The sequence below is a fragment of the Allobosea sp. FBZP-16 genome (assembly GCF_002831785.1).
Taxonomy (GTDB): Bacteria; Pseudomonadota; Alphaproteobacteria; order Rhizobiales; family Beijerinckiaceae; genus Allobosea; species Allobosea lupini.
Map to the genome: position 1 here is coordinate 112,052 of NZ_LNCQ01000032.1, position 43,867 is coordinate 155,918.

Below are 43,867 nucleotides of genomic sequence, written 5' to 3' on the forward strand. Positions count from 1 at the left end.
GACGCCACCAGCTCGAACTCGATACGCGCACGACGCTGCTGGATGCGCTGCGCGAGCACCTTCACCTGACAGGCACCAAGAAGGGCTGCGATCACGGTCAATGCGGCGCTTGTACGGTGCTCGTCGACGGACAGCGGATCAATTCCTGTTTGACGCTGGCGATCATGAACCAGGGCGCTGAGGTCACCACCATCGAAGGGCTGGGCGGCGTCGATAACCTGCACCCGATGCAGGCGGCTTTCGTGAAGCATGACGGCTTCCAGTGCGGTTACTGCACGCCCGGCCAGATCTGCTCCGGCGTCGCTGTCCTGGAAGAGATCAAGGCAGGCATTCCCAGCCATGTCAGCGCCGATCTGACCGGCGCCATGACGGCGACCGACGCCGAAATCCGTGAGCGGATGAGCGGCAATATCTGCCGCTGCGGCGCGTATTCGAACATCGTCGAAGCGATGACCGACGTGGCGGGAGGCTAGGATGAGGGCATTCTCCTACGAAAAGGCAGGCTCGCCTGCCGAGGCCGCAGCGGCTGCGGCGAAGAGCCCCGGCGCCAAGTTTATCGCGGGTGGCACGAATCTGCTGGACCTCATGAAGCTCCAGATCGAGGTCCCGACTCACCTGATCGACGTCAACGGGCTCGGCCTCGACAAGATCGAGCCGACCTCGGATGGCGGCCTGCGCATCGGCGCGCTCGTGCGCAACACCGCTCTTGCGGCAGATGAGCGAGTGCGGCGCGACTATGCCATCCTGTCGCGCGCTCTGCTGGCCGGTGCGTCCGGGCAATTGCGCAATCGGGCCACCACGGCCGGTAACCTGCTGCAGCGGACACGTTGCCCCTATTTCTACGACACTGCGCAGCCCTGCAACAAACGCCAGCCGGGCAGCGGCTGCTCGGCGATCGGTGGGTTCTCGCGACAGCTGGGAGTGATCGGCGTCAGTGATGCCTGCATTGCGACGCATCCCTCCGACATGGCCGTTGCGATGCGCGCGCTCGACGCCACGGTCGAAACGGTGAAGCCGGATCGCTCATCCCGCTCGATCCCCGTAGCGGATTTGCACCGCCTGCCGGGCAACACCCCGCATCTCGAGACGGCGCTGGAGAAGGGCGAGTTGATCACTGCTGTGACGCTGCCCAAGCCTGTCGGTGGCACGCAAATCTACCGCAAAGTGCGCGATCGGGCTTCCTATGCCTTCGCTCTGATATCCGTCGCTGCCATCGTGCAGCGCGATGGCACCGGCAGGATCGCGCTCGGCGGCGTCGCACCCAAGCCCTGGCGCGTCGAGAAGGCGGAGGCCGAACTGCCTCGCGGGGCGAAGGCGGCTGCGGCGGCCATGCTCGCGGGGGCCAAACCGACCGATGAGAACGCATTCAAGCTGCCGCTGGTTGAGCGCACGCTCGACGCGGTGCTGGCGCAAGCAAAGGGCTAGGCCATGAAATTCGACAAGCCCGCTACCGACAATCCGATTGACCGCCTGCAGGTGGTCGGTCAGCCGCATGACCGCATCGACGGCGCCCGCAAGGTCACCGGCACCGCGCGCTATGCCTATGAGCAGCACGATGTCGTGCCGAACCAGGCCTATGGCTATGTGCTGGGCGCCGGCATCGCCAAGGGCCGGATCGCTTCGATCGATCTCGACGCTGCGCGCAAGGCTCCGGGCGTGCTCGCCGTAGTGACGGCGAAGGAAGCCGGCGCTCTGAAGAAGGGCAAGCGCAACACTGCCCGCCTGCTGGCGGGGCCCGAAGTGGAGCATTACCATCAGGCGGTGGCGCTGGTGGTGGCAGAGAGCTTCGAGCAGGCACGCGCTGCGGCCAGCCTGATCAGGGTGGAGTATGCGGCCGCCAAGGGTGCCTTCGACCTCAAGGCGGCAAAGGATAAGGCCGTCAAGCCCGAGGGCGACGATCCCAGCCTCGACGATACCCATGTCGGCGATTTCGCAGGCGCCTTCGCGACTGCGCCGGTGAAGCTCGACGAGATCTATGCGACCCCCGACGAGAGCCATGCGATGATGGAGCCGCATGCGACGCTTGCCGCCTGGAAGGGCGATAAGCTGACGCTCTGGACCGCCAACCAGATGGTCGCCTGGGGCGTCACCGACATGGCGACGACCCTCGGTATCCCCAAGCAGAACATCCGCATCGTCTCGCCCTTCATCGGCGGGGGCTTCGGCGGCAAGCTGTTCCTGCGGGCTGATGTGCTGCTGGCGGCGCTGGGTGCGCGGGCGGCCAGGCGGCCGGTCAAGGTCGCTCTGACGCGCCCGCTGATGATGAACAACACCACCCATCGACCTGCCACGATCCAGCGTATACGCCTCGGCGCGACGAAGGAGGGGAAGATCACGGCGATCGGCCATGAGAGCTGGTCGGGCGATCTGAAAGGCGGCGGGCCCGAGGTCGCGGTGCAGCAGACCCGGCTGCTCTACGCGGGCGCCAACCGGATGACGGCGATGCGCCTGGCCGAACTCGACCTTCCGGAAGGCAACGCCATGCGTGCACCCGGCGAGGCCCCCGGCCTGATGGCGCTCGAAATGGCGATGGACGAGATGGCGGAGAAGCTCGAGCTGGATCCGATCGCCTTCCGCCTGCTCAACGACACGCAGGTCGATCCTGAAAAGCCCGAGCGGCCGTTTTCGATGCGGCGCCTCGACGAGTGCTTCAAGGTGGGGGCCGAGCGCTTCGGCTGGTCGCGCCGCTCGGCGCGGCCAGGCGAGGTTCGCGATGGCAACTGGCTGGTCGGCATCGGCGTCGCGGCGGCCTTCCGTAACAATCTGGTGATGAAGTCCGGCGCACGCGTCAGCCTCGATGCCAACGGCATCGTCACGGTCGAGACCGACATGACCGATATCGGCACCGGCAGCTACACCATCATCGGCCAGACCGCGGCCGAGATGCTTGGCGTCGGGCTCGACAAGGTCGTGGTCAAGCTGGGTGATTCCGACTTTCCCGTCTCGGCGGGGTCCGGCGGCCAATGGGGTGGCAACAGCTCGACCGCCGGCGTCTATGCCGCCTGTGTCAAGCTGCGCGAGGCCATCGCGCAGAAGCTCGGCATCAACTCTACCGAGGCGGTGTTCTCGGGCGGTGAAGTGAAGGCCGGCAATCGAAGCCTGCCCTTGGCGAGCGCCGCGCAGGCAGGGCCGCTGACAGGCGAGGACACGATCGAATATGGCGATCTCGACGAAACGCATCAGCAGTCCACCTTTGGCGCGCATTTCGTCGAGGTCGGCGTCGATGTGGCCACGGCTGAGACGCGGGTCAGGCGCATGCTGGCGGTTTGCGCGGCCGGGCGCATCCTCAACCCGAAGACGGCGCGCAGCCAAGTCATCGGCGCGATGACCATGGGGGTAGGCGCGGCGCTGATGGAGGAACTGGCGGTCGACAAGCGCCGCGGCTTCTTCGTCAACCACGACCTTGCCGGCTACGAGGTTCCGGTGCATGCCGACATCCCGCATCAGGACGTGGTGTTCCTGGACGAGACCGACCCGATGTCCTCACCGATGAAGGCGAAGGGGGTGGGCGAACTCGGCATCTGCGGGGTTGGTGCGGCAGTGGCCAATGCCATCTATAACGCGACCGGAGTACGTGTGCGCGACTATCCTATAACGCTCGACAAGCTGCTCGCGCAGATGCCGGATGCTGCTTGAGTGACCTCGGTCATTCCCAGCCGTTCCCAAGCCAGCCGTTGCATGCAACGGGTGCCGGAGTAAGCAGTGGCAGGCGCCATAACCAGACATTGACGCATTGCCGGAAAGCGGACTTCAAAAACGAAGCTACCGTGAATCTCTACTCCGTGGCGGCATACGAGGCGCGGTCGATGCCGTAGCGGGCAAGCTTGTCGTAGAATGTCTTGCGCGGGATGCCGAGCATCTCGAGGGTCGCACGGACATTGCCGCGATTGGCCTCCAGAGCTTCCCGGATCAGGTTGGCCTCGATCATGTTCAGGCGCTCGGGCAGGCTCGTCGCCGCCACCTCGCCCTGGACGGGAGCCGCCGGCAGGTCGGCGACAAGACCGAGCGCCACCCGCTCGGCGAAATGGACGAGCTCGCGGACATTGCCGGTCCAGGCGTTCTCGACGAGATGGCGCTCGACGCTGCGATCCAGAGCCGGCACGCCGCGCCCGTATTTGCGCGCCGCACGGGCGAGGAACTGGGCGAAGAGCAAGGGCACGTCGCGACGGCGCTCGCGCAGCGGCGGGATCCGCAAGGTGACGACATTGAGGCGATAGAACAGATCTTCGCGGAAATCGCCGCGCTGAGACGGATCGCCGAGATCGAGCTTGCTCGCGGCGACGACGCGCAGATCCACCCGGCGGCGCTCGTTCGAGCCGAGCGGCGAGATCTCGCGCCCCTCGAGCACCCGCAGCAGCTTGACCTGCGCCGCCGGCGGCATGCTTTCCAGCTCGTCGAGGAAGAGCGTGCCGCCGCTGGAATGCTCGATGCGGCCGACGCGCTTCTTCTGGGCACCGGTGAAGGCGCCGGCCTCGTAGCCGAACAGTTCGCTTTCGATCACGCTCTCCGGCAGCGCCCCGCAATTCAGCGCGACGAAGGGCCTGCCGCGGCGACGGCCCTGCTGGTGCAGCAGGTTGGCGACGACCTCCTTGCCGGTGCCGGTCTCGCCCAGGACGAGCACGTCGACATCGACATCGGCGAGGTCGCGAATGGCCTGGCGCAGGCGGACGATCGCCGGCGCCTCGCCCAGCAGCGCGGTCTCGTCGCCCGGCCCTGCCGCGAGCGAGCGAAGCCGTCTGTTTTCGAGAACGAGCGCGCGCTTCTCGACTGCGCGCCTCAGGGTCTCGACCAGGCGATTGCTGGAATAGGGCTTGGCGATAAAGTCGTAGGCGCCTTCGCTCATCGCCTCGACCGCCATGGCGACATCGGCGTGGCCGGAGATCACCACCACCGGAATGTCGGCGTCGAGCATCCGCAGGCGCCGGAAGAGCTCGATGCCGTCCATGCCGGGCATGCGCACATCGGTGACGACGACGCCGGCATAGTCCGGGCCGATGCGGTCGAGCGCCGCCTGGGCCGAGGCGAGCGGGACGGCAGCAAAGCCGGCGAGCCGCAGCGCCTGGGCGTTGGCATCGCGCAGGTCCGGATCGTCGTCGACGAAGGCGACCTCGATGGCGCTCTGGTCGCTGGCAGGAGCACTCATGCGGCTCTCTTCAGGCTGATCGTGAAGGTGCTGCCCTCGCCGGGGCGGCTGGTCGCGGAGAGCGTGCCGCCGAAGGAGGTGACGATGTCCTGCGAGATCACCAGGCCGAGACCGAGACCGCGCGGCTTGGTGGTGCGGAACGGCGCGAAGAGCGCGGCGAGCGCGGCCTCGTCGAGGCCCGGCCCGTTGTCGCTGATGGCGATGTCGACTTGCTCTCCCCGGATCGCGACATCGATGGTGAGCTTCGGCGCGCGCCCGTGCTGCGCGTCCGCCATGGCCTCGATCGCATTGCGCATCAGGTTGACCAGGACCTGCTCCAGCTCGACCAGCCGGGCGAGCACGAAGACCGGTTCTGCCGGCGCGGGCAGCTTCGGAGCGACGCCGGCATGGCGCAGCGCGGCGTCGAGGATCATCAGCGCGCCGTCGATCGCCTCGCCAAGATCGACCGGCCCATGCGGCCCGCCGCCGCGCCGGGCGAAGCCACGCAGCGTCTCGGTGATGGCGCCGATCCGCTCGGTCAGCCCCACGACCTTGACCAGCGCGCCATCCGCGCCAGCGGCATCGGCTCTGCCGATGAAGGCGCGGGCGTTCTCGGCATAGGTGCGCATCGCGGCAAGCGGCTGGTTGATCTCATGGGCGACACCGGCCGTGACCTGGCCGAGCGTCGCCAGGCGATTGGCCTTCGCCAGCTCTTCGCGCGCATCGGACAGCCGTTCCTGCGTCCTCGCGCGTTCCGCGATCTCTTCGACAAGCCGGTCGTTCGCGCCCGCCAGCGCAAGCGTACGCTCCGCTACGCGCCGCTCCAACTCGGCCTTGACCTTTGCCTCGGCATCGCGGCGGGCGAGATTGACCTGGCGCCGCCGCAGCGCAAATGCACCAAGGGCGGCGCCGGGCATGAGCACGAGCGCGACCAGTGTCTGCAGGCGGACCTGCTCGTCACGGATCGCTGCGCTGACCGGCATCAGCACCTCGAGCTGCCAGTTCGTGGTTGGGACGGGGCTGCGCGAGGCGACATGCGTGCCCGCCGCAGCGCCCGTGCCGCGCACGATCTCGCCATCCCGCCGCAACGGCAGCAGCGTCAGCGGCGCTGCGCCGAATTGCAGCGATTGTCGGATTTCCGCTGCCGTCTGCGGTGCGAGCGCGACCTCCGTCTGGAAGCGCCAATCGGTCACGGTAGAGATGAGCACGACGCCACGTCGGTCGACGGCATAGGTCTGGCCACCCAGCGCTCGCCAGTCGGCCTCGACCTGATCGAACTCGATTTTGACCACGACGACGCCGAGCTGGTCCCCGCCATCGTCGACGCGGCTGGTGATGTAGAGGCCGGGACGCTTGCTGACCGTGCCGAGCGCGAACTGCTCCGCGGTCCCGCCTGAAACCGCGCCGCTGAAATAGTCCCGGAACGCATAGTCGTTGCCGACGAAGCTCGTCGGCTCCCGCCAATTGCTGGCCGCGATCGCGACGCCATCCTTCCCCAGCACATAGATGACCGCCGCGCGGGTCTCGCGGGCGATCGCCTCCAGCTTGAGGTCTAGCGCGTGGGTGTCGCCGCCTCTCAGCGCCGAGCGCACATCCGGGTCCCGCGCCAGGATCACCGGCAGCGCGCGCTGCTTCTCCAGCTCGCCGCGCAGGATGGCGAGCGCCAGCGTGCCGGCATCCGCAGCGCGGTTGCGCATCGCCGCGATGGCGCGGGTGCGGCCAGCATCGCCCGCGCCCAGCAAGCCGCCGGTGGCGATCGCCACGACCATGAGCACGAAGACGATCCAGACGCGGCGCCTGGCGCCCCGGCGATCACGCTCATCCGACGGGATGTTGCTCATGCGCCATCATGTGCGGATTTTCGCACAAATCAAGCCATCCCCGTGCGGACGATCGCCACCACGTCCAAGCCCGGTCCACGTGAATACCTCGCAAATCACTGAAATTGCTAGATCAATCCTAAAATCCGAAGCTGGCACGGCGATTGCCAACCTGGCAGTAGCGGCGTCGAGAACAGCAAGAACCCGCGAGCTAGGCCCCAAGGAGGAAACCATGGCGATCACGCTTGACAAGGCGCCGGCCCAGCCGGCTCGTCCCCGGAAATTCTACCAGCATCTCTATGTGCAGGTGCTCGCGGCTATCGCGGCCGGCATCTTGCTCGGACATTTCTGGCCTGAGCAGGGCGCGGCGCTCAAGCCGCTCGGCGACGCCTTCATCAAGCTGGTGAAGATGATCATAGCGCCGGTGATCTTCCTGACCGTCTCGACCGGTATCGCCGGGATGAGCGACATGCAGAAGGTCGGGCGCGTCGCCGGCAAGGCGATGATCTACTTCCTGACCTTCTCGACGCTGGCGCTCATTGTAGGGCTCGTGGTCGGCAACCTGGTCCAGCCGGGCAGTGGCCTGCACATCAACCCGGCCAGCCTCGATGCGAAGTCGGTGCAGGGCTACGCCACCCAGGCGCATGACTCCAGCATCGTCGGCTTCCTGCAGAACATCATTCCGAACACGATCGTCGGCGCCTTCGCCTCCGGCGACATCCTGCAGGTGCTGTTCTTCTCGGTCCTGTTCGGCCTGTCGCTCTCGCTGGTCGGCGAGCGCGCCAAGCCGGTGACCGACTTCCTGCAGACGCTGTCGATCCCGATCTTCAAGCTGGTCGCGATCTTGATGAAGGCCGCCCCGCTCGGCGCGTTCGGCGCCATGGCCTTCACCATCGGCCGCTACGGCATCGGCTCCGTCGCCAACCTCGCGATGCTGATCGGCACCTTCTACCTGACCTCGGCGATCTTTGTCTTCGTCGTGCTCGGCGCCGTCGCTCGCTATAACGGCTTCTCGATCCTGGCGCTGATCCGCTACATCAAGGAGGAGATCCTGCTGGTGATCGGCACCTCCTCGTCGGAAGCGGCGCTGCCGACCCTGATGGAGAAGATGGAGGCCGCAGGCTGCAAGCGCTCGGTCGTCGGCCTGGTGGTGCCCACCGGCTACTCGTTCAATCTCGACGGCACCAACATCTACATGACGCTGGCGGCGCTGTTCATCGCCCAGGCGATGGACATCCACCTGCCGCTCGGCGACCAGATCCTCTTGCTGCTCGTCGCCATGCTGAGCTCGAAGGGCGCGGCCGGCATCACCGGTGCGGGCTTCATCACGCTTGCTGCCACCCTCTCCGTCGTCCCCGCTGTGCCGGTCGCCGGCATGGCGCTGATCCTCGGCATCGACCGCTTCATGTCGGAATGCCGCGCCGTCACCAACTTCATCGGCAACGCTGTCGCGACGATCGTGGTGGCCCGCTGGGAGGGCGAGCTCGACCAGGATCAGCTCCAGGCCGCCCTCAGCGGCAAGCTGCCGGACCTGCTCGACGAGCCGCTCCTCACCCCAGCCGAGTGATCGGCCGGCTCGCGGCAACGGCCACCGGCTGCCCCAATGGTGCAGCCGGTTTCGATCGACAGGGCACACTGGCGCCGCGAAAGTGGCGGCAAACCAGAAGTCTTGCCGCCCGATCGTTCGCCCGGACGGCAAGATCGAATTTTGAGGTCGTGTCGAACGATGCTGTCTTAGGGTGTTTCTCACTCGCCAGGGGCAAGTGAGAATCCCTCGTCGATCCACCCGGTGACACCGCCTGCCATGATCTTGACCGGGCGGCCGAGCTTGGCCAGCCGAAGGGCGCCCCGCGCGGCACCGTTGCAGTGCGGGCCGGCGCAATAGGTCACGAACAGGGTGTCCTTCGGCCACTGTTCGAGCTTCGACGGAATGAGCTTGCCATGCGGAAGGTTGATCGCGCCTGCGACATGCCCCTGCTTGAAAAGGTCGGGGCTCCGGACGTCGAGAAGCACGAAGCCGGGCTCGGCAGATTTCAGCGCATCATGAACGTCCCAGCAATCGGCCTCGAACGTGAACTCGGCCGAAAAGTGGGCGACGGCATCTTCGGGCGCCGCCGCGGGGATCTGGGTCACACCGTTTGTCGTCATCGAATTCTCCCTGTTGCGAACCCGGTTTTGCAGTCGCGGTCGTCTTGTGGCAATTGGCATGATCGCCAACTAGCGTAACGATCATGCCAAACGCATCTGACCTGGACCAGAAGCCCAATCGCCTCGTCGCCGTCCTGATCTATGACGGGCTGGCGACCTTCGAGTACGGCATAGCGACCGAGATCTTCGGCCTGGCGCGCCCCGAAATGGGCGAGGACTGGTATCGCATGGTGACATGCGCGATCGAGGATGGTCCGCTGCGGGCGGGGGGCGGCATCTTCATTTCCGCCACTGCCAGGCTCGATGCTCTCGACGAGGCCGGGACCATCATCGTGCCGGGCTGGAAGACCCAGCTGGCACCCCCTCCGGCGTTGATCTCGGCCTTGCAGCGGGCGAACGCACGGGGCGCGCGGATCGTGTCGATCTGCTCGGGCGCCTTCGCCCTGGCGGGTGCAGGCCTGCTCGACGGGCGCAGCGCCACGACACATTGGCGCTACGCTGATGCTTTCAAGGCAGCATTTCCCAAGGTGACGCTGATCCCGGAAGTGCTCTATGTCGACGAAGGCAACGTCCTGACATCAGCAGGCAGCGCGGCCGGCATCGACCTTCTCCTGCACATCGTTCGACGCGATTTCGGTGCGGACGCCGCCAACAGCGTCGCCCGGCGACTGGTCATGCCGGCTCATCGCGACGGCGGGCAAGCCCAGTTCATCGAGCGACCCGTTCCCAGGCGGCCCAACGGAAAGCTGACCTTCCTGCTCGACGCCATGCGGGCGCGGCTGAACCAGACCATGACCGTTGCGGATCTGGCCGAGCAAGCTGCGATGAGCGAACGCACCTTCCTGCGGCGCTTCAAGGAGATGACAGGCCTGACACCGGCCGCCTGGCTGCTCGAGGAGCGGTTAGCGGCCGCAAAGCAGATGCTGGAAGGGCCGTCTCTGCCGGTAGAGGAGATTGCAGCGACAGCCGGATTCGGCAGTGCCGCGACGATGCGGATGCATTTCCGCAAGTCGGTCGGGATCGGGCCGACCGAGTACAGGCGTCGGTTCGGCACCGAACGCAACCTCGCAGGCCTCCCGTCCGCCCGGCAATCGATCATGTAGCGGCGGTTCCCGCCAGCCCTGGTCGCCCGCTCCAGCGTCTGGCAGGATTCTTGCGGTCATTGTCAGTACTGCCACTTTCCGATCGAGGCCCGCCGCGCATATCGGTTGCGGACGAGAGCGTCGAAAGGAGAGATGACGTGACGAGCGGATCCGCCGGCGACAAGCCGGAACGCGTCTGGGGCTTCTACTATGGCGGCCTCATCAATCCGAAGGTGATGCAGCAGCTCGGGATGGCGCCTGCGGCGCAGGACGTTGCCATGCTGCCTGGCTATGAACTGCAGATTTCGCCGCTGATGAACCTCGTCCGCAACGACCGGCAGGCAGCGTACGGGCTCCTTCTCTTGCTGACGCATGACGAGATCGAGCACGTCTATGGCCAGCTGAAGGCGAAGTATTATCCGTATCCCGTGCTGGCACGCGATCGCGAAGGCCGCGAGCGGGCGGCACTCTGCTACCTCCTGCCCAAGCTCGAGCCTGGGCAAGCCGAGGCGCAATACGTGACCAACCTCCTCGAGCCCGCGACCGCGCTCGGGTTCCCCGGCTGGTATCTCGACCGCATCCGCAGCTTCCTGCCGCGCTAGAGCAGTTCCGCAATTCGCCGCCCCGCGCGCATGACCTTCAATCGGGATGACACGCCCATGCCCAGCGCCAGCTCCATCATTGTCGCCGCAATCCAGGCCACCCCCGTCTATTTCGATCGCGAGGCCTCGACCGCCAAGGCCTGCCGGCTGATCGCGGAGGCCGGCGCCCAGGGCGCGGTTCTGGCCGGCTTCGGAGAGACCTGGCTGCCCGGCTATCCAGGCTTCGCCTGGCGGCCGCAATCGACACCAGGCTGGTGGGATGCCGCCGAGGCGTATCTCGATCAGGCGATCGCGATCCCGGGACCGGAGACCGACCGGCTGTGCAAGGCGGCACGGGAGGCTGACACCGATGTCGTGATCGGCGTCGTCGAACTGGATACGCAGACCCAGGGCACCGTCTACGCCACGCTGCTGTTCATCGGTCGCGAAGGCGTCATTCTCGGGCGCCACCGCAAGCTGCGGCCGACGGCCTATGAGCGCGTCGCCTGGGGGCAGGGCGACGCCCAAGGCCTGGTGGTGCATCAGCGCCCCTACGGTCGCATCAGCGGGCTGAACTGCTGGGAGCACAACATGATGTTGCCCGGCTTTGCGCTTGTCGCGGGCGGGACGCAGATTCACGTCGGAGCCTGGCCCGGCCGCGAGCTCGCGGCGGCGCCGGATGCGCCGAACCCGCAATGGCCGCGGCAGCATCTGCTCTCCCGGGCCTTCGCGGCCCAGGCGGCCTGCTATGTGATCTGCGCCGGCGGATTGCTGAAACCCTCGGATATGCCGGAGCGCTACAAGGAGCTCGTCAATTTCACCTATACCGGCGACAGCGCGATCATCGACCCGCGCGGCGAGATCGTCGCGCTTGCGCCCAGCGGCGAGGAGACGGTCCTGACCGCGCGCATCGATCTGCGCAACGTGCGGGCGGCGAAGGCGGTCAACGACATCGCCGGGCATTACGCCCGCCCCGATATCTTCGATCTTCGCCTCAACCGCGGCGCTCCGCGCCAAGCCGGCGTGATCCTGGCCTCCGGCGGCGGTGACGAGAGCGGCGAGCCCGAACAGCTGCAATCTCACGGGGCCGACAGGCCGAGGCCCGGCTCGCACACAGGCTGATCCGCCTCGATCCCTGGCCGACATCACCCGGCCGGGCATCTTCCCGTCGGCGCATCGCCAGGAATTGGGAGGGCGCCCTCGGTTCATTCCCTCGTTTGCGAAGGGATTTTCGACAGCATGCTCGTCGACCTCACCGGCAAGATTGCGCTCGTTACCGGCGGCTCCAAGGGCATAGGCGCCGCCAGCATACGCCTGCTCGCGCGTTCGGGCGCCAAGGTCGTCTTGCATTATTCGAGCGGAGAGGCCGAGGCGGAGAGGCTCGCAGCCGACATCGGTTCGGATTCGTGCGCCCTGGTTCGCGCGGATCTGCGGCGCCGCGGTGCCGCAGCCGAGCTGTGGAGGGCGTCGGTCGAGGCATTCGGCAGGATCGACCTCCTGGTCTGCAATGCGGCCCTCGTTGCGCCGCTGATGCTGGACGCGGCCGACGAGCAATGGGACCGGGTCTGGGCGGATACGATGCAGGTCAACGTGCGTGCGATCGCTGATCTCTACCGTGCCGCCCTGCCGCATTTCCTGATCGGGGGCGGCTCGATCGTCGCTGTCGCCAGCCGGGCGGCGTTTCGCGGTGACGAAACCCACCTGATGCACTACGCCGCGTCGAAAGGTGCACTGGTCGCCCTGACGAGAAGCATCGCCAAGAATTTCGCGGCCGACGGAATAACGGCCTATATCGTCGCGCCGGGGTTCGTTCGGACGGAGCGGCAGGAGGCCGTCATCGCGACGCGCGGCGAAGCAGACATGCTTCGCGACGTGCCTCTCGGAGAGATGTGCACGCCGGACGCCGTCGCGAACGTCATCGCATTTCTGGCATCCGGGCTCGCGCGACACGCCACGGGTGCGACGATCGACATCAATGGCGCCTCCTATTTCCATTGAGCGAAGGCGTGCGCCCGATCGGGCAAGCCGCCCCTGACGGTGCATGCGAGGCCTTCCGACGCTCCGGCGCCTCGGTCGGGAGCGCCTGTCTCACGCGACGCCGGATCGAGGGATCGCGCGGTCCCTGGTCCTATGCGCTGCGCGATCGCGGCGGGCAACCACTGCCCTCGCTGCCTTACCGGATACGCCGGATGCGCCAGAGCTGACGCCAGCCGGCGAAGCTGCCGAGATAAGCGCGCCGGATGCGCGACGGGTCGAAATAGGCGACGCGCTCGACGGCGACTCCGTTTTCGAAGCGGATCCGGTCGACGTCGTTCCAGGAGATGAGCTGGCGTCCGATCGTCGCCGAGAAGGTCATCTCGATGAACAGGACATCCTCGCTGGCGCTCCAGCGCAGGACTTTCCCTGTCAGATCGGGCAGCGCCGCGAAGGTGCCGGCGAAGGCTCGGTAGCCGGCCGCACGGCCGCGCGTGGTCCGCAGGCCGGGCGCCTTCAGGACGATGTCCGGACCGAGGATTTGCATGAACCGGTCCAGATTGGCCTTGGCATCAGCCCATCGTTCCGCGAACGCGGCGACCCAGTCGGCATAGCTCCCGGTCTGGCCCGTCATGGTATCGATGACGACGTGCTCGCTACCGCCGACAGGACCGACCGTCCGTTCTTTTGGTATGCCCATTGCGGTTGTCATGATGCGTGAGCTCTCTTTCTCGAACAGCGGCTGAAGGCAGAGTTTCCGGCCCTGAAGGGCGTAACGGCGGGCCCAAATCGTTCGCGCCTGCGTCATGTCCTTCAACATGGAGATGGGCGATCGTCGCCGGTGTGATGCAGCTCTGCCGCCTCGCGCATCCGGCGCTCGGAAGCATCTTGGCTATCTCCTCCGTTGGCTTGCTCAGGGGCGAGACGCGCGTACGCGGCGCGGCGGCGCGTATGCCGAAAGGCTGCTGCCTGGCGCCGCAGTCGACTGCGATGACCGTGATGGCGGCTCGGACGAAGGCATGATCGCGGCGATCGGCTCCAGCGCAAAGCCCGCGAGAATGATGATGACTTCGCACATATCGGCCTCTCCTACACCATGATTGAATATTGTTAATAGCACGATCGGTCATATTGTAAATTGTCTTGAAAGCCCCTATTTTCAAGCATACAGCGTCGCCTGACCTGATTTTATAAATCGAACGATCGTGCTAATATCGAGACGGAGAGACCCGGGAGGCTTTTACGGTGACGAGGCGACGGCTTGCGTGCATCTACCACATCGTCGATCGCGCCAATTGGGCCGCGGTCCAGGCCGAAGGGCTGCTACCGGCGGATATGCTCGTCAGGCGGGCTCATGGCAGCCACAGTGAAGCGCTCCTTCGCAGCCAGCGCAGGCGAGGCGAGACGCTCCTGCCTTCCGGCGTGAGATTGCGCGATCAGGAACCGATGCCGCCGGCCGCTCTCGATCGCTGCCTGGTCGGGGGGCTGAGCAGCTCCGACTGGTACGCGCTCATCAATCGCGGAGTTTATTTCTGGCTCGATACAGCACGCCTGCGTCGACATCTGCGGGCCCTGAAAGGTCCACAGGTTCTGATCGAGCTTGATGGCGAAGCTCTGGCGCAATCCTATCGTGCCGATGCCTTCGTCACCGCATTCAACACCGGCGCGGCGATGAGGCGGGCTGCGGCGCGCGGGCCAGGGACGTTCGTTCCCTATGGCGATTGGCTGGAGAAGGGCTGGATGGCCGAGGAGCCACGCCCGCCATCCAGGCAAACCGCCTCGCATCCGCCTGCCGAACTGGTGATCCGGTCGGCAATACCCGACTTTATGCACTATGTCAGCTCGGTCCAGCATCTCGATTGCTAGCGTGCAGGCGCGAGACACTGCTCCTCCGGCGGGATATGCCCGATGCGCCACGACTGCGCGACGATGGGCGCGCGATCAGGCGGGGTCGATCGAACACGGCAATCCGCGCAGACAGCGCATTCGACAGGTGCTTTGGAAGGTATGCGTCGCGTCGAACGCCAGGTCCTTGCCGCAGAACTCGCAGTTCGGCCCGATCCTTGACGCTATCGAGAGCACACCCCGCCTAGGAGCCGGCGAAGATTTCCCCGAAGAAGTCCTGCATCGCCTGCCAGGAACGCCGCGCCGCGGCTGCGTCATAGGCGATGCCTTGCTCCGGCTTTGCGGCGCGCTCAAACGAGAATGCGTGCATGGCGTGCCCATAGGCATGCACCTGCCAGTCAGCCTTGGCATCGGTGAATTCACGGGCGAACGCCTCGATGTGAGCCGGGGGAGCAAACGGATCTTCCCACCCGTGCAGCAGCAGGATGCTCGCCTTGATGTCGGCCTGCGGCCCAAGCTGAGGCGGGGCCAGCACGCCGTGGACACTCACGACGCCACGAAGGCCAGCCGGAACAGCCCTGGCGAGATCCAGCGCACATAGTCCGCCGAAGCAGTAGCCGACGGCGCCGATGCGGTCGCCATCGACGCGGGGGTGCTGGCAGGCAGCGCGAAGGCTGGCGAGGAGGCGCCGGCGCAGCAACGCGCGATCGCCGACAAGCGGGTTCATCAGGCTGCTGTTGTCGTCCGTTTCGCCGCCGCGCCGGCCCTTGCCGTACACGTCCGCGGCAAAGGCGACATAGCCGAGGCCGGCCACGCGCTCGGCGACCTCGTGCATGCCGCTGTTGACGCCGCTCCAGTCGTGAAGAACGAGGACGCAAGGTCTTTGGCCGCCCAGGCTCACGTCAGGCTCGACGACATACCCCTCAAAGAGTTCACCGCCGTCGGAGTACTCAAAGATTCTGCCATTGCCGGTCGACATGGATGCTCCGCTGCAGACGCCACGATCGGGCGTCAATCCATAAGCCACCGCGATGCCGGCGGGCCGTCAAAAGGCGTTTCAAAACCGCCAATGTCGTTTGCCGCGGGCAGGCGGTGTCGCCGCAGGCCGGCCGATAGGGTGTCGCAGCACGAAGCACGGCTTTCCACGGCTGGTCGAGGAGCCGCCGAGATCTCAGACCGGGCCGCCTCATTCTACGAGACGGCATGGATCGCTGGCGCCAGTGCCGTGCAGCCGAGGCTGATCGCGAGGCCTGGTCGACCATGCCTTTACTGGGATGATTCAGCGGATCGACGACTGCGCACGACATGCCGCAGATGAAGGAAAATCGCGACATGGATCAGGAGGAGGACAGGCACGTAGAAGCCCGGAATGAAACGCCATGGCAGGTCCATGATGACTGCGGTGCCCGGCGGCTCATGGAAGAGGCGCAGGGGCGAGCCCGGCTGCGAGGTGGTGGCGAAGAAGATCGCAGAGCAGAAGTCAGCGAAGCCGACGATGTTCCAGATCAGGGTGAGGGGAAGCCAGCCGCGTAGGCGTCTTGCGGCGAAGACCGCGGTCGGGATGGCCAGGCCTGCCGCCAGGATGTCGCCCCAGCCGGCATAGGCCGCGAACGGGTTCGACAGGCGGCCCGCTTCATGAAGGAGCAGGAAGCCTCCGCCCGCGAACCGGGCGACATGAAGCGCTATCAGCGGCGCCAGCGACAGTTCGGCGACGATGGTGCGCCCTGCGCGGGTCGCCGCCAGCATGGCGCTGCCGATCAGGACCGGCAGCAATATTCCCAAGGCGCCGTCGGGTAGTGCGGCGATGCCTGGTACGCGCGTCGCGGCGGTCATCGCGAACCAGATGGCGAGCAGGCCGGCGACCGCTATGCCCCTATGACGTCTCTCCGGCAGCCCCGACACGATCAGTACGACGGCGACCGGCCAGCATGCGACAAGAAGCACAGTCCATACGGCGTCTAGCATCATGGAGTACCTTCGGCATCGTGTCCCGCCGATACGGTCGGCGCCGCTCCAAGGCTGGGATCACAGCAGGAGCTTATAGTGTAGATACACATTATATCGGCGGCACGCTCCGGCAACATTTTCTTTTATGATCGTTCGTGCTAAATTTTGGGCATGAGCAAGGGTGAAACGACGCGCGCGGCGATTGTCGACGAGGGTCTGCGGCAGGCGTCGCGGATCGGCCTCGAAGGGCTGTCGCTCGGCCCCCTGGCGACAAAGCTCGAGCTGACGAAAAGCGGGCTTTTCGCGCACTTCAAATCCAAGGAGGCGCTGCAGCTCAACATTCTCGAGGAAGCGATCAGGCGCTTCAAGCGCGAGGTGATCGCCGCCGGCACGCGGCGCGAGGCGCCCGACAGGCGCCTGCGGTCGCTGTTCGAACGCTATCTGGTCTGGATCAGAGGAGAGCAGGACGATGGCGGCTGCCTCTTCATGACGGCAGCGCAGGAGTTCGACGACCGGCCAGGTCTCGTCCGCGACAGGCTGGTGGCGTCCCAGCTCGACTGGCGCGAATTCCTGGGCTCCATCATCAGCGAAGGTGTCGCATCCGGTGTCTTCCGGGACGATGTCGATCCGCAGCAGGCCGTCTTCGAGATCCTGGGCGCCGCGCTGGCCTATCAGCATGCAACCAAGCTGCTCGGCGATCCGCGCGCCAAGGCGCGCGCTCAGGCAGCCTTCGCGCGCGTCCTCGCCGACCTGAAGCGCGGCTGATCGCGGGTCCGGTCAAGATCCGACGACGAACACATCGCCGACGGAGAGGCGCCCGGTCCCGTCCGGAATCGCATTCTGACCGAAGATCACCTTCCCGCTGCCGTCCCTGCGGAAGGTCGCCATGCTGCGCAAGGGCTCGGCCTCAGGCGATTTGACAGCGGTCTCCTGATCGATGGTGGTCACCACGCAACGCGCGCAAGGCTTGACGATGCGCAGACCGATGCCGGCCCCGGTCAGCATCCGCCAATGATCTTCCGCCCAGGCCGCCGGCCCCTCGACGACGACGTTCGGACGGAAGCGCTGCATCGTCACATCGGCACAGCCGGGCATGGCCGCCAGCGCCAGTTGTGAGGCCCGGTTGGTCACGAGCAGCGGAAAGCCGTCGGCGAAGCTGACGCGGTCTTCGGCTCGTCCGAATGCCGCATCGACCGGCCGCGCCTGCTCCGGCCGATCCATGTAGACGAGGCGACAGGCGCGCCCCACGACCGCGCTCAGCCAACGGTCGGCCTCCGGAGAGACCTGAACGGCACTGACCATGTCACGCCAGATCACGACGCTGACGCGGTGTGTCGCCCCTGCTGTTGGCCTCGCGACCTCGATGGCCGGTTGCTGCGATGCCGCCGACTGCAGGAGCAGCTTGCCATCGGAGAGCGTCGCCGAAATCATGGCGAGCCGCGGCTCCTCGCGCTGGGTCAGGAAGCGGTCATTCGCATCGACGATCATGAAACGGCGGTCGTCCCGCAGGCCCCACGGCTCCAGGTCCGCCGTCTCTAGCCTGATCCCACGCAGACCCTTGACCGGATAGATCCAGAGTTCACTGACACGCACACGTTCGCCTATCGCGCCTTCGGACATCTGGTCTCCATTCGCCTGTTTCGTCATCCGCGCGATGGCGACGGACGCAAGCCCTGCCGCATCGGGCCCTCCTCGATCCGGTCAAGGTTCCGCGCGCCGGCACGGTCCAGCAGATGTGCGATGAGGCCGGCGATGCCGTCCACCGTCAAGGGCTTGCATGCCTCGACAAGCCGCCGGCGCCTTGCGCGCATCGCCGCAATGCGGCCCGTGTCACCCGCCGGCCGTCCTGTCGAATGATCGCGCCGGCCCGGCTTCGGGTGCTGCGGGCAGACTGGCGTCAGACGGCCATGTCTTGCACGCTCACCACCTTGCAGAACTCGGCGCGTAGCGTCGCCAGATGGACGGCATGCACCGTTTCGGCCGGCAGTGTTCCGCCGCTTCCGTCGGGAAGATCGAAGCAGTCGCAGGCGTCGGCGACCAGGACCATGCGCCAACCCATATTGGCGCCTGTGCGGATCGTGGTCGAGACGCACATGTCGGTGGAAACGCCGAACGTCACGATGCTCCTGGCGCCGAGACGCCGCAGCTGCAGGTCCAGGTCCGTGCCAATGAAAGCGGAGTTGACGCTCTTGACGATTTCCGCCTCGCCCTGCTGCGGGCCGAACCCGTCGCGATAGGCATGCCCCGGTGCTTCGGGTCGCAAGGTCGAGTTCGGCTCGACCGAGGCATGCCGGACGTGAATGATAGGGCGGCCGGCCTGGCGGAAGATATCCAGAAGACGCAGGCCATTGCGGTCGAGGTCCTGATTCCACCGCCGCGGCCATGGCGCGGAGTCGAAAGCCTGCTGCATGTCCACCGGCAGCAATACGGCATTGTCCAGATCGAGTGTCATCGCGCATCCTCCTCATGGCAGAGATGCCGCGACACCGCGCCGGATGCAGTCGGCATGATGTCGGGCGGACAAGCGATCTGCCGGGCCTGGGGCGAGGGACGACATGGACGACAAGGACCGCATGCTGCTGTCCGCACTGCGGCGCGACGCTCGTCGCTCGGCGGTGGCGTTGGCGCGCGAAGTGCAGCTGTCGCGCAGCACCGTCCAGGAACGGATCGAGCGCCTGCGCGCGTCCGGCGCAATCAAGAGCTTCACCATTGTCGAGGGGGAGCCAAGCCAGCGCCAGAGCGCCCACTTCCTCGCCAAGCTGCGACCGGGCTTCACGTGCAGCCAGCTGCTTCCCGTGCTGCGGCGCGTTCCCGGCATCGTCTGCCTGCATTCCATTGCCGGCCAGTACGACATGATCGTTCGTGCCGATGGCGATTCGATCGATTCGATCGAGGCTGTCCGCAAGGCGCTCGCCGGCCTGTCCCAAATTGCCGAGGTCGTGACGCTCGTGACGCTCGACCGCCATATCGGTTGACGCGCGTAGGGCCGGTGCCCGGTTTCATGCATCGGCCCATGATCCGGCCACAGCGGTTGGCCTCGACGATGTCCGGCATGAGGCACATCTCAGATCGGAACGTGCGGCAAGGCCTTCATCCCTTCCAGATGCAGCCGCATCTTGATGTCCTGGTTGTGGTTGCCGAAGCCGCGGCCGAAAATATTGACTCCCCCCGGGCGGCCCTCCTTTTCGTCGATGCCGATGCGCACCTTGATCGAGTGGTGGAGGTCGAGATCGAGATCCGTGGTGGCGACATCGCTAAGCCGACGCTCGCCGAGATAGGTGCCGTCCGCCGTGATGCGCCAGGTCGTCAGGATGCCGTATTGCGAGCCTTCGAGCTTCCACCAATGCGGCGTGTAGATCCCTCGGCGGTCACCGTAGTCGCCAGGGCAGGTCCAGGTGCCGATCTTGCGGCCATTGACCCAGAGGCTGATGTCGGACGGCCAGTCGGCATTGGTCCCCGGCACCTCGGACGACATCTCCATCTCGAATTCGAGAGCGGTGATCGCCTGGTTCAGGACCTTGGCATTGTTCGGGAATTTGTACTCGACATAGCCGCGACCGAACCAGATCAGCCCTGCCTGGACCCGGCGCGGATCGAGGAAGAGCTCGGGCACGTCGAGCACGCCGAGGATACGCTCGGTCGAGCAGAGCCCGCAGGGCGCCGAGACGTTCGAGCTGGTGTAGAGCCCGAGCGGCATCTCGACCTCGACGACGTTGCGCTCGCGGCTCGGATCCTCCGGGTCTAGATTGACGACGATCTCGGCATAGCGCGCCGCGCAGACCTTCTGCTGGCCCTTGGCGGCCTTGCCGAGCGAGGTCGAGATCAGCTCGGCCTCCTCCAGCACCTGGACATTGGTCACGATCGTCGATTGCGGCAGGCCGAGCACCTCGGCGATCTGGTTTATGTTCTTGGGGCCGTGGCGGTTGAGCAGCCGCAGGATGCGCAGCCTGACCGGGGAGGCCAGGCCGCGCAGCACCTGATACTGGCGATCGGCATTGACGACGAGGAAGCTGCGGTCACGCCGGGCCTCCGCGCCCGGCACGGGACCACCTCCGCCGGGATCCCGGCGACCGCGCTGCGATCTTGGTGGGCTCTCGTCCATCGTGGTGAAGACGCGTGCTCCTAGCCTTCCAGTCTGATCACATTCCACGAAGCCGGCTGCAACTCCAGCGAGATCCCGTTCGCCTTCGCCGAGATACCCTTCAAGGTCGCGGGCTTGACCTTGAGTGGCTCCTTCTTGCTGTTGACGGCCTTCAGGTCGGCATGGCGCAGCTCGGTCGCCTCCGCGACCTTGAGCTTGCCGAAGCCTCGGGCATCGAGCGTCACCGTGACGGGCTGCTCCAGATCGCGGTTGAGCAGGAAAAGCGAGACGCCCTTGTCGTCGGCGACGACCGAGGCCTTCAGATAGGGCGCGTCGATCGGGTAGTAGAGGTCCTGCTTGCCGCGCGGGTCGTAATAGTCGGCCTGGTAGCTCTCGGACTTGACGATCGCCTTCAGCACGCTGCCGCGGCCGAGCCGGCTCATCTGGGCAAAGGGCCAGAAGATCGTCTGTCGCCAGGCCGGCCCGCCGGTCTCGGTCATGATCGGCGCGATGACGTTGACAAGCTGGGCGAGGCAGGCCGCCTTGACCCGGTCGGCATGGTTCAGCAGCGAGATGCAGGCGCCGCCGAAGACGAGCGCGTCCTCCATCGAATAGATCTCCTCCAGGATCGGCGGCGCCACCGGCCACCCCTCCTTGACGCGGTCCGCCCGCACGCGCCGCGTCCGGTACCAGACATTCCATTCGTCGAAGCTCAGCATGATCCGCTTGTCGGAGCGCCGGCGCGCCGCGACCGCATCCGAGATCGCGACGACCTCCTCGATGAACTGATCCATCAGGTCGGGGCTGGCCAGGAAGGCCTTGGTGTCGGCGGCATAATTGTTGAAATAGGTGTGCAGCGAGATGAACTCGACCTGGTCGAAGGTGTGCTCGAGAACCTCGTCCTCCCAGCGGCCATAGGTCGGCATGTTGCGTCCGGATGAGCCGCAGGCGGCCAGCTCGATCGACGGGTCGATCCAGCGCATCATCTTCGCGGCTTCATGGGCGACGCGGCCGTATTCGGTCGCGGTCTTGTGCTCCATCTGCCAGGGACCGTCGACCTCGTTGCCGAGGCACCAGAACTTGATGTCGTGCGGCTTCTTCCAGCCGTGCTTTATGCGCAGGTCCGACCAGGCGGTGCCGCCGGGATGGTTGCAGTATTCGACGAGGTTGCGCGCCGCGTCGCCGTCGCGCGTGCCGAGGTTGACGGCGAGCATCGGCTCGATCTTCGCGGCGCGGCACCAGTCGACGAACTCGTTGGTCCCGAAGGTGTTCGGCTCCGTGGTGAACCAGGCGAGGTCGAGCCTTGCCGGGCGGTCCTTGACCGGACCGACGCCATCTTCCCAGTTGTAACCCGAGACGAAATTGCCGCCGGGATAGCGCATGATCGTCGGGCCGAGCTCCTTGACGAGGTCGAGCACGTCCTTGCGGAATCCGCGCTTGTCGGCGGTCGGATGGCCGGGCTCGTAGATGCCGCCATAGACGCAGCGGCCGAGATGCTCGACGAAGGCTCCAAAGAGCCGCGGATCGGTGTCGCCGATGGCGAAGGCACGGTCGAAGGTGATGCTGGCTTGTCTCATGGCTTGGCTCCGGAGGCTGGAACGGCTTTGGGCGGATATCCGCCGCGGAAGGCTCCGGCGCTGTCGGGCGTGAGCACGGCGTCGCGGAGCTGGCGGGAATAAGGATGCGAGGGGGCCGAGAGCACGGCGCGGGCCGGCCCTTCTTCGACCACGACGCCCTTCTGCATGATGATCAGCCGGTCGCTGATGTAGTATGCGGTGGCGAGGTCGTGGGTGATGTAGATGATCGACAGGCCGAGTTCGTCGCGCAGTCGTCCGAACAGGTTGACGATCGACATGCGGAGCGAAGCGTCGACCATCGAGACCGGCTCGTCGGCGACGATCAGCCTGGGCCTGGCGACGAGCGCGCGGGCGATCGCGACCCGCTGGAGCTGGCCGCCGGACAGCTCATGCGGAAACCGCCCGGCGATCTCGGCCAGCGAGAGGCCGACCTGCTTCAGCGCCTCGTCGGCCCGGCTCTCCGCCGCCTTGCGGTCGGTGGCCTCGCCGAAGCGTTCAGCCGTCATGAACAGGTAGCGATCGAGCTGCTTCAGCGGGTTGAAGGCCTCGAACGGATTCTGGAAGATCGGCTGCACCTTGGCCATGAAGGCGCGCCGCTCGTAGGTTGCGACATCCTGCCCGGCGAGCCTGATTGAGCCGGAGCTCGGCGCATGGATACCGAGGATCATGCGCGCCAGCGTCGACTTGCCCGAGCCGGACTCGCCGATCACCGTGAAGATCTCCGGCGTCTCGTCCCGCAGCGCGAAGCTGACCTCCTTGACCGCCTCGACGCGCCGCGACGAGAACAGCCCGCCGCGCGCGAAGGTCTTGCCGACCTTGTCGAGTTCGAGGAGCGCGCTCATGCCGCCGCCCCCGGATTGACCGCATGGCAGGCGGCGCGGTGGCCGGGCAGCGTCTCGACCATCGCGGGCACCGTCGTCGCGCACACCGGCATGGCGAGCGGGCAGCGCGGGTGGAAACGGCAGCCCGGCGGCGGCGCGGCGAGACTGGGCGGGGTGCCTTCCAGCCCCTCGCGCTGCTTCACGTCGCCGATGCGCGGCAGGCTCGCGATCAGATGCCGGGTATAGGGGTGTAGCGGCCGCTCGAAGATCTCCGGCGTCTCGCCGTCCTCGACCAGGCGGCCCGCATACATGATGCCAAGCCTGTCGGTCAGCGCCGCGTGGACGCCCATGTCGTGGGTGATGAACAGGACGCTCGAGCCCATCTCCTGCTGGATCGAGCGGATCATGCCGAGCACGTCCTTCTGCACGATCACGTCGAGCGCGGTCGTCGGCTCGTCGGCAATGACGAATTCGGGCTTGCAGATCGTCGCCAGCGCGATGGTGACGCGCTGGCGCATGCCGCCGGAAAGCTCGTGCGGATAGGCTGCGAGTACCAACGGGTCGAGCTTGACGCGCTCCAGATGCGCGGCCGCCCTGGCGTCAAACTCGCTCTTGCTGCCGCCGAGATGGCGCCAGGCGAAGTCGCGGAAGCTGTGCCTGATCCGCCGGAGCGGGTTCAGCACGTTCATCGAGCCCTGCATGATGTAGGACAGGTGCCGCCAGCGGATGCGGCGGACCACCTCGGGCGGCGCGCGCCCGATCGCATCCCACTCCGGCAGGAAGGAGAAGCGGGCCGAGCCGCCGACCATCTCCAGCGGCGGCTTCAGCAGCCCCGCAATGGTCTTGACCAGCGTCGTCTTGCCAGAGCTGGATTCGCCGGCGAGCCCGTAGATCTCGTTGCGGCGGACGTCGAAGGTCACGCCGTCCACGGCCCTCACCTCGCGATTGACGCCGAAATAGCGGGTGCGGAAATGCGCCTGCAGATCGTGGACTTGCAGCACCGGCGTCTGGTCGGGCGCCGCGCTCATCGGCCGCCCCCCATCCGCGCCAGGCGGCTGCGCGGGTCGATATACTCGTTCATCGAGACCGCGAGCAGGAAGAGCCCGACGAAGGTCATCACCACCAGCGCGATCGGAAAGGCGATCCACCACCAGATGCCGGCCACCAGCGCCGTGTGCTGGTTCGCCCAATAGATCATCCCGCCGATGGTCGGTGCGTTGATGTCGGTGAAGCCGAGGACGGCGAGGGTGACCTCGATGCCGATCGACCAGTTCATGTTGTTCATCGTCGTCGAGAACACGATCGGCATCACATAGGGCAGATGCTCGCGCGCCAGGATCTCGTGCGTCTTCATCCCCGAGAAGATGCTGGTCTGGGTGAACTCGCGCGTCTTCAGCGACAGCGCGACCGAGCGGATCAGGCGGGCGTCATAGGCCCAGCCGAGGCAGGCCATGATGGTTGCGAGCAGCGGCGTCGACATCGAGTCGCGCAGCACGAAGTAGAACAGGATCAGGATCGGGAAGAGCGGGATGATGATGAAGGTGTCGTTGATCGACATCAGCACGCGGTCGATCCAGCCGCCGCTGTAGCCGGCGAGCAGGCCGACCACGAGCGCGATGATCCGCGACAGCACCGCGACCATGATGCCGAAGCTCAGCGTGTTGCGGATGGCGAAGGTGAGCTGCCAGAAGACGTCCTGCCCGCGCGAGGTCGTGCCCAGCCAGTGGGCGGCCGAGGGCGGCACGTCCGGCGGCACGACATAGACCTCGCCCGGCGGATAGGGCGAGACGAAGGAGAGCCCGGCCATCACCACCACGATCGAGACGAGGACGAGCCCGATCCTGAATTCGAGATTGTAGCGGATGAGGTCGCGCAGGATCGCCAGCATCAGCGCAGCTCCACGCGCGGGTCGATCAGCGGATAGAGCAGGTCGATGACGAGGACGCCGACCGAGACCGCGATGATCGAGACGGTGGTGACGCCGAGCACGAGGCCGTAGTCACCGGCATAGACCGCATCGACCAGGAGCGTGCCGACGCCGGGATAGCCGAAGACCTTCTCGGTGATCACCGCCCCGTTGAAGATGCCGCCGAGCGACATGGCGAGCCCGGTGACCTGCGGCGCCAGCGCATTGCGCATGACGTAGGAGCCGAGCACGCGGCGGCTGTCGAGCCCGGCGATCTCGGCATAGACGACGTAGTCCTCGGTCACGATGTTCGACACCAGCGAGCGCATGCCGAGGAACCAGCTGCCGAGCCCGATCAGGATGAGCGACAGGGCCGGCAGGATCGAGTGCAGCAGGACGCTCGAGACGAAGGACCAGTTCCAGCCCTGCTGCAGGTTCATCGCCGAGCCGCCGGTGATCGGCAGCACCGGCCAGAGGAAGCCGAAGACGATGAGCAGCAGCAGGGCGACGATGTAGTAGGGGATCGGGTGGACGCCCATGGCGACCACGCCCATCAGCTTCAGCGTGCGATTGCGCTGGTAGTAGCCGGCGAGCCCGCCGAGCAGGTTGCCCAGCACCCAGGTGATCACCGTCGAGACGATCAGCAGCCCGGCGGTCCAGGGCAGCGCCCGGCCGATCAGCGCGGAGACAGGTGTCGGGAAGGCGGAGAGCGAGGGCCCGAAGTCACCGCGCAGCACCCGGCTCCAGAAGGTGAGGTACTGCTCGCCCAGCGTTCCCTTGAGCCCGTAGAGCTCCTGCAGCGAGGTGCGCATCGCCGCGATCGCTTCCGGGGCCGTGCTGCCGAAGGATGTCACCGCAGAGATCGACTGCTCGACCGGGTCGATCGGCGAAGCATGCGTGATCACGAAGGCCAGGTTGACGCCGATGAAGACGACCACGACGAACTGGACCAGGCGTTTCGCGAGATAGGCGATGTAGGCGTTCATGCGATCCCGAAAGCTCCACCTGGCCGGCGGCGAGGTGCCGCGCGCCGGCTGGCGATTGTGCTGGGAGGAAGGTGGGCCGCGCCTCGGGGCGCAGCCCTTGCCGGATCACTTAGCCGGCTTCAGCCGCACGAACATGTAGCGGGAGTTGCCCCAGTTCGTGACCGGATTGGCGTAGGGGTCGTCGGCGGTCGGGTAACCCGTCCAATAGGTCTGATCCATCGCGGTGAAGACGTTGTAGGCCATCAGCGGGATGATCGGCATTTCGCGCGTCATCAGCTTGACGTAGTCGCGGCCGAGCTCGACGCCCTTGGGGTCGTCGAAACCGATCTTGCGGATGTCCTCGATGATCTTGTCGAGCTCGGGATGCGACCAGCGCTGCCAGTTGCGCAGGGGCTGAGGCTGGCCGGGCTGGGCGACGAATTGCGAGTGCCAGCTGTCCATGAAGTAGGACAGGTCCTGGTGCCCGCCCCAGGTCTCGACGCTCCAGCCGATGAAGGCGTCGAAATCGCCGGCGGCGCGCCGGGTCAGCAGCGTGCCCTGCGCCACGTCGATGCGCGCATCGATGCCGGCCTGCTTCCATTGCTGCACGATCATCGTGCCGGCCCGCGTCATCACCGGGCGCAGGTCGCCCTCGACCATCAGCCTGACGGTGAACGGCTTGCCGTCCGGCGTCAGCCACTGGTTGCCCTGCTTTCGGAAGCCGGCGCGGGTCAGCAGCTCGCCCGCCGCCGCGACATTTGGCTTCCACCAGCCTAGGCCGAAGGAATTGGCGATCACCGCCGGATCGGACGGAATCTGGTCGCCCATCGACGGCCGCAGCATGTCGGCGATCTGCTTGCCGACCGTCGGATCGTAGGGCTTGATCTTGCTCGTGCCGGTGTCGATCTCGAAATCCTTGAGCCAGGCCTCCATCGGCTTGTGGTAGGCCTCGGGATGGATGCCGGTCGGCGGCACGGCGATCGCCGAGATGGTGGCGGCGCCGCGGTAGGCGGCCATCGTCACCGCCTTGACGTCGATCATCAGCGCCAGCGCCCAGCGTACGTCGCGGTTCTTCAGGGTCTCGTTCTGGGTGTTGAAGATCACCGCCGGCAGGGTCGGATCGGGATGGCCGTAGGGGAAGCCCTTGAACCAGGCACGCGTGCCCTTGTCCTGCTTGGCCAGCGTGAACATGCCCTCCGGCGCGATGTCGTGGATCACGTCGAGCTCATGGTTGAGCTGGGCGATGACGCGCTTGTCCGGCGGGCCGGGGTCGATATAGGCGAGGTATTTCGGGCCCGGCTTGCCATGGCGGCCGAGCGAGGTGCGCTGCCAATCCTCACGCAACTGCCAGATGTACCATTTCCCGTCGGGATCGAAGGATTGCAGCGTATAGGCGCCGAGCGAGACCGGCTTGTTGAAGTCGAACTTGGCGGGATCCTCGACCTTCTCGAAGACATGCTTCGGCAGGATCCAGATGGCGCCCCAGCGCACGGTGAAATTGGTGTGGAAGCGCGAATTGGGCTTCTTCAGCTTGAAGATCACCGTCTCCGCATCGGGCGTCTCGACCGAGGCGACATTATTGGCCAGCACCGCCGAGAAGCGCATGCCGGGGTTCTTGATCTGGATGTCGACCGTCGCCTTGACGTCGGCGGAGGTGAACTCGACGCCGTCGCTCCAGAACAGGCCGCGCCGGAGCTTGACCTGCATCTCGGTGAAGTCGGCATTGTAGACCGGCTTGTCGGCGGCGAGCGAATTGTCCCAGGCGCCGTCGAGGCCCTTCTCCGGGTCGATGTACCAGAGCGTGTCGAGCGCCGCCTGCTGCAGGCCGTTGGACTGGCTGCCGGCATTGATCGCCCAGATGTTGAACCAGCCGGCGTTCTTGATCGTCCCTTCCGGGTTCTCCAGGATCAGGAGCTCCTTGCGGGGGATATTCTGTGGGATGCCCTGTGCGGCCACGGGCGCGGCCGAAAGCGCCGTCAATGAACCCAGCAGCGACGCAGCAAGCAGCACGGCGCGCAGACGCCTCATCGTCACCTCCCATTAAGACGGGGCGTTTTCCGCCCTTCATGACCGGAAGCTTATGGCGCGCCAAAAACCGGAGCAACGACAGATGTGATCTATATCAGAACGTTGGATATGAATGATCCAAGGTACTCTAATAATTACATAATTTCAATATTCGCCAGCGCCCAAACCACGCTTCAATGGGGCGCATCTTCTATATCAGCGCAGAACGCGCCAAAAGTGGTCCTTGGGGGTCCGCCGCAAAGCGGACATCTGAGGGCGATCAGTATCCCCCGCGAGTGTGGTTTCAGCGCCGCCCCGTCATCTCGGCTGCGACCAACGCTCCGATCGCAGGAAGGAAGCTGTCATCCTCGGCGATAGCCTCACCCTGGGTGAAGACAGTGAGCAGGAACTCATAATCTCCAGGCAGGATTGCGCGCAGCGTGTCGTGCCGGCGGAACGAGGCGCGGTCGTCGCCAAGCCAGCGCGTGCGCCCGGCCTTGGACCAGATTCGGGTGCTTGGCGGCAGTGCATCGCCCAGATAGCCCAGGAGCTGATAGGCGCCACGGCCGCGGTCGGGATCGTTGGCGTCGCGGGCGAGATGGTCGCGGATGACGGCACGGCGCGCCGGCGGCAGCAGGGCGGAGTCGCTGAAGATCTCGTGCATCAGCCGCGCCATGGCGATCGGCGTCAGGCAATTGTGACCGGTGGCCGAGCGGTCGAGCGCGATCTTTTCCCGGCCATAGCGCAGATCGTCCATCAACTTCTGGTTGAGATTAATGCCGACTAGCTCCGGCCAGCCCAGCCCGGCGAAGATCCGGTTGATCTCCTCGCGGCGCTCGCACCAGGTGGCCATCTGGGCATCGTCCAGCAATGTATCGCCGGTCGTGCCCGTCAGCAGGTCGATGATGTAGTTCGTCGCGGAGTTCGATGACCACAGGATCATGTCGCGCATGGCGCGGTCGAGTTCGGCATGGGCGGATAGCCGCCCGTCTTCCAGCCGCAGTTGCGCGGCGACAAGATGGAATACCTTCACCAGCGAGCAGGGGTAGGCGCGCCAGTCCGGTCGGAGAGCGGCACCTTCGGGCTTGCCGCCGGGCTCCGGTGCCGGCCGGGTCAGGACATAGGCGAACTGCGTGAAGGGGACATTGCGCGCGGCATAGATCGGGGCGGCATGGGCCTCGATCAGGGCGCCGATCCGCTTGAGGTCGGAACTGTCGGTGAAGCAGCTCATGGTGGTCTCGCGAGGCAGGTCGGTCGGGAAGATGGCTCAGCCCTTGGGGCGCAAGGCTGTGTCGAGGCCCTCGCCGATCAGGGCGAAAGTGACGCCGGTGTAGACGATGGCGAGTCCGGGAGCCGTCGCGATCCACCAGGCGTCGAACAGGAACTGACGCCCATCGGCGATCATCAGTCCCCATTCCGGCGTCGGCGGCTGAATGCCGAGGCCGAGGAAGGAGAGAGAGGTCACGGCCAGGATCGTCAGCACGACGTCGGCCATGGCGAAGACGATCGCAGGCGTGACGGCGTTGGGCAGGATATGCGCGGTGACGATGCGGCGATCGGTCGAGCCGAAGCTGCGCGCCGCCTGGACATATTCGAGCTCGCGCAGCACCAGCACCTCGCCGCGGGTGATGCGCGCGAAGGAGATCCAGTTCACCAGCAGGAAGGCGAGATAGAGATTGGCCTCGCCGGGGCCGAGCACGCCGACGATGGCGATTACCAGCACATGGAAAGGGAAGGCCCAGAAGATGTCGGTGATGCGCATGATGACGGTATCGACCCGCCCGCCGACGAAGCCGGACAGCGCGCCGATCGCGATACCGAGGATGGCGGGCGCCGCGACGCAGACCACGGCGACCCTGAGATCGACCAGCCCCCCAGCCATGACGCGCGAGACGACGTCGCGGCCAAGATCGTCCGTGCCGAGCCAGTGTTTCGCCGAGGGAGGCTGCAGCGTGTTGCCATAGTCGACCAGGAAAGGGTCGTGCGGCGTCCAGACCTGCCCGAGCCCGACAAGCAGGGCGAGTAGCAGGAACATGGTGAGGCCGACGAGGAGCGTCGGCTCGAGGCGGCGCTTGCTCATCGCGTCAATCCAGCCGGATGCGCGGATCGGCCAGCGCATAGGCGATATCCGTCGCGAGATTGATCAGGACCACCAGCACGGCGAAGACGATCGTCAGCCCCTGGATCATCGGGTAGTCGCGGGCGAAGATCGACTCGACGAAGAGCGAGCCGAGTCCCGGCAACGCGAAGACCGTCTCGATCACCACGGTCCCGCCGATCACCCAGCTAGTATGGGCGCCGAGCACCGAGATCGAACTGATCAGCGCGTTCGGCAGCACGTGGACGCGCATGGTGCGCCCGGTCGCATTGCCCTTGGCGCGGGCGGTGGTGACATAGTCCGAGCCGAGCACGTTGAGGATGCCGCTGCGCAGGCTGCGGATCGTCAGCGAGGCCGTCGCCAGAGCGATCACGAAGGCTGGCAGCGTCAGGTGATGCAGGCGTGAGAACAGGCCGGTCCCGTAGCCCGAGGTCGGGAACAGCGGCACCCAGATGGCGAGAACGACGACGAGCACGAGTCCAAGCCAGAAGGACGGGATCGCCAGCAGCACCGTGAAGACGAGCTTGACCAGGATATCCGGCGCCCGGCCACGCTTGACCGCCGACCACAGCGCCAGCGGGATCGTGAGCACGACCGCGATCACGGTCGAATAGCCGACGAGCCACAGCGTCGCCGGCAGGCGCTCCAGCACCAGCGAGATCACCGGCTGGCCGTAGACGACCGAGCGGCCGAGGCTGCCGGACAGGATGTCGTGGAGGAAGAGCAGGTATTGCCGCCACAGCGGCAGGTCGAGCCCCAGCCGCTGCTTCATCGCCGCGATCTCCTCCGCGCCGCCACGGGCGCCGAGCAGCAGCGTCGCCGGGTCTCCCGGCAACGCCCGCAGCAGGAAGAAGCAGGCCAGCGTGATGCCGAACAGCACTGGGACGAGCTGGACGAGCCGCTTGAGGATATAGGTCAGCATGGCAGCAGGCCGGGGGTCGGGCGGCCTCAGGCCGCCCATTCCTCACTTCATCTTGACGTCTTCGAGGCGGAAATTGCCGGTCGGCAGCACCTCGAAGCCGCTGACAGTGCTGCGATGGGCATAAGGCGTGCCGGGGTAGAACAGGAAGATCGATGGCGCGCCCTCATGCGAGAGCTTGACCATCTCCTTGAACATCGCGCCTCGCTCCGGCCCGTCCTTGGTGGCGCGCTCCTTCGCATAGAGTTCGTTGACCCGCTCGTTCTTCCACTCGGTGTGGTAGGCGTTGGCGCGCTCCGGATTGACAATCAGGAAGCCGGCCATCTGGTCGGGGTCGATCGTGTCGCTGGAGGCGTAGGAGACGGCCATCTCGTAGTCGCCGGCCTTGGTAGTCGACCAATGCGTGCCGCCCTCGACGAGACGGATCTCGGCGGTGACACCGATCTGCGCGAGCGCGCTCTGCAGCGCCTGGCCGACCTGGCGGTGCAGCGGCCGGCCTGCATGCACCAGCAGAGTGGTCTTGAAGCCGTCGCCATAGCCGGCTTCCTTGAGCAGGGCCTTGGCCTTGCCGATGTCATGAGCATAGGGCTTCAGATCGGGATCGGCATAGGCCATCAGCGGCATCGGCGAGTTCGCCACCTTGCCGGCGCCGTAGAGCAGAGCCTTGACCAGCCCTTCCTTGTCAATGGCGTAGTTCAGCGCCTGGCGAACGCGGATATCATCGAAGGGCTTCTTCTTGGTGTTCAGCAGCACGAAATCGGTGCGCAGAACGTTGGCGACAACGGTCTTGACGGTGCCGGCGCGGCCAAGGCTCTGCATCTGGTTGAGCGGGATCTCGAGGGCGGCGTCGATCTCGCCGGCCTGCAGCTTCAGCACGCGGCTGTTGCCCTCGGGCAGCACCAGGATCTCGGCACCGTCGAGGCTCGGCTTGCCGGCCTGCCAGTAATGCGCGTTCTTTTTGAGCGAGAGGCCCTGGCCCTTGTTCCAGGCCACGACGGTGAAGGGGCCGGAGCCGATCGGCTTCTCGAAGAACTTGTCGGGCGCCGCCTCGAAGGCCTTCTGCGGCAGGATCGCCGAGGAGAACAGCGCGAGGTTGTTCAGCAGCGGCGTGAACACGGTCTTGAGCTTGAGCACGACGGTGCGATCGTCCGGCGTCTCGATGGCGTCGATCCCGGCGAAGAAGCGCTTCCAGCTCGAGGCGTCGCTGCCAGCGCGCTTCAGCGAGAAGGCGACGTCGGCGGCGGTGACGGGCGTACCGTCCGAGAACGTCGCGGCCCTGAGCTTGAAGCTATAGGTCAGGCCGTCGTCGCTCACTGTCCAGCTCTCGGCGAGGCCGGGCTCCAGCTTGGTGGCGTCCGCACTTGGGCGCAACAAGGTGTCGTAGATCAGCAGTTGCGCATGGATCGAGGGATTGTCGCTGGTCGCGATGGGGTCGAGCGAGACGAGGTCCTGCGTCTGCGCCAGCTTGAAAACGCCCTGCGCAAAGGCGCCGGAGGGCGCGACGGTCAGCGCCGGGCCGAGCATGGAGAGCGCAAGCGCGGCAGCCGACACCATGGAGCGGAATGTAATCATGGATATCCCCTGATTTTGGCCGCTCTGCCTCGGCGGCGGCGGCTTGCAACCTTCCACGGGCGCTCCTAGTCTCGCAAATGAAACATTTGGCAAGAATACCAACCAATTGGAATAGCATGGATGAGGCTGGGGGCGCTGCAGGTGATCGATGCCTTCGTCCGGCTCGGCGGCACCGGCGAAGCGGCACAAGGGCTGGGCGTCAGCCAGTCGGCCGTGATCAAGTCGTTGCGCCTGGCGGAAAAGGAACTCGATCTCAGCCTCGTCGCCATTGTCCAGGGGCGGCTGACCCCGACCCCCGAGGCGCTGGAACTGAACCGGCTCGCGGAGCCGGCCTTCGGCGCCTTGCGCCGGGCCCATCACGAAGCCGACATGATCCGCGTCGGCATGGCGGACCGCCTGCGGATCGCGACCGTGCCAGGGCTGGCGCACAGCATCCTGCCGCCGGCCATCGCCGCGGCGCGCAGCGATCTGGCCGACCGGGCGGCCGTCGAAGTGATGTTCGACCATGTCCGCGATCACCTCAGCGCCAACGAAGTCGATCTCGCGATTTCCTACGGCCCGATGGCGACGGAGGGGTTGCGGGATATCGTACTGCGCAGCAGCCCGCTCGTCTGCGTGCTTGGGGAAGCGCATCCGCTCGCCGCCCATGACCGGCTGTCCCGCGATACCCTCGAAGGAGAGCGCCTGATCAGCTACGGGCCCGATGGCATCAGCTTGGCCGACAGCTTTCAGGACGCGCTGGGCCGGATCGGCCTGTCGCAGCGGATCGCGATCACCGTTCGCCATACGGACAGTGCCTGCCATCTGGCGCGCGAGGGCGTCGGCATTGCGGTCGTTGACGGCTTCGTCATCAGCAGCGGCCTGACGCAGGGGCTGGCGGTCCGTCCACTCGACGAGAGCCCCCTCGTGACCGCCTTCGCGCACCACCGTGACGGCCCGCCACTCGACCATGCCGCGCGCGTCCTGCTGGATCATCTCGTGGGAGCGGCAGCATGAAGTCGTTGACACCCTCGCACGCGGCGGTCCTGCGCGCCGTCAACCGCTGCGGCACCACAGTCGAGGCTGCCCGGCAGCTTCATCTGACGCAATCCGCGGTCAGCAAGATCATCGCCCGCAGTGAAGCGGCCCTCGGCATTCGCGTCTTCGATCGCAGCGATGGCCGCCTCGTCCTGCGTTCCGAGGCCCGCGGCCTGATGTCGGCGCTAGGCCATGTCGAGGGCGAATGGCGCAGCTTGCGTGGCGCCGTCGGCGACCTGCGCTCCGGGCGCGCCCTGCCGCTGCGGATCGCATCGACGCCGAGCATCGGCCAGGGGCTCATTGCGCAGGCGATCCGGAGGCTGGTGACGGACTATCCCCAGGCTCGCATCGAACTGATCATGGGCGATGCGCCGACGCAATTGTCGAAGGGCGCGGCCGATCTCGGGGTGATGTTCTCGCCCCGCGTCACCGACGACATTGCCCTGACACCGTTCGCACAAGCTTCGATCATCGCCCTCGTGCGTGCGGACGACCCACTGGCGCTCCGCGACCGGGTCAGCTTGCCCGAACTTCGGGGCCGGCGGCTGATCTGCTTCGATCGCGAGAAGTCGCCGCTGGGATGGCTGATCGCACGCGCCCATGAACAGGCCGGCATCGATTATGCGCCGTTCATGACCGTGCCCTACAGCATTTCCGCCGCCCATCTGCTGGCGCGCCAGGGCGATGTCATCCTGATCGATAGCCTGCTGACCCAGGCTCAGCGCTTTGAGGGGCTGGTCCGGCTGGAGGTGACGCCGGAATTGCCGATAACCATATGCCTGATGACGGTGCGAAGCCGGCCTTTGAGCCGCCTTGCAGCATGCTTCGTCGAGATACTGTTGGGCAGCGAATAAGCCCTTAGATGGTCGCCACTACGGTAGGCTGCCGCCAGGGCGCTCGGCGCCAGAACCGGACGTTGGTGGAAAGCGGCATAGCTCGGCTGGTGCGACGTGGCGCGCTGCTGCCGGTCGGCGCACAGGTGGAGGTCTATTCCTTCACCACGGCAGGTTTGGCCACATGAGCGGGATGCGTCGGCATCCAGAGGGGGAACGAGAGCTGTACCCATCCTATCGTGCCTTGCGGCCGGTTCTTGACGTCGACTTCGCGCAGCACTTTGACGCGAGTGGCGATAGGGGTCGCCCCGACCATGAAGGTGTAGCCGATCGTGCCGCCGATCGCCGTGGTGCGGCCCTTATAGGGGCCGAGGGTCGCGCCCGGGCCGCTGTCGCCGGTTATCTGCTGGTAATGCGACCCGATGAGGCCGACCGAGAGCTCCTTGGTCAGGTTCTTGCTGATGCCGACATCGATGTGGAATTCCTGCCCGGTCCGGTAGTCGGTGTCGGGGTTCTTGCCGTTGACGGTGAGGCCGACGACGGTCGAGATATCGAGGCCGAGTGTCGGCTCGAGATAGGTCAGACCGGCCGAGAAGTCGCCAATCCAGCGATTGAGGGCGAGGTTGGAGAGCTCGCCCGGTTGATAGGCGCCGGCCGGGATGCTGACGGCGGCGGCGAGCTTCCAATGCCAGTTGCCCGCATTCCAGCCGAGCGTCGCTGTGGCTACGGGATCGCCGAAATTCACCGTGGCGTCGCGAACGCTGAGCCCGATCGGCTGGTTATTGGTGCGCGGCCCGCTGAGTAGGGCGCCCGCCCGCACGCTCGGCTCGCCAAAGGGCACGCTGAGCCCGAAGGCGAGCCGCCCGCCGAAGATCTCGGCGGGCGTCACCCAGAGCCCCGTGGCGAAATCACCCCAGATACTGGCCCTCACGCCGGCAACGACGTTGCCGCCGAGCGATGTGCTGCGCTGGCCGGTCAGCGAGCCGCGATAGAACAGCAGGGTGTTGTCGAAATAGAAGCCGGGAGGCGGCACGATTCCACCGGCCGGCACATTGAGTCCCGGCACGAACAGGCTGGCCCCGCCTTCGGAGGCATGCGCCATCGATCCCAGCGCGCCTGCCAGGGCCAGGGCGGGGAGGCTGCGGATGGCGGCCCTAGTCAGCGCCCGCATGGTCATCCTCTGCTCCCTGCCTCAATGCAACCGGTGCCGCTTGACCGTTTCGGCCGGATACTCGGCGAACAAGCGACGGTAATAGGCGCAGAAGCGACCGACATCGCAAAATCCCGAGCGGAAGGCGACATCGGCGATCGTCCCCCGGCCCTTGAGCAGCTTGAGCTGCGAACGTGCCCGGCAGAGCCGCCTGTCGCGTAAGAATTCGATTGGCCCGATACCGATCTCCTCGTGGAACAGCCGGTGCAGAGAACGGCGAGATAGGCCGAATTCGGCGAGGATCCGCGCGACACTCATCGGGTGAGCCTCGTGGAATTCGAGAAAGTCGAGGATGTCGTAAAGTAGTCGCCGCGACAGCGCGCGGCTGTGATAGTCGGGCCGGGCCAGCGCCCCGGTGATCGCATCCAGGATCGTGTCCTTCCAAAAATTGATCTCATGCAAATCGAGCTGGATGCTGCCGTCGACCCGGCTGACGATGTCGTGCAGCACGCGCGCCATCGATGCGGCATGGCCACCTTCTATGCGGAAACTCGACTGCCGCTTCCAGGCCTCCAGGCAGCCGAGCTCGCTGCCCGAGCCGAAGAAGCGCTCCAGCTCTTGAGCCGAGACACAAATTCCGCCGAAGGCGGCGCCGCCGGAATAGCGATGCACATGCTCGGCGCCGGGCGACCAAACGCCGACATGGCCATCGGTCAGCGCCGGCCCGGCGAACTCGCCCTCGCACTCGAACAACATGCCAAAGGTGATGTCGCGCTGGCTGAAGACACCTTGCGAGATCAGCCCGCGATCGAAACGGCCAAGCCCGAGCGCCAACCCCTCAATGGCGAGATGGCGCAATTGGCCCCGCATCGGGCCGCGTTCGACTTGGATGATCTCGGATTGCGTCGCTGGCGTCGCCTGCTGCAGCCGCTCGAAGCAATCGATCGCAATGGTGCGCGCCACGAAGTTGGCGGACTGCTCCCGCTTTTGCGCAGCCTGCTCCATGGGCCTCCCTCCCGTGTTTGGCACAAACTGCGCATCACAACCGGATTGATATGCGCTACAACCAGCAGTAAGACGCAAAAACACCAGGCAGGCAATCGATTCTCGCATATAATTATAATAAAATTCATTCCGAATGCGCTTCGATTATTCATCGAAGCAAGTGAATGCGGCATGCTCGAACCGAATACGAAGCGACTACAAGCCGTCTAGCCAGCCTTGGGGTAGGGTTTATGGCGCCAATCGACCTTTTTGCTTGGATCGTTCTTCTAGTTGTCGCCGGCTTTTGCCTTGCTGTGGTCATAGGGCTCGGGATGCTGCCCGGGCGGATCGCGCGACAGCGCGGTCATCCCTGGCCGGAGGCCGTCGCGGCCGGCAGCTGGGCGGCGCTTCTGTTCGGCTTCGTCTTCTGGCCGCTGGTCCTGATCTGGGCCTATGTGGATGCTCCCGCGATGAAGGAGACCGCCAGATGATGGTCTTCCTCATGGCGAGCTATTTCGCCATCCTGAGTCTCTTCGTCTGGCTGCGCTGGATCCCCTGGAGTCCCTTCTGGAAGTTCTCGCCGCTGCTGGTCCTGGTCGCCCTCAATCTCGGCCTGTTCATTCCGATGGGTTGGGGGGCGCCGTCCGGGCCTGTCCTGGTGGCGCGCAACGCCGTGCAGATCGTGCCTTCCGTCGCCGGCGAGGTGATCGACGTCCCGGTGCGTGCCAATGCGACGCTGAAACAGGGCGACGTGCTACTTCGCATCGACCCGACGGTTTACGAGGCGCAGGCGGCCGCGCTGGCGGCGCAGTTGAAGTTCGCCGAGCTGCGGCGCTCGCAGATGGAGGCGCTGCACGATCGCGGCGCGGGCCGCAATTTCGACGTCGAGCAGCGCCAGGCCGAGGTCGAGCAGCTGCAGGCGCAGCTCGCCACCGCGAAATGGAATCTCGATAAGACAACGGTCCTGGCTCCGGCCGATGGCTATGTCACCAACCTGGCCTTGCGCAAGGGCGCCCGCGTCACCGCGCAGGCGCCGGTCATGGCCTTCATCGACAGCTCCGAAACCATCATAGGAGTCGAGATCGCGCAGATCTACGCGCGCTATATCGAGGTCGGGCAGCCGGTCGAGGTCGCCTTCAAGATCCGGCCGGGCGAAGTCCATACCGGCCGGGTTGAGGCCGTGCTGCAAGCCATTGCGTCGGGGCAGACAGAGGTGAGCGGGCGCGCCGTCCTGCCAGGCGATATCTCCGCCGCCCCCTTCGTGGTGCGGATCAGGCTCGATGATCAGGTAGCCGCGATGCGCCTGCCCGCAGGCAGCACGGGGACGGCCGCGATTTTCACCGACCACGTCAAGGCCAGCCACATGATCCGCCGAGTGATCCTGCGGCAGGTTGCGATCCTCAACTACATCAACCCGTTCTGAACGGGCGATTGCAGGAAACGAAGCGATGAGGAACTTTGGTCTCGCACTGCTGGCATTCATCTGCGCGGCAGCACCTGCCAGTGCTCAAAATCTGTCCCCTGAGGAGCTGGGCCAGCGCACCGTCCATCGCCGAGCCGTCGAGGCGGTCGTCTGGGGAATGCCGGCAGTCAATTTCGACCTCATGTTGCAGGCGGCTCTCAAGGCCGGCGGCAAGGACAACCAGATTGTCTACTGGTCGCGCTTTCTCGACTGGAAGAACCAGACCCTGACACCTAACCCGAGCACAATCTACTTCATGCCGTTCATCAGCACGAAGGAGGCGGGTCCGATGGTGCTGGAACTTCCGTCGGCAGAAGGCGGCTCCCTGACCGGCACGATCACGGACGCTTGGCAGACCGCTCTGGAGGATGTCGGGCCGGCCGGCGCCGACAAGGGTAAAGGAGGCAAATATCTCATTCTGCCGCCGCGTCATACCGCGCCAATACCAAACGGATACATCGTAGTGCACTCGTCGACCTACATGGCCGGGCCGCTGCTCCGCTCCAACGCGCTCGGCGGCAATGCCGCCGACATCGCAAACGCTGTAGCCTACGGCAAGCGGATCAAGCTCTATCCGCTCTCCGCCGCCGCGAACCCGCCGCCGCCAACCTTCGTCGACGCCACGGACGTCCTCTACGACAGCACCATTCCCTACGACATCCGCTTTTTCGAGGCACTCGACCGCTTCATCCAGCGGGAGCCCTGGCAGGAGCGAGACAAGGCTATGATCGACCAGCTGAAGTCGGTCGGCATCGAGCAGGGCAAGCCGTTCAAGCCGAGCGCGGACGGCCAAAAGGTCCTCGAACAGGCAGCCTCCGAAGCTAAGGCACTGCTCGATGTCCGCTACGAGGACCTATTCACGCCGTACTATCCTGGTGGACGGTGGGCACTGCCAGTCGCGCCGGACGTTGTCGAGGGACTGGCGACCAACTTCTCGAAGCCGGGCGTCTATCCGCTCGACGACCGTGGCGCCTTCTACTCCTTCGCGTTCTCTAGCGTTAAGCATCTCGGCTCGGGGCAGTTCTACCTCGTCGCGATCCGCGACAGGGATGGCAAGCCATTCAGCGGCGCCGAGACCTACCGGCTGACCGTGCCGGCCAGCGCCCCGGTCGACCTCTACTGGTCGATCACCGCCTACGACCGGGAGACGCATGCTCTGATCCGGAACATGTCGCGGTCGAGCCGAGGCTCGAATGTCCCGGAAGTGCAGAAGAATTCGGATGGTTCGGTCGACATCCATTTTGGACCGAAAGCGCCGGCCGGCGGTGAAGGAAACTGGGTCCCGACCGACCCGCAGCGCGGCTTCGAGGTGATGATGCGCTTCTATGGGCCGCAGAAGCCTTTGTTCGAGAAGACCTGGCGGCTCCCGGATATTGAGCGCGTTGCCGCGCCCTGACGTCTCGCTCACTCCCGATCCTGCGTCGGAGGAACCGCACCCGTGACACTCGGCAACGCGATCCCGACTGAAGCCTCTGCCCGACTTGATGATGCCATCAGCAAGATCGGAATGACCTGGATCAATGGCGGAGTATTCCGCATGGGGTCCGACCGGCACTATGTCGAGGAAGCGCCGAGCCACCAGGTCAACGTCGACGGTTTCTGGATTGATCAGACGCCGGTGACCAATCGCCAGTTCGGCGCCTTCGTCGATGCAACCGGGCATGTCACCTCAGCCGAGATTGCTCCCGATCCCAGGGACTACCCGGGTGCGTTGCCGCACATGTTGCGGGCCGGCTCGCTCATGTTCGATCCGCCATGCCATCCGGTCGATACGCGTGACTGGTCGCAATGGTGGACATTCAAGTTCGGCGCGACGTGGCGCAAGCCCTATGGCGCTGGCTCCTCGATCAAGGGCCTCGACGATCATCCCGTAGTGCATGTCGCTTATCTCGATGCCGAGGCCTATGCGAATTGGGCCGGCAAGGCATTACCGACCGAAGCCGAATGGGAGTTTGCGGCCTGGGGCGGGCGCGAGGGCTGCGAGTTTGCCTGGGGTGATGAGCTCACACCGGAGGGCCGCCATATGGCCAACATCTGGCAGGGCGCGTTTCCTCAGGAGAACAGCAGGGAGGATGGCTGGGCCCGCACCTCCCCGGTCCGGGCCTTTCCATCGAACGGATATGGGCTCCACGACATGATCGGCAATGTTTGGGAATGGACCGCAGATTTCTGGTCCGCGCGACATCAGGCCGATGCGCCTAAAGCCTGTTGTGTCCCGCAGAACCCGCGCGGCGGCCGGGAATCAGAGAGCTACGATCCGCATCAGCCGCAGATCATGATCCCGCGCAAAGTGCTGAAGGGCGGCTCGCATCTTTGTGCGCCGAACTACTGCCGCCGCTATCGCCCTGCCGCCCGCCACGCAGAGCCAATAGACACCTCTACAAGCCATGTCGGATTTCGCTGCATCATTCGAAAAACCTGAGGATATGGCGATGGATCGCAGAAATTTGTTCGGCGGCACCGCCGCCATGGTTGCGGCGCAGGTGCTTCGATCAGGCCCAGCCAGCGCAGACGCAACCCCAGCGGCCGGCCCAGCTGGGTCGTACTCCGTCCTCAAGATGGTCGGCGAGTTCGAGGACAGCGTCAAAAGGCACCCACTGATCCGCATGGGGACGACCGGTCCCTATTCGCCACTACGATAGCCCGGAGAGGAGACCACCATGAGCGACGCATCCGAACGTAAAGACGGTAACACCGCGGGGCACCCTAGCCGGCGGCACATGCTCCTTGGCGGGACTGCGCTGGCTGCAACAGGCATGACCGAGCGGAGTGCGGTAGCCCAGGTGCAGCCAGCGCCGGTGCCACTCGCCACCACTTCTGCGGGAGGTCGTCGGCCGAACATTCTGGTGATCTTTGGCGATGATGTCGGGCAGGCCAACCTCAGCCTCTATTCGCACGGTGTCATGGGCTACCGCACGCCGAACATCGACCGCATCGGCCGCGAAGGGATGATGTTCACCGACTACTATGCCGAGCAGAGCTGCACCGCGGGCCGATCTTCGTTCCTCACCGGCCAATGCACACTGCGCACCGGTCTTTCCAAGGTGGGCATGCCGGGCGTGGCTGTCGGTCTTCAAGATAGGGACGCCACCATCGCCGAGCTGCTGAAGCCGCTCGGCTACGCCACCGGTCAATTCGGCAAGAACCATCTGGGCGACCGCAACGCCTACCTCCCGACCGTCCACGGTTTCGACGAATTCTTCGGAAATCTTTACCACCTCAACGCCGAGGAAGATCCGGAATCGCGAACCTATCCGCGCGACCCTCGTTTCCGTGAAACTCTCGGCCCGCGCGGCGTTTTGCGTTGCAAGGCGTCGGAGCGCGACGATCCCACCGAGCATCCTCGCTGGGGACGCATCGGCCGCCAGGTCATTGAAGATACCGGTCCGCTGACCAAGAAGCGCATGGAGACGATCGACGACGAAACCTCGGCGGCCGCGATTGACTTCATCCAACGGCAGACAAGGGCAAACAGGCCTTTCTTTTGCTGGTTCAACACTACGCGGATGCACTTTCGCACTCATGTGCAGGATGCCCGACGCGACCAGCCGGGCCTCACCTCAAGGACTGAGTATGCCGACGGTATGATCGAACATGACGCGCAAGTCGGAGCCGTTCTCAAGGCGGTCGACGATCTCGGCCTCGCGAACGATACGATCGTGCTCTACACCACCGATAACGGTCCTCATCAGAACTCCTGGCCTGACGCCGGCACGACGCCGTTCCGCAGCGAGAAGAATACGAACTGGGAAGGCGCCTTCCGTGTTCCGTGCCTCATACGCTGGCCCGGCCGTATCCAGGCTGGATCCGTCTCCAATGACATTGTGAGCGGAATGGATTGGCTGCCTACCCTTCTCGCCGCCGCCGGTGAACCCGACATCAAAAGCAAGCTGCTGACGGGCCATCAGGCGACCGGCAAGACCTTTAAGGTCCATCTCGACGGCTATGATCAGCTGCCTTACCTGACCGGCCGCCAGCCGCACAGCGCACGCAAGGAATTCTTCTACTTCAATGACGACGGTGATCTCGTCGCGATGCGCTACGAGAATTGGAAAATCGTCTTCGAAGAGCAGCGCGCAACCGGAACGCTGCGGATCTGGGCCGAGCCCTTCACGAAGCTTCGCACGCCAAAACTCTTCGATCTGCGCTCGGATCCATACGAACGCGCCGACATCACGTCCAACTCCTACTATGACTGGTTTACCTCGAACCCGGCGCCGTTTCTGGCGTCGCAATCGATCGTCGGGCCGTTTCTAGCGACGTTTAAGGAGTATCCGCCGAGCCAGCGCCCCGCGAGTTTCAGCATCGATCAGCTGATCGAACGGATGCAGAAGAGCCTGGAGCCCGCTCATTAGGCGCTAACGCAGCCGGCTGTGCTTTTTGCCGCGAGGCGATTGCCATCAGCCCTGAGGAGCCATCGTATGAGCCTCACCCGACGCTTCGCCCTTGCCGCTTTGTCCGCCACACTTCTGCCAGCTCCAGCGGCGCTGGCTCAGCCTGATCCTTTGCCTTCGTGGAACCAGGGGCTGGGCAAGCACACTCTGCTTGCGTTCATCGCGCGCGTGACGCGCGAAGGCGGACCGGATTATGTGCCGCCAGCCGAACGCATTGCGGTTTTCGACAATGACGGCACGCTCTGGGCCGAGCAGCCCAGCTATTTCCAGTTTCAGTTCGCGCTCGACCGGACCAAGGCGCTCGCGCCCCAGAATCCGGCCTGGCAAGACAGGCCCGCGTTCAGAGCCATTGTTGCGGGCGACGCGAAAGCGCTCTCCGCCTTGAGTCACAAGGACGTCCAGGAGATCTTGGCGATAAGCCACGCCGGCATGACCACTGAGGCCTTCGCCAGAACCGTGGCGGAGTGGCTCGCGACGGCACGTCATCCGCGCTTTGGTCAGCCCTATGACCAGCTGGTCTACCAGCCTCAGCTTGAACTGCTGGCGCATCTACGCGCCAGCGGCTTCAAGACGTTCATCGTCTCGGGCGGTGGCGTCGAGTTCATTCGCGTCTTTGCCGAGAAGGCGTATGGCGTCCCGCCCGAGCAGGTCGTCGGCTCGTCGGTGGTCGTCAAGCTGCAGATGGCAACGGATGGCAAAGCAGAGCTTGTCAAGCAGGCGCAGGTAGAATTCGTCGACGATGGGCCTGGCAAGCCTGTCGGGATTAACCGCTTTATCGGCCGCCGGCCGATCATCGCCTTCGGCAATTCTGATGGCGACCATCAGATGCTGCAATGGACCGCGGCCGGCTCAGGGCCGCGCCTTATGGCGATCCTCCACCACACAGACGCGATTCGCGAATGGGCCTATGATCGCACGTCGCAGATCGGTCGCCTCGACAAGGCGCTGGACGAGGCCAACGATAGGGGCTGGACCGTGATCGACATGCGACGAGATTGGAAATGGGTGTTTCCGTTCCAGCGACAGGTGCCATGATCGACAGCCACGATGAAGGGAGTGGTCGCCTTCGCCGGGTGCTATCTCACCGGCATTCTAGGACTGTCCCCTGGCACCCCTCGTTATCTTGTCGCGGCGCCGTGCCGCCTGCGACCGTGGCGGCCGAAGTTTAGCTTGAGTGTCGGCTTCGACTCCGGTCTCTGGCCTGCTGCCGGTTTCGTGGATACCGAGATTGGGTGTTGCATGAAGCCGGAGGCGGCGTATGCAGCGAGGGCGATTTGGTCGTGAGTTCAAGATCGAGGCGGTCCGCCTGATCAAGGACCGCGGGGTGAGCGTGGCGCAGGCGGCGCGTGATCTCGACGTCCATGAGAACGTCCTGCGCAAATGGGTGAAGGATTTTGCCGCGGATCCGGGGCAGGCCTTTCCCGGGCACGGCCAGATGAAGCCGGAGCAGCTCGAGATCAAGCGTTTGCGGCGTGAGGTCGCCAAACTCAAGGCGGAGCGCGACTGTGGATCGGCGTGCAAAAAGAACCCCGTTATGGGGGTGATCGGCGTCTAAAAGGGAC

40 protein-coding genes and 1 pseudogene (1 of these 41 only partly in view) are annotated in these 43,867 nt (G+C 65.5%); 20 read left to right on the forward strand and 21 right to left on the reverse strand.

Going from position 1 to position 43,867, the window contains the following annotated elements:
• The 3 genes in view from paoA to paoC are tightly spaced (at most 3 nt apart) and all read left to right on the forward strand, a layout consistent with a single transcriptional unit that may run on beyond the window.
• Nucleotides 1-473: the 3' portion of an aldehyde dehydrogenase iron-sulfur subunit PaoA gene (paoA, locus tag CXY91_RS17180; protein ID WP_100962487.1), read on the forward strand. 157 nt of this gene lie to the left of the window's left edge; only the last 473 of its 630 coding nucleotides appear in the window; the start codon falls outside the window, past its left edge; its stop codon occupies nucleotides 471-473.
• A 1-nt stretch (nucleotide 474) separates the two neighbouring features.
• Nucleotides 475-1,425 carry an FAD binding domain-containing protein gene (locus tag CXY91_RS17185; RefSeq protein WP_100962488.1) on the forward strand — a complete coding sequence of 317 codons (951 nt, stop codon included), beginning with the start codon at nucleotides 475-477 and terminating at the stop codon, nucleotides 1,423-1,425.
• A gap of 3 nt (nucleotides 1,426-1,428) precedes the next feature.
• Nucleotides 1,429-3,636, forward strand: a complete 2,208-nt coding sequence (gene paoC, locus CXY91_RS17190; protein WP_100962489.1) for an aldehyde oxidoreductase molybdenum-binding subunit PaoC — start codon at nucleotides 1,429-1,431, stop codon at nucleotides 3,634-3,636.
• A 139-nt stretch (nucleotides 3,637-3,775) separates the two neighbouring features.
• Here paoC and CXY91_RS17195 read toward each other — a convergent pair whose 3' ends face one another.
• Nucleotides 3,776-5,143: a sigma-54-dependent transcriptional regulator gene (locus CXY91_RS17195; RefSeq protein ID WP_100962490.1), complete on the reverse strand. Its 1,368-nt coding sequence runs from the start codon at nucleotides 5,141-5,143 to the stop codon at nucleotides 3,776-3,778.
• Nucleotides 5,140-6,963, reverse strand: coding sequence for a sensor histidine kinase (locus CXY91_RS17200; protein WP_100962491.1), 1,824 nt, complete (start codon nucleotides 6,961-6,963; stop codon nucleotides 5,140-5,142). Before CXY91_RS17200 ends, CXY91_RS17195 begins: the two co-directional genes overlap by 4 nt.
• Before the next feature lie 211 nt (nucleotides 6,964-7,174).
• Here CXY91_RS17200 and CXY91_RS17205 point away from each other — a divergent pair, with 211 nt between their 5' ends.
• Complete coding sequence (locus CXY91_RS17205) at nucleotides 7,175-8,509, forward strand: dicarboxylate/amino acid:cation symporter (RefSeq protein ID WP_100962492.1); 1,335 nt, start codon at nucleotides 7,175-7,177, stop codon at nucleotides 8,507-8,509.
• A 179-nt stretch (nucleotides 8,510-8,688) separates the two neighbouring features.
• Here CXY91_RS17205 and CXY91_RS17210 read toward each other — a convergent pair whose 3' ends face one another.
• Entirely contained in the window at nucleotides 8,689-9,090 is a 402-nt protein-coding gene (locus CXY91_RS17210) for a rhodanese-like domain-containing protein (protein ID WP_199777494.1), read from the reverse strand.
• 83 nt (nucleotides 9,091-9,173) lie between these two features.
• Between CXY91_RS17210 and ftrA the strand changes: the two genes are divergently transcribed.
• From ftrA to CXY91_RS17230, 4 genes are all read left to right on the forward strand, one after another.
• Nucleotides 9,174-10,193, forward strand: coding sequence for a transcriptional regulator FtrA (gene ftrA, locus CXY91_RS17215; RefSeq protein WP_100962493.1), 1,020 nt, complete (start codon nucleotides 9,174-9,176; stop codon nucleotides 10,191-10,193).
• A gap of 137 nt (nucleotides 10,194-10,330) precedes the next feature.
• Nucleotides 10,331-10,774, forward strand: a complete 444-nt coding sequence (locus CXY91_RS17220; protein WP_100962494.1) for a hypothetical protein — start codon at nucleotides 10,331-10,333, stop codon at nucleotides 10,772-10,774.
• A 57-nt stretch (nucleotides 10,775-10,831) separates the two neighbouring features.
• Entirely contained in the window at nucleotides 10,832-11,875 is a 1,044-nt protein-coding gene (locus CXY91_RS17225) for a carbon-nitrogen hydrolase family protein (RefSeq protein ID WP_100962736.1), read from the forward strand.
• Between the two features lie 117 nt (nucleotides 11,876-11,992).
• A complete protein-coding gene (locus CXY91_RS17230) occupies nucleotides 11,993-12,751 on the forward strand; it encodes an SDR family NAD(P)-dependent oxidoreductase (protein WP_100962495.1) in 759 nt (252 codons plus the stop codon).
• Nucleotides 12,752-12,926: 175 nt separating this feature from the next.
• Here the strand turns inward: CXY91_RS17230 and CXY91_RS17235 are convergent, their stop codons facing one another.
• Nucleotides 12,927-13,547: a nuclear transport factor 2 family protein gene (locus CXY91_RS17235; RefSeq protein WP_100962496.1), complete on the reverse strand. Its 621-nt coding sequence runs from the start codon at nucleotides 13,545-13,547 to the stop codon at nucleotides 12,927-12,929.
• Between the two features lie 425 nt (nucleotides 13,548-13,972).
• Between CXY91_RS17235 and CXY91_RS17240 the strand changes: the two genes are divergently transcribed.
• The gene (locus tag CXY91_RS17240; protein ID WP_199777482.1) at nucleotides 13,973-14,593 is read left to right on the forward strand and encodes a DUF7002 family protein; all 621 of its coding nucleotides are present in this window, start codon (nucleotides 13,973-13,975) and stop codon (nucleotides 14,591-14,593) included.
• Nucleotides 14,594-14,816: 223 nt separating this feature from the next.
• Here CXY91_RS17240 and CXY91_RS17245 read toward each other — a convergent pair whose 3' ends face one another.
• Nucleotides 14,817-15,551, reverse strand: a complete 735-nt coding sequence (locus CXY91_RS17245; RefSeq protein WP_100962497.1) for a dienelactone hydrolase family protein — start codon at nucleotides 15,549-15,551, stop codon at nucleotides 14,817-14,819.
• 287 nt (nucleotides 15,552-15,838) lie between these two features.
• Complete coding sequence (locus CXY91_RS17250; protein WP_199777483.1) at nucleotides 15,839-16,405, reverse strand: hypothetical protein; 567 nt, start codon at nucleotides 16,403-16,405, stop codon at nucleotides 15,839-15,841.
• A 285-nt stretch (nucleotides 16,406-16,690) separates the two neighbouring features.
• Here CXY91_RS17250 and CXY91_RS17255 point away from each other — a divergent pair, with 285 nt between their 5' ends.
• Complete coding sequence (locus tag CXY91_RS17255) at nucleotides 16,691-17,284, forward strand: TetR/AcrR family transcriptional regulator (protein WP_100962499.1); 594 nt, start codon at nucleotides 16,691-16,693, stop codon at nucleotides 17,282-17,284.
• 12 nt (nucleotides 17,285-17,296) lie between these two features.
• Here the strand turns inward: CXY91_RS17255 and CXY91_RS17260 are convergent, their stop codons facing one another.
• Both CXY91_RS17260 and CXY91_RS17265 read right to left on the reverse strand, forming a co-directional pair.
• On the reverse strand, nucleotides 17,297-18,139 hold the full coding sequence (locus CXY91_RS17260) for an MOSC domain-containing protein (RefSeq protein ID WP_100962500.1): 843 nt from the start codon (nucleotides 18,137-18,139) through the stop codon (nucleotides 17,297-17,299).
• Between the two features lie 277 nt (nucleotides 18,140-18,416).
• Nucleotides 18,417-18,971, reverse strand: a complete 555-nt coding sequence (locus CXY91_RS17265; RefSeq protein WP_100962501.1) for a cysteine hydrolase family protein — start codon at nucleotides 18,969-18,971, stop codon at nucleotides 18,417-18,419.
• A gap of 103 nt (nucleotides 18,972-19,074) precedes the next feature.
• Between CXY91_RS17265 and CXY91_RS17270 the strand changes: the two genes are divergently transcribed.
• Nucleotides 19,075-19,494 carry an Lrp/AsnC family transcriptional regulator gene (locus tag CXY91_RS17270; RefSeq protein WP_100962502.1) on the forward strand — a complete coding sequence of 140 codons (420 nt, stop codon included), beginning with the start codon at nucleotides 19,075-19,077 and terminating at the stop codon, nucleotides 19,492-19,494.
• A gap of 89 nt (nucleotides 19,495-19,583) precedes the next feature.
• Here CXY91_RS17270 and CXY91_RS17275 read toward each other — a convergent pair whose 3' ends face one another.
• The 11 genes from CXY91_RS17275 to CXY91_RS17325 form a co-directional block, all read right to left on the reverse strand.
• The gene (locus CXY91_RS17275) at nucleotides 19,584-20,561 is read right to left on the reverse strand and encodes an ArsR/SmtB family transcription factor (RefSeq protein WP_425285474.1); all 978 of its coding nucleotides are present in this window, start codon (nucleotides 20,559-20,561) and stop codon (nucleotides 19,584-19,586) included.
• Between the two features lie 80 nt (nucleotides 20,562-20,641).
• Nucleotides 20,642-22,177, reverse strand: a complete 1,536-nt coding sequence (arfA, locus tag CXY91_RS17280) for an arabinosylfuranosidase ArfA (protein ID WP_100962503.1) — start codon at nucleotides 22,175-22,177, stop codon at nucleotides 20,642-20,644.
• Complete coding sequence (locus CXY91_RS17285) at nucleotides 22,174-23,019, reverse strand: ABC transporter ATP-binding protein (protein ID WP_100962504.1); 846 nt, start codon at nucleotides 23,017-23,019, stop codon at nucleotides 22,174-22,176. The genes arfA and CXY91_RS17285 overlap by 4 nt, the downstream gene beginning before the upstream one ends.
• Nucleotides 23,016-24,026 (reverse strand): ABC transporter ATP-binding protein, encoded by a 1,011-nt coding sequence (locus tag CXY91_RS17290; protein WP_100962505.1) that lies wholly within the window; start codon nucleotides 24,024-24,026, stop codon nucleotides 23,016-23,018. The genes CXY91_RS17285 and CXY91_RS17290 overlap by 4 nt, the downstream gene beginning before the upstream one ends.
• The gene (locus CXY91_RS17295) at nucleotides 24,023-24,886 is read right to left on the reverse strand and encodes an ABC transporter permease (protein WP_091841740.1); all 864 of its coding nucleotides are present in this window, start codon (nucleotides 24,884-24,886) and stop codon (nucleotides 24,023-24,025) included. Before CXY91_RS17295 ends, CXY91_RS17290 begins: the two co-directional genes overlap by 4 nt.
• The gene (locus CXY91_RS17300; RefSeq protein ID WP_091841743.1) at nucleotides 24,886-25,890 is read right to left on the reverse strand and encodes an ABC transporter permease; all 1,005 of its coding nucleotides are present in this window, start codon (nucleotides 25,888-25,890) and stop codon (nucleotides 24,886-24,888) included. The genes CXY91_RS17295 and CXY91_RS17300 overlap by 1 nt, the downstream gene beginning before the upstream one ends.
• A 105-nt stretch (nucleotides 25,891-25,995) precedes the next feature.
• Nucleotides 25,996-27,897, reverse strand: coding sequence for an ABC transporter substrate-binding protein (locus CXY91_RS17305; protein WP_091841745.1), 1,902 nt, complete (start codon nucleotides 27,895-27,897; stop codon nucleotides 25,996-25,998).
• A gap of 283 nt (nucleotides 27,898-28,180) precedes the next feature.
• Entirely contained in the window at nucleotides 28,181-29,107 is a 927-nt protein-coding gene (locus tag CXY91_RS17310) for a serine hydrolase (protein ID WP_100962506.1), read from the reverse strand.
• 36 nt (nucleotides 29,108-29,143) lie between these two features.
• Nucleotides 29,144-29,956, reverse strand: coding sequence for an ABC transporter permease (locus tag CXY91_RS17315; RefSeq protein WP_100962738.1), 813 nt, complete (start codon nucleotides 29,954-29,956; stop codon nucleotides 29,144-29,146).
• Between the two features lie 4 nt (nucleotides 29,957-29,960).
• A complete protein-coding gene (locus CXY91_RS17320; protein WP_100962739.1) occupies nucleotides 29,961-30,896 on the reverse strand; it encodes an ABC transporter permease in 936 nt (311 codons plus the stop codon).
• Between the two features lie 42 nt (nucleotides 30,897-30,938).
• Nucleotides 30,939-32,465 carry an ABC transporter substrate-binding protein gene (locus tag CXY91_RS17325; RefSeq protein ID WP_100962507.1) on the reverse strand — a complete coding sequence of 509 codons (1,527 nt, stop codon included), beginning with the start codon at nucleotides 32,463-32,465 and terminating at the stop codon, nucleotides 30,939-30,941.
• A 141-nt stretch (nucleotides 32,466-32,606) separates the two neighbouring features.
• On the opposite strand from CXY91_RS17325, the gene CXY91_RS17330 reads away from it, so the two are divergent.
• Both CXY91_RS17330 and CXY91_RS17335 read left to right on the forward strand, forming a co-directional pair.
• The gene (locus tag CXY91_RS17330) at nucleotides 32,607-33,461 is read left to right on the forward strand and encodes a LysR family transcriptional regulator (RefSeq protein WP_158673458.1); all 855 of its coding nucleotides are present in this window, start codon (nucleotides 32,607-32,609) and stop codon (nucleotides 33,459-33,461) included.
• A complete protein-coding gene (locus CXY91_RS17335) occupies nucleotides 33,458-34,336 on the forward strand; it encodes a LysR family transcriptional regulator (protein ID WP_100962509.1) in 879 nt (292 codons plus the stop codon). Before CXY91_RS17330 ends, CXY91_RS17335 begins: the two co-directional genes overlap by 4 nt.
• 133 nt (nucleotides 34,337-34,469) lie before the next feature.
• On the opposite strand, the gene CXY91_RS17340 is transcribed toward CXY91_RS17335, so the two are convergent.
• Nucleotides 34,470-35,492, reverse strand: a complete 1,023-nt coding sequence (locus CXY91_RS17340) for a SphA family protein (protein WP_248307531.1) — start codon at nucleotides 35,490-35,492, stop codon at nucleotides 34,470-34,472.
• 15 nt (nucleotides 35,493-35,507) lie between these two features.
• Nucleotides 35,508-36,578 carry an AraC family transcriptional regulator gene (locus CXY91_RS17345; protein WP_100962510.1) on the reverse strand — a complete coding sequence of 357 codons (1,071 nt, stop codon included), beginning with the start codon at nucleotides 36,576-36,578 and terminating at the stop codon, nucleotides 35,508-35,510.
• 122 nt (nucleotides 36,579-36,700) lie between these two features.
• On the opposite strand from CXY91_RS17345, the gene CXY91_RS17350 reads away from it, so the two are divergent.
• From CXY91_RS17350 to CXY91_RS17380, 7 genes and pseudogenes are all read left to right on the forward strand, one after another.
• The gene (locus tag CXY91_RS17350) at nucleotides 36,701-36,940 is read left to right on the forward strand and encodes a DUF3302 domain-containing protein (RefSeq protein WP_100962511.1); all 240 of its coding nucleotides are present in this window, start codon (nucleotides 36,701-36,703) and stop codon (nucleotides 36,938-36,940) included.
• Nucleotides 36,937-37,872: an HlyD family secretion protein gene (locus CXY91_RS17355; protein ID WP_100962512.1), complete on the forward strand. Its 936-nt coding sequence runs from the start codon at nucleotides 36,937-36,939 to the stop codon at nucleotides 37,870-37,872. The genes CXY91_RS17350 and CXY91_RS17355 overlap by 4 nt, the downstream gene beginning before the upstream one ends.
• 25 nt (nucleotides 37,873-37,897) lie before the next feature.
• On the forward strand, nucleotides 37,898-39,307 hold the full coding sequence (locus CXY91_RS17360) for a DUF1254 domain-containing protein (protein ID WP_100962513.1): 1,410 nt from the start codon (nucleotides 37,898-37,900) through the stop codon (nucleotides 39,305-39,307).
• A 111-nt stretch (nucleotides 39,308-39,418) separates the two neighbouring features.
• The gene (locus CXY91_RS17365; protein ID WP_100962741.1) at nucleotides 39,419-40,333 is read left to right on the forward strand and encodes a formylglycine-generating enzyme family protein; all 915 of its coding nucleotides are present in this window, start codon (nucleotides 39,419-39,421) and stop codon (nucleotides 40,331-40,333) included.
• Nucleotides 40,334-40,571: 238 nt separating this feature from the next.
• Complete coding sequence (locus tag CXY91_RS17370) at nucleotides 40,572-42,266, forward strand: arylsulfatase (protein WP_100962514.1); 1,695 nt, start codon at nucleotides 40,572-40,574, stop codon at nucleotides 42,264-42,266.
• Between the two features lie 66 nt (nucleotides 42,267-42,332).
• On the forward strand, nucleotides 42,333-43,340 hold the full coding sequence (locus CXY91_RS17375; RefSeq protein ID WP_100962515.1) for an HAD family hydrolase: 1,008 nt from the start codon (nucleotides 42,333-42,335) through the stop codon (nucleotides 43,338-43,340).
• Nucleotides 43,341-43,563: 223 nt separating this feature from the next.
• Nucleotides 43,564-43,809 (forward strand): annotated as a pseudogene (locus CXY91_RS17380) (transposase); the annotation flags it as partial.
• Nucleotides 43,810-43,867: the final 58 nt, after the last annotated feature.

What these genes read in the sequence shown, in the direction of transcription:
- CXY91_RS17185 (WP_100962488.1), top strand. Translation starts at nt 475, where the DNA reads ATGAGGGCATTCTCCTACGAAAAGGCAGGCTCGCCTGCCGAGGCCGCA.
- paoC (WP_100962489.1), top strand. Translation starts at nt 1,429, where the DNA reads ATGAAATTCGACAAGCCCGCTACCGACAATCCGATTGACCGCCTGCAG.
- CXY91_RS17195 (WP_100962490.1), bottom strand. Translation starts at nt 5,143, where the DNA reads ATGAGTGCTCCTGCCAGCGACCAGAGCGCCATCGAGGTCGCCTTCGTC.
- CXY91_RS17200 (WP_100962491.1), bottom strand. Translation starts at nt 6,963, where the DNA reads ATGAGCAACATCCCGTCGGATGAGCGTGATCGCCGGGGCGCCAGGCGC.
- CXY91_RS17205 (WP_100962492.1), top strand. Translation starts at nt 7,175, where the DNA reads ATGGCGATCACGCTTGACAAGGCGCCGGCCCAGCCGGCTCGTCCCCGG.
- CXY91_RS17210 (WP_199777494.1), bottom strand. Translation starts at nt 9,090, where the DNA reads ATGACGACAAACGGTGTGACCCAGATCCCCGCGGCGGCGCCCGAAGAT.
- ftrA (WP_100962493.1), top strand. Translation starts at nt 9,174, where the DNA reads ATGCCAAACGCATCTGACCTGGACCAGAAGCCCAATCGCCTCGTCGCC.
- CXY91_RS17225 (WP_100962736.1), top strand. Translation starts at nt 10,832, where the DNA reads ATGCCCAGCGCCAGCTCCATCATTGTCGCCGCAATCCAGGCCACCCCC.
- CXY91_RS17230 (WP_100962495.1), top strand. Translation starts at nt 11,993, where the DNA reads ATGCTCGTCGACCTCACCGGCAAGATTGCGCTCGTTACCGGCGGCTCC.
- CXY91_RS17235 (WP_100962496.1), bottom strand. Translation starts at nt 13,547, where the DNA reads ATGTTGAAGGACATGACGCAGGCGCGAACGATTTGGGCCCGCCGTTAC.
- CXY91_RS17245 (WP_100962497.1), bottom strand. Translation starts at nt 15,551, where the DNA reads ATGTCGACCGGCAATGGCAGAATCTTTGAGTACTCCGACGGCGGTGAA.
- CXY91_RS17250 (WP_199777483.1), bottom strand. Translation starts at nt 16,405, where the DNA reads ATGACCGCCGCGACGCGCGTACCAGGCATCGCCGCACTACCCGACGGC.
- CXY91_RS17255 (WP_100962499.1), top strand. Translation starts at nt 16,691, where the DNA reads ATGAGCAAGGGTGAAACGACGCGCGCGGCGATTGTCGACGAGGGTCTG.
- CXY91_RS17260 (WP_100962500.1), bottom strand. Translation starts at nt 18,139, where the DNA reads ATGTCCGAAGGCGCGATAGGCGAACGTGTGCGTGTCAGTGAACTCTGG.
- CXY91_RS17265 (WP_100962501.1), bottom strand. Translation starts at nt 18,971, where the DNA reads ATGACACTCGATCTGGACAATGCCGTATTGCTGCCGGTGGACATGCAG.
- CXY91_RS17270 (WP_100962502.1), top strand. Translation starts at nt 19,075, where the DNA reads ATGGACGACAAGGACCGCATGCTGCTGTCCGCACTGCGGCGCGACGCT.
- arfA (WP_100962503.1), bottom strand. Translation starts at nt 22,177, where the DNA reads ATGAGACAAGCCAGCATCACCTTCGACCGTGCCTTCGCCATCGGCGAC.
- CXY91_RS17285 (WP_100962504.1), bottom strand. Translation starts at nt 23,019, where the DNA reads ATGAGCGCGCTCCTCGAACTCGACAAGGTCGGCAAGACCTTCGCGCGC.
- CXY91_RS17290 (WP_100962505.1), bottom strand. Translation starts at nt 24,026, where the DNA reads ATGAGCGCGGCGCCCGACCAGACGCCGGTGCTGCAAGTCCACGATCTG.
- CXY91_RS17295 (WP_091841740.1), bottom strand. Translation starts at nt 24,886, where the DNA reads ATGCTGGCGATCCTGCGCGACCTCATCCGCTACAATCTCGAATTCAGG.
- CXY91_RS17300 (WP_091841743.1), bottom strand. Translation starts at nt 25,890, where the DNA reads ATGAACGCCTACATCGCCTATCTCGCGAAACGCCTGGTCCAGTTCGTC.
- CXY91_RS17305 (WP_091841745.1), bottom strand. Translation starts at nt 27,897, where the DNA reads ATGAGGCGTCTGCGCGCCGTGCTGCTTGCTGCGTCGCTGCTGGGTTCA.
- CXY91_RS17310 (WP_100962506.1), bottom strand. Translation starts at nt 29,107, where the DNA reads ATGAGCTGCTTCACCGACAGTTCCGACCTCAAGCGGATCGGCGCCCTG.
- CXY91_RS17315 (WP_100962738.1), bottom strand. Translation starts at nt 29,956, where the DNA reads ATGAGCAAGCGCCGCCTCGAGCCGACGCTCCTCGTCGGCCTCACCATG.
- CXY91_RS17320 (WP_100962739.1), bottom strand. Translation starts at nt 30,896, where the DNA reads ATGCTGACCTATATCCTCAAGCGGCTCGTCCAGCTCGTCCCAGTGCTG.
- CXY91_RS17325 (WP_100962507.1), bottom strand. Translation starts at nt 32,465, where the DNA reads ATGATTACATTCCGCTCCATGGTGTCGGCTGCCGCGCTTGCGCTCTCC.
- CXY91_RS17335 (WP_100962509.1), top strand. Translation starts at nt 33,458, where the DNA reads ATGAAGTCGTTGACACCCTCGCACGCGGCGGTCCTGCGCGCCGTCAAC.
- CXY91_RS17340 (WP_248307531.1), bottom strand. Translation starts at nt 35,492, where the DNA reads ATGACCATGCGGGCGCTGACTAGGGCCGCCATCCGCAGCCTCCCCGCC.
- CXY91_RS17345 (WP_100962510.1), bottom strand. Translation starts at nt 36,578, where the DNA reads ATGCGAGAATCGATTGCCTGCCTGGTGTTTTTGCGTCTTACTGCTGGT.
- CXY91_RS17350 (WP_100962511.1), top strand. Translation starts at nt 36,701, where the DNA reads ATGGCGCCAATCGACCTTTTTGCTTGGATCGTTCTTCTAGTTGTCGCC.
- CXY91_RS17355 (WP_100962512.1), top strand. Translation starts at nt 36,937, where the DNA reads ATGATGGTCTTCCTCATGGCGAGCTATTTCGCCATCCTGAGTCTCTTC.
- CXY91_RS17360 (WP_100962513.1), top strand. Translation starts at nt 37,898, where the DNA reads ATGAGGAACTTTGGTCTCGCACTGCTGGCATTCATCTGCGCGGCAGCA.
- CXY91_RS17365 (WP_100962741.1), top strand. Translation starts at nt 39,419, where the DNA reads ATGACCTGGATCAATGGCGGAGTATTCCGCATGGGGTCCGACCGGCAC.
- CXY91_RS17370 (WP_100962514.1), top strand. Translation starts at nt 40,572, where the DNA reads ATGAGCGACGCATCCGAACGTAAAGACGGTAACACCGCGGGGCACCCT.
- CXY91_RS17375 (WP_100962515.1), top strand. Translation starts at nt 42,333, where the DNA reads ATGAGCCTCACCCGACGCTTCGCCCTTGCCGCTTTGTCCGCCACACTT.